The organism is Nocardia jinanensis (genome assembly GCF_014645735.1).
Taxonomy (GTDB): Bacteria; Actinomycetota; Actinomycetes; order Mycobacteriales; family Mycobacteriaceae; genus Nocardia; species Nocardia jinanensis.
Map to the genome: position 1 here is coordinate 1 of NZ_BMMH01000033.1, position 54,907 is coordinate 54,907.

The 54,907-nt window shown below is 67.5% G+C and carries 1 protein-coding gene and 1 pseudogene; both read right to left on the reverse strand.

The genetic code is table 11. The features are described 5' to 3' along the window. A pseudogene (locus IEY68_RS33360) lies at positions 1-13,986 on the reverse strand (amino acid adenylation domain-containing protein); the annotation flags it as partial. A gap of 379 nt (positions 13,987-14,365) precedes the next feature. Further along, a partial coding sequence (locus IEY68_RS33365; RefSeq protein ID WP_189094632.1) for a non-ribosomal peptide synthase/polyketide synthase occupies positions 14,366-54,907 on the reverse strand: 40,542 nt, incomplete at its 5' end.

A 54,907-nucleotide genomic window follows, 5' to 3' on the forward strand; every position in this document is an offset into this window, starting at 1 on the left:
CGGGACACCGATCGGGACCGAACCCTGATCCGTTCCGGTGGCCTGCCAATACGTGATCGACACCGCGGCCTCGGTCGGACCGTACAAGTTGTGCACCGCGGCATCGGAAATCGCGTGCACAGCGGTGACCGTCTCCGGGGGAAGGGCTTCACCGATCACGAACACGTGCTCGAGACTCCGGATCGACTCCGCCGGAGTATGCGCAGCGAACACCGACAGCATCGACGGCACGAAATCGGTCACCGTCACCTGATGCTCGGCAATCGTGCGCGCGAGATATTCGGTGTCCCGGTGACCATCCGGGGTCGCGACGACCAAGTGAGCACCGGCGGCCAAGGGCAGGAAGTAACCCCACAGCGACACATCGAACGTCGTCGCGGTCTTCTGCAGATAGACGTCAGAAGCGTCGAGCGGATACTGATCCAGCATCCACGCGACCTGATTACCGATCGCCGCATGCGAGACGGCCACACCCTTCGGACGACCCGTCGAACCCGACGTGAAGATCACATACGCCGTATTCGACGACCGCACCGGCGCACGCCGATCGGCATCGACGACCTCGGCCTCGGCATACCCCGACACATCCAGGGTGTCCAACATCAGCACCGCGACATCCGGTGCCACCACCGCAACACCGCCGTCGGCCACCGCGGCCACATCGGCGGTTGTCGTGAGAACACACAGCGGCGACGCGGTATCCAGAATGTAGCCGATCCGCTCCGCCGGATGCGCGGGATCCAACGGCACATACGCACCACCCGCAGCAACCACCGCATACATACCGACAACCAGATCCACCGACCGCGAAACCAGCAGACCCACCAGAGTCTCCGGGCCCACACCTTCGGCGATCAGATACCGCGCCAGCTGATTCACCCGGCCCGCGAACTCGCCGTAGGACAGACTCGTCCCCTCGAACGAGACAGCCACCCGATCCGGATGAGCAGCAGCCACAGCATTGAACCCGTCCAGCAGCAGCCCGGCACGGATCGCATGCTCGGTGGCATTCCACTGCGCCAGCACCTGCGCACGCTCGACCGGCGCCAAGATCTCCAGATCACCGACCGCGGTCTCCGGCGCCGCGACGATCTCCCGCAGCAACCGCGCGAACCGGTCGGCGAACCCCTGAACAGTGGTCTCGTCGAACAGGGCGGTGGCGTAGGTCAGATAGCCGGCGACTCCCTGCGGGGCACCCGATTCGTCGTAGGTGTCACCGAGGATCAGATTCAGGTCGAACTGCGAGATCTCGGAATCGAATTCCACACCCGAGACCGTCAGACCGGGCAGTTCCAGCACGGAAGCGGCCAGGTTCTGGAAGGTCAACCCCACCTGGAACAGCGGATGCCGCGCTTGCGAACGCGCCGGGTCGAGTACCTCCACCAGCCGCTCGAACGGCACATCCGCGTGCGCGAACGCCGCGATATCGGTTTCCCGCTGCCGCAGGAGCAGGCCGGTGAACGCTTCTCCGCGATCGAGCCGGGTCCGGAACACCAGGGTGTTCACGAACATACCGATCAGGTGGTCCAGCGCGGCCTCACCACGACCGGCTACCGGGGTACCGACCGTGATGTCATCGCTACCCGACAGCCGCGACAGCAGCACCGCCAGCGCCGAATGCACAACCATGAACAGGGTCGCGTTCTGCTGCTGAGCGACCCGCACCAATCCGGCGTGGGTTTCGGCGTCGATCGAAACGCGCACGCGGCTGCCCGCGAAGGACTGTACGGCCGGACGCGGCCGATCGACCGGCAGATCCAGCTGATCCGGGACACCCGCCAACGTCGACTGCCAGTACCCGACCTGTTTCGCCGCCGGCGACTCCGGATCGGACTCGTCGCCGAGCACGGCGCGCTGCCAGATGCTGTAGTCGGCGTACTGCACCGGCAACGCGGCCCACCCCGGCACCTCACCGGCGGTACGGGCCGCATAGGCGGTCATGAGATCCCGGGTCAGCGGGCCCACCGAGGAACCGTCACCGGCGATGTGATGGATCACCATCGCCAAGACGAACTCATCGACCACACCGTCGATATCCGATGCGTTACCCGGGCCGGGCGTATCGCCGATCCGCAGCAGTGCCACTCGCAACGGCACCTCGGCCGTCACATCGAAACCGGCCGACGCCAGCTCCGCCACCGCGGCCACGACATCCCCGGGAGCAACCGAACGAACCTGCAACCGTGGGGCAGCCGCACCGGCGGGCAGGACCACCTGCACCGGACCCGACTCGGTCTCCGGGTACACCGTCCGCAGCACTTCGTGCCGGGCGACCAGATCGGCGACCGCCGCACGCAGGGCAGCCACGTCGAGTGCACCGGACAACCGGATCGCCATCGGGAGGTTGTAGGCCGCCGACGCCTGATCGAATCGGTTGAGGAACCACATCCGCTGCTGCGCCAGCGACAGCGGCACCGCGTCCACTACCTCGCCCGAGGCCGTCACCCGCGTCGGCCGCGGCTGCGGCACCAACGCCGCACGCCCACCCGAACCCGCCTGCTCCTGAATCCGGGCGGCCAACGCCGAAACAGTGGCGGCCTCGAACAACAACCGCACCGGCACCGTGGTATCCAGCGCGGCCCCGAGGCGAGCCGCGACCTGGGTCGCGACCAGCGAATTACCACCCAGGGCGAAGAAATCATCATCCGCACCCACCCGCTCCACACCCAGCACCTCGGCGAACACACCCGCGACAATTTCCTCGATCGGAGTCGACGGCGCCCGGAACTCCTTCGTCTCGAACACCGGCGCCGGCAACGCCTTACGATCCAACTTCCCAGAAGTGTTCAACGGGAACGCATCCAACACGACCACCGCGGCCGGAACCATATAAACCGGCAACACCTCACGCAAAGCATCCAGCAACACACCGGACACAACCTGCTCGCCCGGAGCGGGCACCACATAAGCAACGAGCTGCTCACCCAGATCCGACGCCGCGACCGTCACCACAGCCTGACTCACCACCGGCTGCGCCAACACCGCCGATTCGATCTCACCCAACTCGATCCGCTGACCACGGAACTTCACCTGGAAATCAGTACGACCCAAATATTCCAGCACCGGCAGAGCATCGGTGCGGCCGTCGGCCTGCGTCTCGACACGACTCCACCGCACCAGGTCACCGGTCCGATACATCCGCCCCGCAGGATCGAACGGACTCGCCACAAACCGATCCGCCGACAGATCCGGACGCGTCACATAACCACGAGCCAACTGATCACCCGCGAGATACAGCTCACCCACCACACCGGCGGGCACCGGCCGCAACCGCGAATCCAACACATACACACGACTGTTCCACTGCGGAACACCGATCGGCACACCCGTGGTCTCATCACCGGTCGCCTGCCAATACGTGATCGACACCGCAGCCTCGGTCGGACCATACAAATTGTGCACCGCGGCATCGGAAATACTGTGCATCGCCGTCACCGTCTCCGGCGGCAACGCCTCACCGATCACGAACACATGCTCGAGACTCCGGATCGACTCCGCCGGAGTATGCGCAGCGAACACCGACAACATCGACGGCACGAAATCGGTCACCGTCACCTGATACTCGGCAATCGTCCGAGCCAGATATTCCGTATCCCGGTGACCGTCCGGAGTCGCCACCACCAGATGAGCACCCGCCGCCAACGGCAGGAAATAACCCCACAGCGACACATCGAACGTCGTCGCGGTCTTCTGCAGGTAGACGTCCGAAGCGTCGAGCGGATACTGATCCAGCATCCACGCGACCTGATTACCGATCGCCGAATGCGGAACCGCCACACCCTTCGGACGACCCGTCGAACCCGACGTGAAGATCACATACGCCGTATTCGACGACCGCAACACCGCGCGCCGATCAGCATCGGTCACCTCGACATCGGAGTACCCGGACACATCCAGGGCATCCAGCCCCAACACCGGCACACCCGCACCCTCGGGCACCGCAGCCGAATCAGCAGCAGTCGTGAGTACACACAGCGGCGACGCGGTATCCAGAATGTAGCCGATCCGCTCCGCCGGATGCGCGGGATCCAACGGCACATACGCACCACCCGCAGCAACCACCGCATACATACCGACAACCAGGTCCACCGACCGCGAAACCAGCAAGCCGACCAGCGTTTCCGGGCCCACACCTTCGGCGATCAGGTACCGCGCCAGCTGATTGACCCGGCCCGCGAACTCGCCATAGGACAGACTCGTCCCCTCGAACGAGACAGCCACCCGATCCGGATGAGCGGCAGCCACAGCATTGAATCCGTCCAGCAGCAACCCCGCCGGCACCGCATGCTCGGTCGCGTTCCACTCCGCCAGCACCCGAGTGCGTTCGGCCGGGGCGAGAACCTCCAGGTCGCCGACCGGTATCGACGGATCCGCCGATACCGCGGCGAGCAGTCGCACGAACCGGTCGGCGAACCCTTGCACTGTGGCGTGGTCGAACAGGGCGGTGGCGTAGGTCAGATATCCGGCGGCTCCTCGAGGGGCGCCCGTTTCGTCGTAGGAATCACCGAGCACCAGATTCAGATCGAACTGGGAGATCTCGGTATCGACGTCCACACCCGATACCGTCAGCCCCGGCAGTTCCAGACCCGACTGGGCCAGGTTCTGGAAGGTCAAGCCCACCTGGAACAACGGATGCCGCGCTTGCGAACGCGCCGGGTTCAGCACCTCCACCAGGCGTTCGAAAGGTACATCCGCGTGCGCGAACGCGGCGATATCGATCTCCCGCTGCCGCGACAAGAGCTCCGCGAACGACTCCCCACGATCCAACTGCGTCCGGAACACCAGCGTGTTCACGAACATACCGATCAGATCGTCCAGCGCCTGCTCGCCACGACCCGCGACCGGCGTGCCGACGGTGATGTCGTCGCTGGCCGACAGCCGCGACAGCAGCACCGCCAGCGCCGAGTGCACGACCATGAACAGCGTCGCGTTCCGCTGCTGCGCGACCCGCAGCAATCCGGCATGGATATTCGAGTCGATGACCACTTCGACCCGGCCACCCGCGAAGGACTGCGCTGCCGGACGCGGCCGGTCGGTCGGCAGATCCAGCTGATCCGGCACACCGGCCAGCATCGATCGCCAGTACCCGACCTGTTTCGTGGCCAGCGATTCCGGATCGGACTCGTCGCCGAGTAGCGCACGCTGCCAGATGCTGTAATCGGCGTACTGCACCGGCAACGCCGCCCATCCCGGGGCCTCTCCGGCCGACCTGGCAGCGTAGGCGGTCATCACGTCCCGGGTCAGCGGGCCGATCGACGAACCGTCGGCCGCGATGTGGTGCACCACCATCGCCAGCACGAATTCACCGGCGGCACCGGACTCTTCGGCGGTATCGGCCGTACCGTGCACACGCAGCAGCGCCACCCGCAACGGCACCTCGGCCGTCACATCGAAACCGGCCGACGCCAGCTCCGCCACCGCGGCCACGACATCCCCGGCAACAACCGAACGAACCTGCAACCGCGGGGCAGCCGCACCGACCGGCAGAACCACCTGCACCGGACCCGACTCGGTCTCCGGATACACCGTCCGCAGCACTTCGTGCCGCGCCACCAGATCGGAAACCGCCGCACGCAGCGCTTCCACATCGAGTGCACCGGACAGGCGGATCGCCAGCGGAATGTTGTAGGCCGCCGAGCCGCCGTCGAATCGGTTGAGGAACCACATCCGCTGCTGCGCCAGCGACAACGGCACCGCGTCCACGACCTCACCCGAGGCCGTCACCCGCGTCGGCCGCGGCTGCGGCACCAATTCCGCGCGCCCACCGGCGCCGGCGTGCTGTTCGACCCGCACTGCCAGACCGGCCACCGTGGAAGCCTCGAACAGTGCCCGCACCGGCACCGTCGTATCCAGCGCCTTCCCCAGTCGCGCGGCGACCTGCGTCGCGATCAGCGAGTTACCGCCGAGGGTGAAGAAATCGTCGTCGGCACCGACCCGTTCGACACCCAGGACCTCGCTGTACACGCCGGCCACGATTTCCTCGATCGGGGTCGACGGCGCCCGGAATTCCTGCGCCTCGAACACCGGCTCCGGCAATGCCTTCCGGTCCAGCTTCCCGGAAGCGTTGAGCGGGAACTCGTCCAGCACCATCAAGACCGCGGGCACCATATAGGCGGGCAACCGATCCGCGAGATGGTCCCGCAGTACCTCGGTATCGACCACCGCTCCCCTGGCAGCCACCAGGTACGCCACCAAGCGATCACCGATACGCGGATCGGATTTCGCCGTCACCACCGCGCGGGCCACCGATACGTGATCGGTCAACGCCGTCTCGATCTCACCCAGCTCGATGCGCTGACCGCGCACCTTCACCTGGAAATCGGACCGGCCCACGTACACCAGTTCGCCGGTGGCGGTCCACCGCACCACATCGCCGGTGCGATACATCCGCTCGCCCGTGCCGAACGGATCGGCCACGAACCGATCCGAACTCAGATCGGCCCGGCCCGCGTACCCGCGTGCTACCTGCGCACCCGACAGATACAGCTCACCCGTCACGCCCACCGGTACCGGACGCAACCGCGAATCCAGCACATAGGCCCGCGCGTTCCAGACCGGCGCACCGATCGGCACCGCACCCGCCACATTGTCCGCGGCCGCGGCATGGGTCGCGTGCACGGTGAACTCGGTCGGACCGTACAGGTTGAACAGCGCCACATCACTGACCCGGCGCACCGCGGCCACCACATCACCGGTGAACGCCTCACCCGCCACGAACAACAACCGCAGCGACGACAACGCGTCCGGATCACCGACCACACTCTCGGCGAACACCGACAGCATCGACGGCACGAACGAAGTCGCCGTCACCCCCTGCTCAGCGATCACCGATGCCAGATACGCCGGATCGCGATGACCATCCGCCTCGGCGACAACCATCCGGGCACCGACGGTCAGCGGCGCGTACAACTCCCACACCGACACATCGAACGTCGCCGGAGTCTTGAACAACACCACGTCATCACGATCGAACCCGTACTGGCCCACGATCCACGCGACCTGATTACGTACCGCCGCATGCGAAACCGCCACGCCCTTCGGGCGGCCCGTCGAACCGGATGTGAAGATCACATAGGCGGCATTGCCCGGCCGCAGCGGCGCCACCCGGTCGGCATCGGTCACCACCGCGGCGTCATATGAACCGATGTCGAGAACATCGAGTGCGAGCACCGGCGCGTCCCCCGCCACACCGTCACCCACGGCCGCGATATCACCGCTCGTGGACAGCACACACACCGGAGCGGCGGTATCGAGGATGTGCCGGATCCGTTCGGCGGGATGCGCCGGGTCCAGCGGCACGTACGCACCACCGGCCGCGACGACGGCATACATACCGACCACGAAATCCAGCGAGCGCGAGACCAGCAGCCCGACGAGGGCTTCCGCGCCCACACCCTGCGCGATCAGATACCGCGCCAACCGGTTGACCCGCGCGTCCAGCTCCGCGTAGGTGACCTCGGCGCCGTCGAAGACCACCGCCACCCGATCCGGGTGCTCGGCCACCGCGCGGGCGAAACCGTCCAGCAGCAGACCCGCCGGCAGCGGACGCTCGGTGGCGTTCCACTCCGTCAGCACTCGGGCGCGCTCGGCCGGGGCCAGGATCTCCAGATCACCCACCGGGACAGACGGGTCCGCGACCAGGCCGGCCAGCAATCGCACGAATCTGTCGGCGAACCCCTGCACCGTGGCGTGATCGAACATATCGGCGGCGTAGGTCAGATACCCACCCACGCCGGCCGGTGTTCCGGTGGCGTCGTAGTGGTCACCGAGCATCAGGTGCAGGTCGTACTGGGAAGTCTCGGTATCGATATCGACACCGGAAACCGTCAGGCCGGGCAGTTCCAGACTCGACTGCGCGAGGTTCTGGAAGGTCAGCCCCACCTGGAACAACGGATGTCGCGACTGCGAACGAGCGGGATTGAGCGCTTCCACCAGCCGCTCGAACGGCACGTCCGCGTGCGCGAACGCCGCGATATCGGTTTCCCGCTGCCGCCGGAGCAGATCGGCGAACGACTCCCCCTGATCCAATTGTGTCCGGAACACCAGCGTGTTCACGAACATACCGATCAGGTCGTCGAGTGCTGCTTCCCCGCGACCGGCGACCGGCGTACCGATGGTGATGTCGTCGGTACCGGACAACCGTGACAGCAGCACCGCGAGCGCCGAATGCACCACCATGAACAGGGTCGCGCCCTGCTGCTGTGCCACCCGCTGCAACCCGGCGTGGGTTTCGGCGTCCACCGCGATCTCTATCCGGCCACCGACGAACGACTGCACCGCCGGGCGCGGGCGGTCGGACGGGAGATCGAGCTGATCCGGCACCCCGGCCAGCGCCGACTGCCAGTACCCGACCTGCTGCGCCGCCAGCGATTCCGGATCGGTTTCCTCGCCGAGCAGTTCACGCTGCCAGATGCTGTAATCGGCGTACTGCACCGGCAAGGGCGCCCACCCGGGCGCCGCACCTGCCGCACGCGCGATATAGGCGGTCATCAGATCCCGGGTCAGCGGTCCCGCCGACGAACCGTCGCCGGCGATGTGATGGATCACCATCGCCAGCACGTATTCGCCCGTGGTACCGGATACGTGGGTCGCGTCGCGCGGTTCGTCCGCCGCCGGGTCCACGCGGAACAGCGCCGCCCGCAGCGGAACCTCCCCGGTGACATCGAAACCGGCCGACACCAGCTCCGACAAGGCCGCAACCACCTCGTCGGCGGCCACCGACCGCACCTCCAGTCGCGGCGCCGCGTCCCCGGCCGGCAGCACCACCTGCACCGGACCGGATTCGGTCTCCGGGTACACCGTGCGCAGCACCTCGTGCCGCGCCACCAGATCCCCGACCGCCGCCCGCAGTGCGTCCACATCCAGCGCACCGGACAGCCGGATCGCCAGCGGAATGTTGTAGGCCACCGATTGCTGGTCGAACCGGTTCAGGAACCACATCCGCTGCTGCGCCAGCGATAACGGCACCTGCGCGGGACGTGCCTGCGCCACCAGCGCCTTACGCCCACCCGATCCGGCGTGCTGCTCGACGCGCACCGCCAGACCGGCGACAGTCGAGGCCTCGAACAACGCGCGCACCGGCACCGTTGTATCCAGCGCCTTACCCAGCCGCGCCGCGACCTGGGTCGCGACCAGCGAATTACCGCCCAGAGCGAAGAAATCGTCGTCCGCGCCCACCCGGTCGGCGCCGAGGACCTCGGTGAACACACCCGCCACGATCTCTTCGATCGGAGTGGACGGCGCACGGAATTCCCGCGCTTCGAATACCGGCTCCGGCAGGGCTTTACGATCCAGCTTCCCGTTGACGTTCAACGGCAGCGCATCCAGCTCCACGAACACCGAAGGCACCATGTACGACGGCAACCGCTGCCCGAGTTCGGCTCGGATCCGTGCGGTGTCCAGACCGGCGTCGCCCTCGGGCACCACATACCCGACCAGCCGGTCCCCGGTCCGTGGATCCGAGGACGCCAGCACGGCGGTCTGCGCGACCTGCGGCAACGCCAGCAACGCCGCCTCGATCTCACCGAGCTCGATCCGGAAACCACGAACCTTCACCTGGAAATCGGAACGACCCACATACTCCAGCTCACCGGCCGTGGTCCACCGGACCACGTCGCCGGTGCGATACATACGCCCACCGGCACCGACCGTGGAACCGACGGCGAACGGATCGGCCACGAACCGATCCGCCGTCAGGTCCGGGCGACCGAAATATCCGGCCGCGAGCTGCGCGCCCGCCAGATACAGCTCACCCGCGACACCGTCCGGCACCGGACACAACCTGGCATCCAGCACGTACACCCGCGAATTCCACTGCGGTACACCGATCGGCACCGATACCCGGTCGGCCTCGGTCACCCGATGCGTGGTGATCGACACCGCCGCCTCGGTCGGACCGTACAAATTGAACAGTTCGACGGCCGGGAACCCCGCCAGCATCCGCTGCGCCGTCGCCGCCGGCAACGCCTCACCGATCGCCAGCACCCGCCGCAACGAACCCGCGAGCCCCTCATCGGTGCCCAGCAGGGCATCCAACATCGACGGCACCACCGTCAACGTCGACACCCGCTCACGAGCCATCAACACATTCAAGTACGACGGATCCCGATGCCCCTCCACCTCGGCGATCACCATCCGACCACCGGACACAACCGCGAGCCAGAATTCCCACACCGACAAGTCGAACGTCGCCGCAGTTTTCAACAACACCGCATCCGAGCCATCCAGCCCGAACTCTCCGGTGATGTAGCGCAACTGGTTCACGATCGCCGCATGCGGAACCGCCACACCCTTCGGACGACCCGTCGAACCCGACGTGAAAATCACATACGCCGTATCCGCCGCACACAACGGCGCCACCCGCTCGGCATCGGACACCGGCGACGAATCGAAACCACCGATATCGATGGCATCCAGGACCACCACCGACGCGGTGGCGAAACCGGCTTCGGCACCGATTTCGGTATCGCCGGTGGTCAGCACGCATACCGGCGCCGCGGTTTCCACGATGTAACCGGTGCGCTCAGCAGCCTGGTCGGGATCCACCGGCACATACACACCACCAGCCGTGGCGACCGCGTACATCGCGACCACCAGATCCACCGACCGCCGCAACCCCAGCACAACCCGATCCTGCGGACCCACACCCACCGCGATCAGATACCGGGCCAACCGATTGACCCGCGCACCCAACTCCCCATAAGTAACCCGAGAACCATCCGCGGCGACCAACGCCACCGCATCCGAGCCCGCCGCGACCGTCGCATCCAGCAACGACACCAGCGTCGCCGCCGAATCCAGCCGACGCTCGGTGGAATTCCGTTGCGCGACGATCGCGGTCCGCTCCGCGGCCGCCAGGATCTCCACATCGCCGACGGCTACCGAGGGATCGGCCACCAGCGCGGCGACCAACCGGGTCAGCCGGTCGGCGAAGCCCTGCACCGTGGCATGGTCGAACAGCGCCGTGGCATAGGTGAAATGTCCCGCCACACCCTGCGGTGCGCCCGCCTCGTCGTAGCTGTCGCCCACGATCAGATGCAGGTCGAACTGGGAGACCTCGACCTCGAAGTCCACACCCGAAACAGTCAGCCCCGGCAACTCCAGGCTCGACTGTGCCAGGTTCTGGAACGAGAAACCGACCTGGAACAGCGGATGCCGCGCGGTCGAACGAACCGGGTTGAGCACCTCCACCAGCCGCTCGAACGGCACATCGGCGTACGCGAACGCCGCGATATCGACCTCGCGCTGCCGGGCCAGCAGATCGGCGAACGACTCGCCGCGATCCACCACAGTGCGCAGCACCAGGGTGTTGACGAACATGCCGACCAGATCGTCCAGCGCCTGCTCACCGCGACCCGCTACCGGGCTACCCACCGCGATATCGTCGGTACCGGACAGGCGCGACAACAGCACCGCCAGCGCGGAATGCACGACCATGAACAGTGTCGCGTTGTGCTGCTGGGCGATTCGCAGCAATCCGGCGTGGGTCTCGGCATCGATCCGCACGCCCACCCGGCCGCCCAGCACGGATTGCACCGCCGGACGCGGCCGGTCCGCGGGCAGATCCAGTTGGTCCGGCAGATTTTCCAGCGCCGACTGCCAGTAGCCGAGCTGCTCGGCGGCCAGCGAATCCGGATCGCTCTCGTCACCGAGCAGTGCGCGCTGCCAGATGCTGTAGTCGGCGTACTGCACAGCCAACGGTTCCCACCCGGGCGCCGAACCCGCCGCCCGCGCGGCGTAGGCGGTCATCAGATCCCGTGTCAGCGGGCCCACCGACGAACCGTCACCGGAGATGTGGTGCACCACCATGGCGAGCACGAATTCGTCTGTGGCGTCGGCCAACTGGAGCAGCGCGACCCGCAACGGCACCTCGGCCGTCACATCGAAACCGGTCGACACCAATTCCGAGACGACCGTCACCACGTCGTCGGCGGCCACCGACCGCACCTGCAGGTGCGGCGCGGCCTCCCCGACCGGCAACACCACCTGCACCGGGCCGGATTCGGTCTCCGGATATACCGTCCGCAGTACTTCGTGCCGCGCCACCAGGTCCGCGACCGCCGCCCGGAGCGCATCCACGTCGAGCGTGCCGGACAACCGGATCGCCAGCGGAATGTGGTACGCCGCCGACGCTCCGTCGAACCGGTTCAGGAACCACATCCGCTGCTGCGAGAGGGATAGCGGCACCCGGTCCGGACGCGGGCGCGCGACCAGCGGCTCACGTCCACCGGATCCGCTGAGCTCGCCCAGCTTTGCGGCGAACTCGGCCACGGTCGAGGACTCGAACAACACGCGCGCCGGGATCCGGGCGTCCACGGTGGCACCCAACCGGCCCGCCACCTGAGCGGCGATCAGCGAGTTACCGCCGAGTTCGAAGAAATCGTCGTCCGCGCCGACCGGATCGGCGGGGTTCAGCAGATCGGCGAAAACGGCCGCGACCTGCTTCTCCAACGGGGTTTCCGGTGCCCGGTACTCTTTGGTGCGCAGCTGCGGTTCGGGCAGCGCCCGGCGATCGACCTTGCCGCCGGGGGTCAGTGGAATCCTGTCCAGCACGGTGATACTCGCCGGAACCATGTACGCGGGGAGCCGATTCGCGGCCAGGGTGAGCAACTCGCCGGTGTCGACGTAGGCCCCGTCGGCCGGGTGCACGTAGCTGGCCAATACGGTGGCACCGCTGGGTGGCTCGTAGCCGACGGTGACGGAGAAGTCCACCGACTCGTGCCCGCCCAGTACCGCGTCGATCTCGCCGAGTTCGATCCGGAAGCCACGGATCTTCACCTGGAAGTCGTTGCGGCCCAGATATTCCAGCGAGCCGTCGGCCAGCCAGCGCACCAGATCGCCGGTGCGGTAGAGCCGGGAACCGTCGTCGGTGAACGGATGCGCCACGAAACGTTGCGCGGTCGTCTCCGGCAGGTTGCGGTAACCACGCGCCAATTGGGCGCCGCTGACATAGAGTTCGCCGGTCACCCCGGTGGGCAGCGGGGCCAGCCGTTCGTCCAGGACATATTCGGTCACACCGCGGATCGGGGCGCCGATGCCGACCGGTGCGTCCGGCTGCATCGGGTCGCTGATATTGACCGCGACGGTGGCCTCGGTGGGGCCGTAGGCGTTGAAGAATTCCCGTGGATTCCCGTCCGCCGACGTGACGGCCCAGCGCCGCACCAGATCCGGCGGGCACGCCTCGCCGCCGGTGATCACCACGCGCAGCTCGTCCAGGCCCGCCGGATCGACGGAGGCCAGGGCGGCCGGGGTGACGAAGGCATGGGTCACCCCTTCGCTGCGCAGCAGTCCCGCCAGTTCTTCGCCGCCGAACACGGTCGGCGATACCACCACCATGGTCGCGGCACCACCGATCGCCAGCAGCAGTTCCAGGACCGAGGCGTCGAAGGAGGGAGAGGCGAAGTGCAGGGTACGTGCGGTCGTATCGACCCGGTACCGGTCGCGCTGCTCGGCACAGAACCCGGCCAGCCCGGCCTGGGTGATCACCACGCCCTTGGGTGTACCGGTCGAACCCGAGGTGTAGATGACATAGGCCGGATGCTCGGTGCGCAGCGGGCGCAGCCGCTCGTCGAAGGAAACCGGTTCGGCCGCGTACTGTTCGAGCACGGCGGCGGTATCGGCGCTGTCGATGGACAGCCACTCCACCTGATCGGGCAGTCCGGCCGCCGATTCCACGACGGTCAGGCCGAGGACGGCACCGGAATCGGTGACCATATGGGTGACACGGTCCACCGGATAGGTCGGGTCGACCGGAACATAGCCCGCACCGGTCTTGGCCACCGCCCAGATCGCGATCACCGAGTCGATCGAGCGGGTGATCCCGATCGCGACCAGGTCCTCGGGGCCGATATCGCGGGCGATGAGCAGCCGGGCCAGCCGGTTGGAGCGTTCGTCGAGTTCGGCATAGGTGAGCCGGCCGAGATTACCGGTGGCATCCACGTAGCTGACCGCGATACCCGACGGGTTGGTCTCGACCGCCGTCGCCATGAGCTGAGGGAGGGTGGTACCCCGAGGCCGCCGGGTCCGGGTGGGTCGTGTGCGCGCCGTTCGGGTCATGCCTACATCACTTCCTGGTGGTGGTCACACTGCTCACCGACAACCGAACCCATCAACCTGCCTTGCCTGCCTCGTTCGCTTCCGACTGCGGTGCACCCGCCGACGGCATACCGCTACCGACCTGCTGGGCGGTACCTCACACAGGGCGCGATCGATCGCCGCCGGACTCGCCGTCGTCCATCATTACATGGGCCGGAAGGGCCCGACTGTTACCACCGAGGATGCCATCACCCGGGGACACCTACCTTCGCCCGCCGCCGCCGACGGCGGGCGAAGGCGGTCCGGGACCGTTACACCGGTCCCGGACCCTTCAGTCCAGCAGCGCGCTCAGTTCGAGCACCTGCTCCACCTCGGCCCACGGCCCGACCGGCTGTCCGTTCTCCTCCAGGACCAGCGCGGACAGATCCTCCAGGGCGCCGGGATCCAGCGCGTCCAGGCCCGCGCGGTCGATCCACAGGTGTGTGACCCATTCGTCGCCGAGCGTTTCGCCGGTCACCTCGGTGACCAGCACCACCGCCGCGCCCACCGCGCCGGCGGCCACGATCTCGACCACCGCGGCCGGACCGTCGGTCCGGCCGTACCGGAAGGTGCGGGATTCGTAGGTCAGCTCGGTGGCGGTGTGCACCTCGGCCACCACTGCCGCCAATTCGTCGTACGAAAGGACACGACCACCGACGGTGACGCTTGCCGGATCGCCGCCCTGCAGCGGCCGGACCCGGTCGGCGTAGGTCACCGGGCGGGAGGACTGCGCCGCGATCTCCGCCACAGTCTCCGGATCGTCGAGGGCCAGCCAGGTGAGTTCCGGCACGTCCGGCGGCGAACCCGCCGCGATCCCGGCCTCGATCGGCAGGCCCGTGGCCGCGGCGGCAGCCACCGCGTCGACCGGTACCAGCGCCGCACCCGCCTTGAGCACCGCCCAGGTGGTGACCGCCGCGTCGACCCCGCGGCCGAGCCGCGTCACCACACCCGTACCCGGCCCGTGACCACGTGCGATCAGGACCCGGGCCAGCCGCGACGAACGCGCGTCCAGCTCCTGATAGGTGATCTCGTTGTCACCCCACACCAGCGCGGGTGCCTCCGGATCGTCTTCCACCGATGCGCGCAGCGTCTGCGGCAGCGCGGTACCGGTGGTGGCCGCGGGCGCCACCTGCTGGGCGGGGGCGGCCATCCGGTCACGTTCGGCGGTATCGAGGATATCGATATCGGCCAGCCGGATCTGCGGATCGGCCGCCACCGCGGCGAGGATCCGTTCGAACCGGCGACCGAAGGACTGCACGGTCGCTTCGTCGAACAGGTCGGTGGCATAGCCGAACACCGACCACAGTTCCCCGAAACCGCCGTCCGCAGCCCGCTGCGGGTCGATACCGATCTGCAGATCGAACTTCGCGGCGAGCGCCTGCTCACCCAGTGCCTGCACGGTCAACCCGGGCAGGTCCAGGGTGGGCTGCTCGGTGTTCTGGAAGGCCAGCACCACGCTCAGCAGCGGGTTGTGCGCGGTGGCCCGCCCCGGCAGCACCGATTCCACCACCCGTTCGAACGGGATATCGGCATTGGCGAAGGCCGACAGATCCGTTTCGCGGGCCTGATCCAGCAGATCGGCGAAGGTCATCGTCGGTTCCACCCGGGTGCGCAGCGCCAGGGTGTTGACGAACATACCGACCAGATCGTCGAGCTCCTGCTCCCCGCGTCCGGCGATCGGGGTGCCCACCACGATGTCACCGGTATTGGTGAGCCGGGACAGCAGCACCGCCACCGCCGCGTGCATCACCATGAACAAGGTCACGCCACGGGCTCGCGCGGACTCGTCCAGCAACCGGTGCACCTCGGCGTCCACCGCGAAACTCGTCAGCCCACCGCGCAGCGACGGCAGCGGCGGACGCGGCCGGTCCAGCGGTAGTTCGATATCTCCGGCGACACCGTCGAGCTGTTTCTGCCAGTAGGCCAGCTGACCGGCTGCCACCGAGGTCGCGTCGGTCTCGTCACCGACCACCGAACGCTGCCACAGCGCGAAGTCCGCGTACTGCACCGGCAACGGCGACCAGCCCGGCGCATCGCCGCCCTTACGAGCGAGATAGGCCGTCACCAGATCCCGCGCCAGCGGCGCCATCGAGGCACCGTCGGCCGCGATATGGTGCGCGACGAACGCGAGCACATGCTCGTCGGATCCGGTTTCGAGCAGCAGTGCCCGGACCGGAACCTGCTGGGTGACATCGAAACCGGCCGACATCAATTCGCCGATCCGGGTGAGCGGATCCGCGGCCGAGGCGGTGATCAGTCCGCCGCGCAGCACCTCCGCGACCGGCAGGATCTCCTGGTACGGGAGGCCGTCGGCATCCGCCGGGTACCGGGTGCGCAGCGATTCGTGCCGCTCCAGCACATCCGATACCGCCGCGCGCATGGCCGCGATATCGAGAGCACCGGACAGGCGGATCGCCAGCGGAATGTTGTAAGCGGCCGAGCTCGGATCGAACTGGTTGATCAGCCACATCCGCTGCTGGGCCAGCGACAACGGGAGCCGCTCCGGCCGCGGTCCGACCTCGAGGGCCCGGCGACCACCGGTTCCGGCGTGCTGTTCGACCCGCACCGCCAGGGCGGACACGGTAGAGGCCTCGAACAAGGCCCGCACCGCGACGGTGGTGTCCAGCGCCGCGCCGAGCCGAGCCGCGACCTGGGTCGCGATCAGCGAGTTACCGCCCAGGGCGAAGAAATCGTCGTCCGCGCCGACCCGGTCGATCTCGAGCACATCGGCGTAGACCCCGGCCACGATTTCCTCGATCGGGGTCGAGGGCGCCCGGAATTCCCGGGTCTCGAACACCGGTTCCGGCAACGCCTTGCGATCCAGCTTGCCGGACGCGTTCAGCGGCAACTCGTCGAGCACCACGAACACGGCCGGGACCATGTAGGCCGGCAACCGGTCGGTCAACCGGGTGCGCAGCTCCGCGGTGTCGACCACGGTGTCCTTGGCGGGCACCACGTAGCCGACGAGCCGGTCACCTGTATTCGGATCCGCCTTCGCGACGACCACCGCGCGCGCCACCGTGTCGTGATCGGTGAGCGCCGCCTCGATCTCGCCCAGTTCGATGCGCTGGCCGCGCACCTTCACCTGGAAGTCGGAACGGCCCACATAGACCAGCGCACCGGTCGCGGTCCAGCGCACGACGTCGCCGGTGCGGTACATACGTTCACCGGTACCGAACGGGCTCGCCACGAACCGGTCCGCGCTCAGATCCGGCCGGCCCACATAACCGCGTGCCAACTGCGCACCGGCCAGGTAGAGCTCACCGGTGACACCCGCCGGTACCGGCCGCAGCCGCGAATCCAGCACGTAGGCCTGCGCGTTCCACACCGGGCCGCCGATGGGGACGGCACCGGATACATTCTCGGCGACCGCGTGCGTGGCGTGCACGGTGAACTCGGTCGGGCCGTAGAGGTTGTACAGCGCCACATCACTGACCCGGCGCACCGCCGCGACCACGTCCCCGGTGAAGGCTTCACCGGCCACGAACAGCATCCGCAGCGACGACCACGCGCCCGGGACGGCGGCCGCGCTCTCGGTGAACACCGACAGCATCGACGGCACGAACGACGTCGCCGTCACACCCTGCTCGGCGATCACCGCCGCCAGATACTGCGGATCGCGGTGGCCGTCCGGTTCGGCGACCACCATGCGCGCACCGACCGTCAACGGCGCGAACAACTCCCACACCGAGACATCGAAGGTCGCCGGGGTCTTGAACAGCACCACATCGTCGCGATCGATACCGTATTCGCCCACGATCCACGCGATCTGATTGGCGACCGCCGCGTGCGAGACCGCCACGCCCTTCGGCCGGCCCGTCGAACCGGACGTGAAGATCACATACGCGGTGTTGCCGGAACGCAACGGTGCGACCCGGTCGGCATCGGTGATCGGGGTATCGGAATACCCGCTGACGTCCAGGGTGTCCACCGTCGATACCGGCACGTCCGTGCCGAGCGCCCCGGCGTCGGCCGTAGTCGACAGCACGCACACCGGCGCCGCGGTATCCAGGATGTGCCGGATCCGTTCGGCCGGATGGGCCGGGTCCAGGGGTACGTAGGCCCCGCCCGCGGCGGCGACGGCGTACATACCGACCACCAGGTCCAGCGACCGCGACACCAGCAGCCCGACCAGCGACTCCGGGCCCACGCCCTGCGCGATCAGATACCTGGCCAGACGGTTGACCCGGCCATCCAGTTCCGCGTACGTGACCTCGGTACCGCCGGAACTCACCGCGACCCGGTCCGGGTACTCGGCGACCGCTCGCGCGAATCCGTCGAGCAGCACCGCCGCGGACACCGGTTGCCCGGTGGCGTTCCAGCCGGTCAGGACTCGCGTCCGCTCGGCCGGTGCCAGGATCTCCAGATCCCCGACCGGTACCGACGGATCGGCCACGACCGCGGCCAGCAACCGGGTGAACCGATCGGCGAAACCGGCCACCGTGGCCTCGTCGAACAGATCCGTGGCGTAGATGAACTTGGCGGTGACTCCGCGGGCGATATTCGCCGCCGACTCGGCCGGGCCGATTCGTTCGGCCAGTTCCAGCTGCAGATCGAATTTCGCTGTCTCGATAGGTGATTCGATACCGCTGATCGCCAACCCCGGCAGCTCGCCGCTGACCCGCGGGTTGTTGTTCTGCAACGACAGCATCACCTGGAACAGCGGGTGCCGCGCGGTCGACCGCGCCGGATTCAGCACCTCCACCAATCGCTCGAACGGCGCATCAGCGTGCCCGAACGCGGCCACATCGGTACCGCGCACGGATTCGAGCAGCTCGGCGAAACCGGCACCGGAGTCGATCGGGGTACGCAGCGCCAGGGTGTTGACGAACATGCCGATCACATCGTCGAGCGCACGTTCACCGCGCCCGGCGACCGGTGTTCCGACGACGATGTCGGATTCGCCCGACAACCGTGACAGCAGCACCGCGAACGCGGCATGCACGACCATGAAGAAGGTCACGCCACGGCGGCGTGCCAGTTCGACCAGTTCGGCATGCACCGCATCGTCGATCTCGAAGGTGAGAGCGGCGCCCCGGCCGGAGGCCACGGCGGGCCGCGGCCGGTCGGCCGGGAGGTCCAGCTGCTCCGGAATACCCGCCAGGCCCGTCGACCAGTACGCGAGCTGCGCGGCGAGCACCGAATCGGGGTCGTCCTCCGAACCCAATACCTGCCGCTGCCACAGTGCGTAGTCCGCGTACTGCACGTCGAGCGGGCGCCAGCCCGGCTCGCCGCCGTCGATACGGGCGGCGTAGGCGGTGATCACATCGCGGGTCAGCGGTCCCATCGAGAAACCGTCCGACGAGATGTGGTGCACGACGAGCACCAGCACATGCTCGGTCGGGTCCACTTCGAACAACCGGACCCGGAACGGCACACCCGCGGTGACATCGAATCCGGCGGAGACGAATTCGGCCACCCGGGCGAGCAGGTCGGTTTCCGAAACATCGACCGGGGTCAGATCGGGGATCACCGCCGAGGTCGGCACCACCTGCTGGAACGGTGTCCCGTCCACCTCGGGGTAGTACGTGCGCAGCGATTCGTGCCGCGCCAGCACATCGGCGATGGCGATCTGCATGGCCTGCCGGTCCAGCAGACCCGACAAACGCACCGCGATCGGCAGATTGTCCGCGGCCGATTCCGGATCGAACCGGTTCAGGAACCACATCCGCTGCTGTGCCAACGACAGCGGCGCCCGCTCCACGACCTCACCCGAGGGCAGGGTCTGGGTCGGCCGCGGCTGCGGCACCAGCGGGACCCGGCCGCCCGCACCGGAATGCGTTTCGGCGCGAGCCGCCAGCGCGGCCACCGTCGAGGCCTCGAACAGTTCGCGCACGGGGAGGTCGGTGTCCAGCGCCGCCGACAACCGCGCCGCCACCCGGGTCGCACTCAGCGAATTACCGCCCAGGGCGAAGAAATCGTCGTCCGCGCCGACCCGCTCGACCCCGAGGACCGCGGCGAATGTCGCCGCCACGATCTCCTCGATCGGGGTCGAGGGCGCCCGGAAGACCCGGGTCTCGAACACCGGAGCCGGCAGCGCCCGGCGGTCGAGCTTGCCGCTGGCGCCCAGCGGCAGCTCGTCGAGCGCCACGAAGGCGGCGGGCACCATATAGGACGGCAGGCGCGCGGACAGATCTTCCCGCACATCTTCGATATCGAGCAGCGCTCCCGCCGCAGGCACCAGGTAGCCGACGAGCTGGTCGCCGGTGCGCGCGTCGCCGCGCAGTACCACCACGGCCTGGCCGACCTCGTCGATATCGGTCAGCGCGGTTTCGATCTCACCGAGTTCGATCCGCAGACCACGCAGCTTCACCTGGAAGTCGGAGCGGCCCACGTATTCGAGTTCACCGGCAGAGTTCCAGCGCACGACGTCGCCGGTGCGGTACATCCGCTCGCCGGCACCGTCGGGGTTCGCCACGAAGCGGTCCGCGCTCAGGTCCGGCCGCGCCACGTAGCCGCGCGCCAGCTGGGTTCCGGCCAGATACAGCTCCCCGGCGACACCCACCGGCACCGGCCGCAACCGGGCATCCAGCACGTACACCTGCGTGTTGAACACCGGCACACCGATCGGCACCATCGCGGTATCGGCATCGGTCACCTCGTGGAAGGTGACATCGACCGCGGCCTCGGTCGGACCGTACAGGTTGTGCACAGCCGTCCCGGTCAGCTCCCGCAACCGCTGCGCGGGGCGGCCCGGCAACGCCTCACCGGAGGAGAACACCAGACGCAACGAGGCGCACGCCTGCGCACCTGTTTCGCCGGGCAGGGCGGCCACGAAAACGGTGAGCATCGACGGCACGAAGTGCGCCACCGAGACCCGCTCCGCATCGATGAGGCCGGCCAGGTACTCCGGATCACGATGCCCATCAGGCTTCGCGACCACCAGACGCGCACCCACCTGCAACGGCCAGAAGAACTCCCACACCGACACATCGAACGTCGACGGAGTCTTCTGCAACACCACATCCGACGCGGCCAAACCGTACTCGGCCTGCATCCACACCAGACGATTCACGATCGCCGCATGCGAAACCGCCACACCCTTCGGCCGACCCGTCGAACCCGACGTGAAGATCACATACGCCGTATTCGACGCCCGCAACGGCGCACGACGATCGGCATCGGTGACCGCGGTACCGGCGTACCCAGACAGATCCAGCTTGTCGATCCGCACCTGGGCGGTATCGATCGGCAGGTCGTCCCCGGAAGTCAGGACACAGACCGGGTCCGCGGTGGCCAGGATGTACTCCGTGCGCTCGGCCGGATGATCCGGATCCAGCGGTACGTAGGCGCCACCGGCGAGAGCGACCGCGTACATACCGACCACCAGGTCGATCGAACGCCGCATTCCCAGAGCCACATACGATTCCGGCCCCACCCCGCGGTCGATCATCCACCGCGCCAGCGGGTTCACCCGCCCGGCGAACTCGGCGTACGACAGGGTCCGGTCACCGAAGGTGAGCGCGGGCGCGTCCGGAGTCCGGGCGAGCTGCGCGTCGAACATCGACACCAGGGTCGCGGCGGAATCGACGGGATGCGCGGTGTCGTTCCACCGGCGCAGCATGAGCTCGCGTTCCGCACCGTCGAGCAGATCGATCTCGCCGAGCGGCCGGTCCGGTGCGGTGGTGATCGCGGTGAGCACCCGCACCAGCTGGTCGGCGATGCGCCGCACAGCGGGCTCGTCGAACATGTCCTGCAGATAGCCGGCCCGAATCCGCAGCGTGCTGCCCAGCGAGGCGATCAGGCTCAGCGGGTAGTGGGTGGCGTCGATCGCGCTCAGCCCGGTCACCGCCATCCCGTCGATATCGGTGGCCTGCGCCTGGATCCCCTCGGCGTCCACCGGATACGACTCGAACACCAGCAGGGTGTCGAACAGAGTCGCCACTCCGGCCGCGCCCTGGATATCCGCCAGACCCACATAGTGGTGGTCCAGCAGATCGGCCTGTTCACCCTGGGTCCGGGTGAGCAGTGCGCGGGCGGGTTCGCTCTGATCGAACCGCACCCGCACCGGCACGGTGTTGATGAACAGCCCGACCATGGTCTCCACCCCGGCCAGCTGCGGCGGGCGACCGGAGACGGTAGCGCCGAACAGCACATCGTCGCGGGCGGTGATCCGGCCGAGCAGTACCGCCCATGCCACCTGCAACACCGTGTTGGCGGTGATACCGAGTTCGGCGGCCAGCGCGGTGATCCGCGCCGTGGCCGCGGTGTCCAGCTCGAACAGGTATTCGCTCGACAGGGCTTCGATCTCGTGGGCGGAATCGCCACCGCCGGATTCCGGGCGGCTGAGCAGGGTCGGTTCACTCACCCCGGCCATCGCCTCGGTCCACACCGCCAGCGACGCCCGGTGATCCTGCCGGCCGACCCAGTCCAGGAAGTGCCGGTAGGAGCGGGCCGCGGGCAGCGCGGTGCCGTCGGCACGCACGGCGTACAGCGCCAGCAGATCCCGCATGAGCAGCGGCATGGACCAGCCGTCCAGCACGATGTGATGATTGGACACCACGAACTGCCAGGTATCCGGTCCGGTCTTGATCAGGGTGAACCTGATCAGCCCCGGTTCGGTGAGATCGAAGCGTCGCAGCCGGTCGGCGTCGACGAGGTCCTCGGCCGTGCCGGTGGCACTACGGTCGTGTTCGGTCCAGTCGGCCCGCACCTCATCGAGCACAACCTGCACCGAATCGCCCGCCCGGCCGGTGACGAAAACCGTGCGCAGGTTCTCGTAACGGTCCACCAGGGCCTGTGCGGCCGCCCGGAGCCGTTCGGCGTCGACCCGCCCGGTCAGCGTGAGCACCGCCTGCGCGGTGTACACGTCCACCGAAGTGGCGGCGAGTTGTGCGTGGAACAGCATCCCGGCCTGTAGCGAGGACAGCGGCCACATATCGGCGACCGGCATCGGGAAACGTTCCTCGATGCTCTCGATATCCGGCTGCGATACCGCGACCAGCGGGAAGTCCGACGGCGTATGGCCGCCCGCGTCCACGGAACCGGCATGGCGGGCAACCGCTTCCAGCGCCCGCACCCACAGGTCACCGAATTCGGCGGCCTCGTCCGGCGACAGCAGGGTGGCCGGGTAGCCGATGCGCGCGGTCAGGGTATCGCCGGCCACGATGGCGTTGATATCCAGCAGTGCCATGGCCGGCATATCCGGGTCGTAACCGACGTCCACGGTCAGTCCGGTCGCCGGGAGCCAGCCGAAACCGTGCATATCGTCGGGGATCTCACCGGCGCCGACACGACCCAGATAGTTGAAGTTCACCTGGCCCGGCATCTCCCGGGGGAAGTCGGCGGCGGTGTCGGAGTTCATGTACCGCAGCAGGCCGTACCCGACGCCCTTGTCCGGCACCGCGAGCAATTGCTCCTTGACCAGCTTGAGTGCGGCGCCCAGTTCCGGCCCGCCGGCGAGGGCGGCCTCGATATCGATACCCGCCGTCTCGAACCGCACCGGGAAGAGCGCGGTGAACCAGCCGACCGTACGGGACAGATCGGCCCCGGGCACGATCTCTTCCTCACGGCCGTGGCCCTCGAGCCGGATCAACAGCGGATCGTCCAGCGGCACTCCGGGCACGCGCCGCGTCCGCCAGGCGGCGGTCGCCAGGACGAGTGCGGTGAGCAGACCGTCGTTCACACCGCCGTGGAACAGCGCCGGCACGGTGGTGAGCAGCGTCTGGGTGACCTCCGGCGATACCCGCACCGCGTGTACCGCGACGGCTCCGGAAGTATCCACCGCCGGATCCATCCGACGCTCGGTGAGCAGCGGGTCGGCGGTGCCGGCGACGGTCCGCCAGTACTCCAGTTCCGCGAGCCGCTCCGCGCTGTGGGCGTTGCGCTCCAGCGCATGCGCCCAGGTCCGCACGGAGGTGACCGGCGCGGGGAGTTCGGGGATCTGGCCGGCGCTGCGCGCCACGGCGGACAGCACGAGATCGGGTACCAGGACACGCCACGACACACCGTCGACCGCGAGGTGGTGCACGATGACCACCAGATGCCCCTGCCGCTCGGCGGTATCCGGTTCCAGCCAGACGAACCGGACCACCACACCGTGCTCGGGATCGAGCCGGTCCAAGGCGGAATCGGTCGCGGCCGTGGCGATCGCGGACAGTTCGTCACCGGTGACGGCGCTGTCGAACACGGTGTGGTCGATCAGCGCGTCCACGTCGAGGCTGCCCGGTTCGGCGGTGGCCACGATCCAGTCGCCGTCGGTGGAGTACAGCCGCGACCGCAACATATCGTGCCGGTCGACGACCGGGCCCACCACGGCGGCAATGGTTTCCCGGTCGATACCGATCGGGAGGTCCAGGGTGATGAGCTGGTGGAACCGGCCGAAGGAGCCGGGCCGTTCGGCCATGAACCGCACGATCGGGGTCAGCGGCATGGTGCCGACCCCGCCGCCGGGCATTTCGACGAGCGTGGGCGTCACGGTGTCGGCGTCCGCGGCTTCGGCGATCGAGGCCAGCCCGGCCACCGTCCGCTGTTCGAAGACGTGCCGCGGGGTGAAGACCACGCCGCGTGCCTTGGCGCGGGACACGAGCTGAATGGAGACGATGCTGTCGCCGCCGAGGGCGAAGAACGAATCGTCCACACCCACCCGGTCCACACCCAGCACCTCGGCGAAGACCTCGGCGATGATCTGCTCGACCGGCGTGCGCGCCCCGCGGAAGGCGGTACGCGCCTGGAACACCGGCTCGGGCAGGGCTTTGCGATCCAGCTTCCCGGCTGGGGTCAGCGGGATCCGGTCGATGACCATGACGGCCGCCGGCACCATGTAGTCGGGCAGCCGCTCGGCGACATACCCGGTCACCGCCGGGACATCCACCGTGACGCCGGGCGCCGGTACCACGTACGACACCAGCGAGACCGCGCCCGCGGCGTTCTTGTGACCTGTGGTGACCGCGAAGTCCACCGTCTCGTGCCCGGTCAGCGCCGCGTCGATCTCACCCAGCTCGATCCGGAAACCACGAACCTTGACCTGGAAATCGTTACGGCCCACATACTCCACCGCCGGATCACCAGCCGCGTCGCGCTGCCACCGCACGATGTCACCCGTGCGATACAACCGCGACCCGGGCTCACCGAACGGATCGGCCACAAAACGCTCAGCAGTCAAACCCACCCGCGCGTGATAACCACGCGCCAACTGGACACCACCGACATACAACTCACCGGCCACACCCTCCGGCACCGGATTCAACCGGTCATCCAGCACCAGCGTGCGCATACCCCGCACCGGACCACCGATCGTGACCCGGTCACCGGCACCCAGCACACCGCTGATGTTCGTGGCAACCGTCGCCTCGGTCGGACCGTAGGCATTGTGGAAGCGACGCGCGACCCCGCCCTCCGGCGTGGACGACCACTTCGCCACCAGATCCGCCGAAACAGCCTCACCACCGGCGATGATCACTTCCATCCCGGCGAGATCGGCCGGATCCAGCGACGCCAGCACAGACGGCGTGATCAAACCGACCGTGACACCCTCGCGGGCGATCAGCTCACCCAGTTCGGCACCACCGTAAGTACCTGTCGGCACTACAACCAGCGCACCCGCCGACCCGACCGCCAGCAGCAACTCCAGGATCGAGGCATCGAACGACGGCGACGCGAACGCCAGCGCCCGCGAATCCGCGGTCAACCGATAGCGCTCCACCTGCTCAGCACTGAAATTCGCCAAACCCGCATGAGAGACCACAACACCCTTGGGGAGACCCGTGGAACCCGAGGTATAGATGACATAGGCGGTATCGGCCGGGTTCAACGGCCACACCCGATCGGCATCGGTGATCGGATCGGCCGGATAACTCCCGAGATCCAACTCGTCGAGGACCAGCCAATCCACCGAATCCGGCAGATCAGCCCGCACACTCGACACGGTGATACCCGCCGGCGCACCCGAATCGGTGAGCATATGCGCGATCCGGTCCGCCGGATAGGTCGGATCGATCGGCAGGAACGCCGCACCCGACTTCGTGACGGCCCATTCGGCCAGCACCGAATCCGCCGACCGCGGCATCGCCACCGCCACCAGATCCTCAGCACCCAGGCAACGCTCGATCAACACCTGCGCCAACCGGTTCGACCGCTCGTCGAACTCACCATAGGAATACCGGACACCCTCGAACACCACCGCCGGCGCCGACGGATCCACCGCTACGGCATCGGCCAGCAGCTCCGGCAATGTCCGCGCCGCCACCGCCGGACCACCCGTGCGGGCCAGGACCTCACGCCGTTCGCTCGGATCGAGGAGTTCGAGATCACCCAGCACCACATCCGGGTCGGCGGCCACCGCGGACAGCAACCGCCGGAACCGGGTGATCATCGTAGACGCGGTGGCTTCGTCGAACAGTTCGGTGGCGTAGTTCACCACCAGTTCCATCCCGCCCGAACCGTTTTCGAACAGCGAGAACTGGAGGTCGAAGCGAGCCACATCGTCGGCGATCTCCAGCCCGGCGACGGTCAGCCCGGCCAGGTCCAGGACCGGTGCTTCCTGGTTCTGGAACGACAGCGCCACCTGGAACAGCGGGTTGCGGGCCTGCGAACGCTCCGGCGCCAGCAGGTCCACCAGACGCTCGAACGGCACGTCCGCATGCCCGAACGCGTCCAGATCCGCCCGGCGGGCCCGATCCACCAGATCGGTGAAGGTCTCGCCCGACCCGACCTCGGTCCGCAGCACCAGCGTATTGACGAACATACCGACCAGATCGTCGAGAGCCTGCTCACCACGACCCGCGATCGGCGTACCGATCGCGATATCGCCGCTACCGGACAATCGCGCCAGCAACGCCGCCAATCCGGCGTGCAGCACCATGAACATCGACGCGCCACGGGTGCGCGCCAGGGCGTTCAGATTCCGCACCAGCTCGGTGTCCAGCTCGCCGTGCACCCTGGCGCCGCGCAGCGACGCCACCGCGGGGCGGGGCCGGTCGGTGGGCAGCACCAGCTCGTCGGGTAGATCCGCGAGCGTGTCCTGCCAGAACGCGATCTGCTGGGCCATCGGGGTATCCGAATCGTCCTCGGCGCCCAGCACCTGCCGCTGCCACAGCGTGTAGTCGGCGTATTGCACCGACAGCGGCTCCCAGCCCGGCAGCTCGCCCTGGGCACGGGCCGCGTACGCGGTCATCACATCACGCGAAAGCGGCGCCAGCGAGAAACCGTCACCGGAGATGTGGTGCAGCACCACGACCAGCACGAACTCCGTGGGCGCGACGGCGAAGAGACGGACCCGCAACGGCACTGCGGCGGCCACGTCGAAACCGGTCGCCGCGAATTCGGCGACCGCGGCCGCCACCTCGTCCGCGGACACCTGCTCCGGCTCCAGTGCCGGCACAGCCCGGTCGGCCGGCAGGATCAACTGCACCGGCCGGCCGCCCTGCTCCGGGTACCGGGTCCGCAGCGATTCGTGCCGGGCCACCACATCGCCCAGCGCCGCACGCAACGCCGCCACATCGAGGTCACCGCTGAGGCGGATCGCCATCGGCAGGTTGTAGGCCGCCGACGAGGTGTCGTACTGGTTCAGGAACCACATCCGCGACTGCGCGTAGGACAGCGGCACCTGTTCCGGCCGCGGTCCGGCCACCAGTTCCGGCCGGGACCGGGTCCCGGACTCCTCGACCCGGAGGGCGAGCGCGGCCACGGTCGGCGCCTCGAACAGCGCGCGGACCGGCACCTGGGTACCGAGAGCGGCGCCGATCCGGGCAGCGACCTGCATACCGACCAGGGAGTTACCACCCAGCTCGAAGAAGTCGTCGTCCGCGCCGACCCGCTCCACATCCAGCACATCGGCGAAGGTCGCCGCCACGATCTCCTCGATCGGGGTGGACGGTGCCCGGAACGCCCGGGCCGCGAAGACCGGTTCGGGCAGCGCCCGGCGATCGAGCTTGCCGCTGGCATTCAACGGGAAGGCGTCGAGCACCACGAACGCCGCGGGCACCATGTACGAGGGCAACCGCCCCGACAGGGCGGTGCGCAGTGAATCGTTCTCGACCACGGCACCCGCGGCCGGCACCACATAGCCGACCAGCTGATCGCCGGTGCGCGCGTCACCGCGGAGCACCACCACGGCCTGCGCGACCTCGTCGACCTCGGTCAGCGCGGTTTCGATCTCACCGAGTTCGATCCGCAGACCACGCAGCTTCACCTGGAAATCGGTACGACCCAGATACTCCAGCTCACCAGCGGCGGTCCAGCGCACCAGGTCACCAGTGCGATACATCCGCTCGGCGGTCTCGAAGGGATCGGCCACGAACCGATCCGCCGACAGATCCGGCCGCGCCACATACCCGCGCGCCAGCTGCGCACCCGACAGATACAACTCACCCGCGACACCCACCGGCACCGGCCGCAACCGGGCATCGAGCACGTACACGCGAGTGTTGAACACCGGAGCACCGATCGGCACCACCGCGATATCGGCATCGGTCACCTCGTGGAAGGTGACATCGACCGCGGCCTCGGTGGGGCCGTACAGGTTGTGCACAGCCGTCCCGGTCAACTCCCGCAACCGCTGCGCCGGTTTCGGCGCCAACGCCTCACCCGAAGAGAACACCAAGCGCAGCGAATCACACCGCCCGGCCGCCGCATCGGCAGACAGCGCCGCCACGAACACCGTCAGCATCGACGGCACGAAGTGCGCCACCGAGACCCGCTCCGCATCGATGAGGCCGGCCAGATACGCCGGATCACGATGCCCATCAGGCTTCGCGACCACCAGACGCGCACCCACCTGCAACGGCCAGAAGAACTCCCACACCGACACGTCGAACGTCGACGGCGTCTTCTGCAACACCACATCCGAAGACGTCAAACCGTACTCGGCCTGCATCCACACCAGACGATTCACGATCGCCGCATGCGAAACCGCCACACCCTTCGGCCGACCCGTCGAACCCGACGTGAAGATCACATACGCCGTATTCGACGCCCGCAACGGCGCCACCCGATCACCATCGGTGACGGTGGAATCGGCGTAGCCCGACAGATCGATCTCGTCGACGACCACCACCGGACGTTCCGCCGTGGTGAATTCGTCCCTCGAGCTCGTCAGTACGCAGACCGGGTCCGCAGTGGCCAGGATGTACTCCGTGCGCTCGGTGGGCTGCTCCGGATCCAGCGGCACATACGCGCCACCGGCGGTGACCACCGCGTACATCGCCACGACCAGGTCCACCGAGCGCCGCATCCCCAGCGCCACCGGGACATCCGGTCCGACACCCAGCGAGATCAGATGCCGCGCCAGCCGGTTCACCCGGCCGGCGAACTCGGCGTAGGACAGACCTGTCCCCTCGAACGTCACCGCGGGCGCTGCCGGAGTGCGCGCTACCCGGTCGGCGAACAGACCGGCCAGGGTCGCGGCCGGATCGACAGCGTGCTCCGGGCCGTACCCGCCGCGAAGTACCGCCGATGCTTCCAGCGCGTCCAGGAGCGGGAGATCACCCAGCGGACGTTCCGGAGTCTTGACCACGGCCTTGAGCAACCGGACGAATCGCTGGGCGAACCGCGCGACCGTCTCGCGATCGAACAGATCGGTCGCATAAGTGAAGACCGCGTCGATTCCCGCCGTCGCGGTCCGCTCGCTCAGATCCAGCTGAAGATCGAATTTCGCGGTCTCCAAGGGCATCTCGACCGCGCTGACCGACAGCTCGGACAGCTCCGTGCGCACCGGCGGGGTGTTCTGCAGCGCCAGCATCACCTGGAACAGCGGATGCCGGGCCTGCGACCGCACCGGGTTGAGAATCTCCACCAAACGTTCGAACGGCAGATCGGCATGCCCGAACGCGGCGATATCGGCAGTGCGCACCGAACTCAGCAGCTCGGTGAACCCGGCACCGGAATCGACCGGTGTCCGCAGCACGAGGGTGTTGACGAACATACCGATCAGATCGTCGAGGGCACGTTCACCGCGGCCCGCGATCGGAGTGCCGATCGCGATATCGGTTTCCCCGGACAACCGCGACAGCAGTACCGCGAACGCCGCGTGTACGGCCATGAACAGGGTCGCGCCTTCGGCCCGCGCCAATTCGGTCAGCCTGGCATGGGTTTCGGCGTCGATCTCGAACATATGGGTCGCGCCCCGGCCCGAGGAGAGCGCAGGCCGAGCCCGGTCCGCCGGGAGGTCCAGCTGATCCGGCAATCCGGCCAGCTCCTGCGACCAGTACGAGATCTGCTGGTTGATCACCGATTCGGGATCGTTCTCCGAACCCAGTACCTGCCGCTGCCACAGCGCGAAATCGGCGTACTGCACCTCCAGCGGCGCCCAGCCGGGGGCATCGCCCGCGGTGCGTGCCACGTACGCGGTCACCACGTCGCGCAGCAGCGGCGCCATCGAGAAACCGTCACCGGAGATGTGATGGACGACGAAGCCGAGCACATGGTCGGACGCGTCCAGCCGGAACAGCCGAGCCCGGAACGGCACACTCGAGGTGACATCGAAGCCCGCCGTCACCAACTCCGCGAGCCGCGCGGGCAGATCTGCCGCCGTGACCTCGACCGGAGCGAGCTCCAGCGCCACCTCGGCTGTCGGCAGCACCTGCTGGAACGGAGTCCCGCCGACCTCCGGGTAGAAGGTCCGCAGCGATTCGTGCCGCGCCAGCACATCGGCGACGGCGGCGCGCAGCGCGGCCGTGTCGAGGTCGCCGGACAACCGGACCGCGACCGGGATGTTGTCCACGAACGAATCCGGATCGAACCGGTTCAGGAACCACATCCGCTGCTGCGCCAGCGACAGCGGCACCCGCTCCACGATCTCGCCCGTCGCGAGTTCCTGGGTCGGACGTGGCTGCGGCACCAGCGCCGCCCGCCCGCCCGCCTCGGACCGCAGTTCCGCGCGCGCGGCCAGGGCGGCCACGGTGGGCGCTTCGAACAGGACGCGCACCGGAACGTCGACATCCAGCGCCCGGCCGAGCCGGGCCGCGACCTGGGTCGCGATCAGCGAGTTGCCGCCGAGGGCGAAGAAGTCGTCGTCGGCGCCGATCCGCTCGGCACCGAGCACATCGGCGTAGACACCGGCCACGATCTCCTCGATCGGGGTCGACGGCGCCCGGAACTCCTGCGCCTCGAACCGCGGCTGCGGCAGTGCCTTGCGATCCAGCTTCCCGGACGGATTCAACGGGAACTCGTCCAGCTCCAGCACGGTCGCCGGCACCATATAGGCCGGCAGGACCGCACGTAGCGCCTCGAGCAATTCCGCGGATTCGATCCGCGTGCCCGCCGCGCGCACCACATAGGCGACCAGTTGTTCGCCCAGCGGTGACGCGGCGACCGTCACCACAGCCTGTCTCACCTGCGGCTGCGCCAGCAGCGCGGATTCGATCTCACCGAGTTCGATTCGCAGACCACGCAGCTTCACCTGGAAATCGGTACGACCCAGATACTCCAGCTCACCAGCGGCGGTCCAGCGCACCAGGTCACCGGTGCGATACATCCGCTCGGCGGCGCCGAACGGGCTCGCCACGAACCGATCCGCGGACAGGTCCGGGCGCGCCACATACCCGCGCGCCAACTGCGCACCCGCGAGATACAGCTCACCGGCCACCCCCACCGGCACCGACCGCAACCGGGCATCCAGCACGTACACGCGAGTGTTGAACACCGGAGCACCGATCGGCACCGACACCGTATCCGCGTCGACCACCTCATGGAAGGTGACATCGACCGCGGCCTCGGTCGGACCGTACAGGTTGTGCACAGCCGTCCCGGTCAACTCCCGCAACCGCTGCGCCGGTTTCGGCGCCAACGCCTCACCCGAGGAGAACACCAAGCGCAGCGAATCACACCGTGCGCCCGAATCGACGGGCGCACCCGGCAGCGCGGCCACGAATACGGTGAGCATGGACGGCACGAAGTGCGCCACCGTCACGCCCTCGGTATCGATGACCTCCGCCAGGTACTCCGGATCACGATGCCCATCAGGCTTCGCGACCACCAGACGCGCACCCACCTGCAACGGCCAGAAGAACTCCCACACCGACACATCGAACGTCGACGGCGTCTTCTGCAACACCACATCCGAAGACGTCAAACCGTACTCGGCCTGCATCCACACCAGACGATTCACGATCGCCGCATGCGAAACCGCCACACCCTTCGGCCGACCCGTCGAACCCGACGTGAAGATCACATACGCCGTATTCGACGCACGCAACGGCCCACGACGATCGGCATCCGTCACCGGAGCCTCGGTGTACCCGGACAGATCCAGCGCGTCCACGACGAGCACCGGCACACCTGTCCCCTCGGGAACAGCACCGGCATCGGACGTCGTGGTCAGTACACAGATCGGTCGCGCGGTCTCGAGCACATACGCGGTCCGCTCCGCCGGATGCTCGGGATCCACCGGCACATACGCACCACCGGCGGTGACGACCGCGTACATCGCCACCACCAGATCCACCGAGCGCCGCAGCGCCAGCCCGACCAGCGACTCGGGGCCCACGCCCTCGGAAATCAGCAGCCGCGCAAGACGATTGACGCGACCGGCGAACTCCGCATAGGTCAGTTCAGCGCCCTCGAACGACACCGCGACCCGATCCGGATACGCCCCGACCGCTCCGGCGAACTCATCCAGCAGCAACCGCGCATCGATCGCCCGGCCGGTCGCGTTCCAGCGGTGCAGCACCAGTTCGCGTTCCGCCGAGTCGAGCAGCTCGATATCACCGACGGCGGCAGACGGATCGGCGACGATCCCGTCCAGCATCCGTACCAACCGGTCCGCGATCCGCCGCACATCGGCCTCGTCGAACATGTCCTGCCGATACCCGGCCCGGATCCGCAAGGTAGCGCCGAGTGCGGCGACGAGGGTGAGCGGGTAGTGCGTGGCGTCGACACCGTCGAGGCCGGTCACCGTCATTCCGTCGATATCGGCGGCAGCCGCCTGGATGCCTTCGGCATCCACCGGATACGACTCGAACACCAGCAGGGTGTCGAACAGCGCCGCCATCCCGGCCGCGGCGTGGATATCGGAAAGGCTCACATAGTGGTGATCCAGCAGATCGGCCTGTTCGACCTGGACCCGGGCCAGCACTGTCCGCACGGATTCGTGTCGATCGAACCGCACCCGCACCGGGATCGTGTTGATGAACAACCCGACCATGGTCTCCACACCGGCCAGCTCCGGCGGACGGCCGGAGACCGTGGCGCCGAACAGCACATCGTCGCGACCGGTCAGACGTCCCAGCAGTACCGCCCACGCCACCTGCAGCACCGTGTTCGCCGTCACGCCGACCTCGGTGGCCAGCGTGGTCATCCGGGCGGTGGCCGCGGGGTCCAGCTCGAACTCGTACTCACCCGACAGCGCGTTGATTTCGGGTGCGGAGCCGCCCGCTTCGGGGCGGACGAGCAGTGTCGGTTCCTCGACCTCCGCCAGCGCCGCCCGCCAGGTCTCCAGCGAGACCTGGCGATCCTGCCGGCCCACCCATGCCAAGAAGGTCCGATAGGAATGGGCCGGCGGCAGCGCACTGGTATCGGCACGGACCGCGTACAACGTCAGCAGATCCCGCATGAGCAGCGGCATGGACCAGCCGTCGAGCAGAATGTGATGGTTCGACACCACGAACTGCCAGGTATCCGGCCCGGTCGCGATCAAGGTGAACCGGAGCAGCGGCGGCTCGGCGAGATCGAAGCGCCGCAACCGGTCCGCTTCGATGAGGTCGGCGGCCGTCCGGGTGCTGCTGCGGTCGTACTCGGTCCAGTCGACCGGCACATCCTGCAGGACCACCTGAACCGGGTTGCCCTCGTAGTCGGTGACGAAGGCGGTACGCAGGTTCTCGTACCGATCGACCAGGGCCTGTGCCGCCGCACGCAACCGGGCGGCATCCACCCGGCCGGTCAGCGTCAGCACCACCTGCGCGGTGTAGACATCCACGGACTCCGCGGCCAGCTGCGCGTGGAACCACATCCCGGCCTGCATCGAGGACAGCGACCACACATCGGCGACCGGCATCGGGAATCGCCGCTCGATTCCCTCGATATCGGCCTGCGACAGTGCGACCAGACCGAAATCGGATGAGGTGTGCCCACCGGCCTCCGCGGAATTCGCATGGCGAGCGACCGCTTCCAGCGCCCGCGCCCACAGCGCACCGAACTCGCGAACCTCATCGGCCGTCAGCAACGTCGACGGATACCCGATCCGCGCGGTCAGCTTCCCGCCGATCACTGCGGCATTGATATCCAGTGGTGCCATAGCCGGCATATCCGTATCGAATGCCCCGACGACGACCAGATCGTTCGTCTGCCACCAGCCGAAATCACGCATTTCCGCGGAGATCTCGCCCGCGCCGAATCGGCCCAGATAGTTGAAACTCACCTGTCCCGGCAGTGTGACCGGCAGCCGGCCCGCGGTCGCGCGGTTCATATAACGCAGCAGACCGTAACCGATCCCCTTGTCCGGCACCGCGAGCAGCTGTTCCTTCACCGACTTGAGCACCGCGCCCAGTGCCGGTCCCCCGGCGAGCGCATCCTCGATATCGCCGGCCGGCGCGAACCGCACCGGGAAGATCGTGGTGAACCAGCCGACCGTGCGGGACAGATCGGCCCCGGGCACGACCTCTTCCTCACGACCGTGGCCCTCGAGCCGGACCAGCAGCGGATCCTCGGCCGCGGCCCCGGGCACCCGACGGGCCCGCCACGTGGTGGTGGCGAGTACGAGTGCGGTGAGCAGGCCGTCGTTCACACCGCCGTGGAACAACTTCGGCACGGTGGTGAGCAACGCCTGGGTGACTTCCGGCGACACCTCCACCGAATGGATATCGACCGCCGCGGCGGTATCGACCACCGGATCCATCGCGCGGCTGGTCAGCAGTGGATCGGCGGTACCGGCCACGGTCTGCCAGTACTCCAGTTCCGCGACCCGCTCCGGGCTGTGCGCATGCTCCTCGAGCGCATGCGCCCAGGTCCGCATCGAAGTGCTGGGCGCCGACAGTTCCGGCTCCTGCCCGGCACTGTGCGCACCAGCGGACAGCAGGAAATCGGGAGTCAGCACGCGCCAGGACACCCCATCGACCACCATGTGATGCGCGACGACGACCAGGTACCCCGCTCGGTCGGCGGTATCCGGTTCCAGCCAGACGAACCGGACCACCACGCCGGTGCCGGGATCGAGCCGATCCAGCGTGGAATCGACAGCGGCCTGGGCTGTTTCGAGTAGCCGCTGCTCATCGGCGGTGGCATCGAACACCGTGTGATCGATCAGCGCGTCCACATCGACCGACCCCGGTTCGGCCGTTTCGACGAACCACTCGCCGTCCTCGGCGATCAGCCGTGCCCGCAACATATCGTGCCGGTCCAGCACCGGTCCCAGCACCGCGGCGATGGTCGCCCGGGTGACGCCGACCGGCAGGCTCAACGTCGTCAACTGGTGGTACCGGCCATAGGAACCGCGCCGTTCGACCATGAACCGCACGATCGATGTGAGCGGCAGCCGACCGACCCCGCCACCGGGCAACTCGGGCAACGACAGCACACCTTCAGCGGCTTCCCCGGCCTCGGCAACAGCCGCCAGGCCGGCCACCGTGCGCTGTTCGAACACCTGGCGCGGCGTGAACACCACCCCGCGCGCTTTCGCCCGGGACACGAGCTGAATAGAGACGATGCTGTCGCCGCCGAGGGCGAAGAACGAATCGTCCACACCCACCCGGTCCACACCCAGCACCTCGGCGAACACCTCGGCGACGATCTGCTCCATGGGATTACGCGGACCACGGAACGCCGCGCCGGTGGCGAAAACCGGTTCCGGCAATGCCTTCCGGTCCAGTTTTCCGTTGATGGTCAACGGAATCCGGTCCAGCGCGACCACCGCGGAGGGAACCATGTACGAGGGGAGCCGCGTGGCCGTGCCGTCGCGCACAGCGTCCGGATCGAGCTCGGTACCGGGCTCGGGCACCACATAGGCGACGATCCGCTGATCACCGGGGCGATCTTCCCGGACGATCACGGCGCCCTGCGCGATACCGGGCAGAGCGAGCACAGCGTCTTCGATCTCACCGAGCTCGATCCGGAACCCACGGATCTTGACCTGGTCGTCCGAACGCCCCAGATACTCGAGCTCACCGAAACGATTCCAGCGCGCGACGTCACCGGACCGATACAGGCGCGCACCGGGCGCACCGAACGGATCGGCCACGAAACGCGCCGCCGAAAGCTCCGGCCGGCCCAGATAACCACGCGAGAGCTGCCCACCGGACACATACAACTCACCCGGCACCCCGACCGGAACCGGCTGCAACCGGTTGTCCAGCACATAGGTCTTCAGCCCCGCCAGCGCCCGGCCGACGACACTACCGGCCGCCTCGGCGACAACAGCGGCGTCCAGCGCACGGTAGGACACGTGCACAGTGGTCTCGGTGATGCCGTACATGTTCACCAGGACCGGTGACGCCGTCTCCCGGCCACCGAGCACCCGGGTCCGGCCGTTCGTACCGTCCCCGTGCCGGGCGACCCAATCGGCAAGTCGACGCAACTCCAGCGCCTCACCACCGAAGATCACATAGCGCAGCGCGAGCGCGGTGGCATCGCCGGCCGCGGCCCGATCGGCCTCGGCCAGCTGATAGAACGCCGACGGAGTCTGGTTCAGTACCGTCACCCGCTCGGCGCGCAACAACTCCAGGAACTGCTCCGGCGAACGTGTCGTGTAGTAATCCACCACCACCGAAGTCCCGCCGAACAGCAGCGGGCCCCACAGCTCCCACACCGAGAAATCGAAGGCGTAGGAGTGGAACAGTGTCCACACATCGTCGGGCCCGAAACCGAACTCACGATCGGTGTTGGCGAACAACCGCACCACATTGCGATGGGCCACCGCTACGCCCTTCGGGCGGCCGGTCGAGCCGGAGGTGTAGATGACATAGGCGGTGTTGTCCGGACGCAGCGGCGCGAGCCGATCATCGTCGGTGATCGGCGCGTCGCTGATATCGCCACCGGAACCGTCCACCATCACCTGCGGCAGGTCCCTGGGCAGATCCGCCGTCACCGTGGCATCCCGGACCACCGCCTCCGGACGGGCATCGGCGAGCACATACGCGATCCGCTCGGCCGGCGAGTCGGGATCCACGGGCACATAACCGGCGCCCGATTTGATCACCGCCAGCAGTGCCACCACCAGATCCAGCGAACGGGGCAGCAACACCGCCACCAGGGATTCCGGACCGGCCCCCGCGGCGATCAACCGCCGCGCCAGGATATTCGCCCGCCGGTCCAACTCGGCGTAGGTGAGTCGATCGGATTCGAACTTCACCGCGGTCCGCTGCGCGTGCACGGCGGCGACCGCATCGAAAAGACTGGCGAGAGTGGCCGTTTCCGCCTCATCGACCGGATCTCCGTCGACGGTGAACACTCCGGCGCCGGCATCGGCACGCGTACTCACCCAATGACGCAGCACATTCGACCGCTCGATATCACCGAGCACATCGATATCACCGACCAGGCTCCGCGGATCGTCGGCAACCGCGCGCAGTATGCGCACGAACCGATCGGCGAAGGTCTCGACGGTATCCGCCTCGAACAGATCCGTGGCGAAGGTCAGCTGACCGCTCATACCTTCGGCCGTGCCCGTGGCGTCGTAGACCTCACCCAGGGTGAGGTTCAGGTCGTACTGCGAGACCGCGATATCGGCATCGATGCCCGATACCGTCAACCCCGGCAATTCCAGGCTCGATTGCGCCATGTTCTGGAACGTGAACCCGACCTGGAACAACGGATTCCGTGCGGTCGATCGTTCCGGGTCGAGCGCTTCCACCAGACGCTCGAACGGCACATCCGCATGCGCGAATGCCTGGATATCCACCTGCCGCTGCCGCGCCAGCAGATCCGCGAACGCCGCGCCGCGATCCACCTGGGTCCGCAACACCAGCGTGTTGACGAACATACCGATCAGATCGTCGAGCGCCTGCTCACCACGACCGGCCACCGGCGTACCGATCACGATGTCGTCGGTGCCCGACAGCCGCGACAACAACACCGCCCACGCGGAATGCACCACCATGAACAGGGTTGTGCCGTGTTGCTGTGCCAACCGCAGCAAACCGGCATGGATCTCGGCATCGATATCGATCGCCACGCGACCACCGGCGAACGACTGCTTCTCCGGGCGTGGATGATCCACCGGCAGGTCCAGCTGATCCGGAATATCGGCCAACGCCGACCGCCAGTAGTCGATCTGCTCGGCCGCCAGGGACTCCCGATCGCCCTCATCGCCCAGCACCGCACGCTGCCAGATCGCGTAATCGGCGTACTGGACCGGCAACGGCGCCCAGTGCGGGGCCGCACCCGCTGCCCGCGCGGCGTACGCGGTCATCAGATCCCGGGTCAGCGGCTGTACCGACAAACCGTCGCCGGCGATATGGTGCACGACCGCGGCGAGGACGTATTCGTCCGCGGCGCCGTCGATACGCAGCAATGTCAGCCGCACCGGCACCCGTTCGGCGACATCGAAGGACACCGCCATCAGCTCGAACACCGTGGTCTCGACCGCGTCCGCGGCCACCGGGCGCACGTCCAGCTCCGGTACCGCGCCCGACACCGGCAGAATCACCTGCATCGGACCGGATTCGGTCTCCGGGTACACCGTCCGCAACACCTCGTGCCGCGCGACCAGATCACCGACCGCCTGCCGCAACGCCGGAATGTCCAGCTGCCCGGTCAACCGGATGACCATCGGGATGTTGTAGGCCTTCGAACCGGAATCGAACCAGTTCAGGAACCACATCCGCTGCTGCGCCAGGGACAGCGGGATCCGCTCCACGACCTCCCCCGACGGCAGCACCCGAGTCGGTCGCGGTTGCGGCACCAGCGCCGGACGTCCGCCGGAACCGACCTGCTCTTCGAGCCGGGCGGCCAGCGTGCTGACAACGGATGCCTCGAACAGCACCCGGACCGGCACCTGGGTGTTCAACGCCGCACCCAGCCGCGCCACGACCTGGGTCGCCATCAGCGAATTGCCGCCGAGCGCGAAGAAATCGTCATCCGCGCCGACTCGTTCCACATCGAGAACATCGGCGAGCACGCGTGCCACGGTCTCCTCGACCGGTGTGGACGGCGCCCGGAACTTCCGCACCTCGAAAGCAGGCTCCGGCAGCGCCTTACGATCCAGCTTCCCGGCCGGGGTCAGCGGGATCTCGTCGATCACCATGACCGACGCCGGCACCATGTACGACGGCAACCGCTGCCCGACGTACTCGCGCAATTCGGCGACGTCGATCGAACGGCCCGGTGCGGCCACCACATACGACACCAGCGATACCGCGCCCGCGGCGTTCTTGTGCCCGGTGGTGACCGCGAAGTCCACGGTCTCGTGCGCGGTCAGCGCCGCGTCGATCTCACCCAGCTCGATCCGGAAACCACGAACCTTGACCTGGAAATCGTTACGGCCCACATACTCCACCGCCGGATCACCAGCCGCGTCGCGCTGCCACCGCACAATGTCACCCGTGCGATACAACCGCGACCCCGGCTCACCGAACGGATCGGCCACAAAACGCTCAGCAGTCAAACCCACCCGCGCGTGATAACCACGCGCCAACTGGACACCACCGACATACAACTCACCGGCCACACCCTCCGGCACCGGATTCAACCGGTCATCCAGCACCAGCGCACGCATACCCCGCACCGGACCACCGATCGTCACCGGATCACCCGGCAACAACACACCACTGATATTCGTCGCGACCGTCGCCTCGGTCGGACCATAAGCATTATGGAACCGACGCTGCGACCCACCTTCGGGGACCGTCGACCATTTCGCGACGAGGTCCGCCGAGATGGCCTCACCACCGGCGATGATCACTTCCATACCGGCGAGATCGGCCGGATCCAGCGAGGCCAGCACCGACGGCGTGATCAAACCGACCGTGACACCTTCACGAGCGATCAACTCACCCAACTCAGCGCCACCATAGGTACCCGTCGGCACCACAACCAGCGCACCCGCCGAACCCACAGCAAGCAACAGTTCCAAGATCGACGCATCGAACGACGGCGACGCAAAGGCCAGCGCCCGCGAATCCGCGGTCAACCGGTAACGCTCCACCTGCTCAGCACTGAAATTCGCCAAACCCGCATGCGTGACGACCACACCCTTGGGCACACCCGTCGAACCCGAGGTGTAGATGACATACGCCGGACTCGCCGGAGTCAACGGCCACACCCGATCCGCATCCGTGATCGGATCACCCGGATACCCCTCGAGCGCGAGCTCGTCGAGGACCAGCCAATCCACCGAATCCGGCAACTCCGCCCGCACCGACGACACCGTGATACCCACCGGTGCACCGGAATCGGACAACATATGCGCGATACGATCCGCCGGATACGTCGGGTCGACCGGCAAGAACGCCGCACCCGACTTCGTCACAGCCCATTCGGCCAGCACCGAATCCGCCGACCGCGGCATCGCCACCGCCACCAGATCCTCAGCACCCAGGCAACGCTCGATCAACACCTGCGCCAACCGGTTCGACCGCTCGTCGAACTCACCATAGGAATACCGGACACCCTCGAACACCACCGCCGGCGCCGACGGATCCACCGCCACCGCCGCAGCCAGCAACTCCGGCAACGTCCGCGCCGGCACCGCCGGACCACCCGAACGAGCGAGGATCTCGCCGCGCTCGGCCTCGTCCAGAATCTCCACCGCGCCCAGCACCACGTCCGGGTCGGCGGCCACCGCGGCCAGCAACCACCGGAACCGGGTAATCATGGTGCGGATGGTCGCCTCGTCGAACAGATCGGTGGCGTAGTTCAGGAACAGGGTCATCCCACCGGACCCGTTCTCGGCCAGCGTGAACTGCAGATCGAAGCGGGCCACGTCGTCGGCGAGTTCTACACCGGAGACCTCCAGGCCCGCCAGGTCCAGCACCGCCTGTTCCTGATTCTGCAGCGACAGCGCCACCTGGAACAGCGGGTTACGCGCCTGCGAACGCTCCGGCGCCAGCAGATCCACCAACCGCTCGAACGGCACATCGGCATTACCGAACGCGTCGAGATCGGTCTGTCGTGCCCGATCCAGCAACTCCGCGAACGACTCACCCGAGCCGACACTCGTCCGCAACACCAACGTGTTGACGAACATGCCGACCAGATCGTCCAGAGCTCGCTCACCACGACCCGCGATCGGCGTACCGATCGCGACGTCGTCGCTACCGGACAACCGCGCCAGCAACGCCGCCAGCGCCGCATGGAACACCATGAACATCGAGGCATTACGGCGACGCGCCAGCGCATCCAGGTCCCCGACGAGCTCGGCGGACAACTCACCGCTCACCGTCGCACCGCGCATCGACGCGACCGCCGGACGCGGCCGGTCCGCCGGCAGTGCCAGCTCGTCGGGAACACCGGCGAGAGTGCGCTTCCAGAAAGCGATCTGCCGCGCCATCGGCGAAGCCGGATCGTCCTCGGCGCCCAGCACCCGCCGCTGCCACAGCGTGAAGTCCGCGTACTGGACCGGCAGCAGATCCCAGCCCGGCTCGAGATCCCGGACCCGCGCCGCGTACGCGGTCATCACATCGCGGGCCAGCGGGGCCATCGAGAAACCGTCACCGGAGATGTGGTGCACCACCACGACCAGCACGAATTCGCGCGGCGTCACCTCGAGCAATCGGGTCCGCAACGGCGGGGCCACGGACACATCGAAACCGACACCCACGAACTCCGCGATCGCGGCGGGCAGCTCGTCCGCGGTGACCGCGACCGTTTCCAGCCCCAGATCGACCTGATCCGCGGGCACGATCACCTGCACCGGCTTCTCGGAGCGCTCCGGGAAGTAGGTGCGCAGCGATTCGTGCCGCCACAGCACATCGGCCAGCGCGGCCCGCAGCGCCACCACGTCCAGCTCACCCGAGAGCCGGATCGCCATCGGCAGGTTGTAGGCCACCGACGACGTGTCGTACTGGTTCAGGAACCACATCCGCTGCTGCGCGAACGACAACGGCACCAGTTCGGGCCGCGGCCCTGCCTCCAGTGCCGGGCGCGCTTTCTCACCGGTCTGCTCGACCCGCACGGCCAACGCTGCCACCGTCGGCGCCTCGAACAACGCCCGCACCGGCACCCGGACGTCGAGCGCGGCACCGATACGCGCCGCGACCTGCGTCGCGACCAGCGAGTTACCACCCAGTTCGAAGAAATCGTCGTCCGCACCGACCCGCTGCAGACCGAGCACGTCGGCGAACGTCGATGCCACAACCTCCTCGATCGGGGTCGACGGCGCCCGGAACACCCGCGCCTCGAACACCGGCGCCGGCAGCAACTTGCGGTCCAGTTTCCCGGAGACGTTCATCGGGAACGCGTCGAGCACCACGAAGGCCGCGGGCACCATATAGGCCGGGAGTTCGGCACGCAGTGCGGTCTTCACGGCTTCCGGATCGATCGCCCGGCCGGTATCCGGTACGAGATAGGCCACCAGCTGGTCACCGGTGTGCTCATCGGTGCGCATGACCACCACCGCCTGGGCGATCTCGTCCACACCGATCAGCGCCGACTCGATCTCACCGAGCTCGATCCGCAGACCGCGCAGCTTCACCTGGAAGTCGGTGCGACCCAGGTATTCGAGCTCGCCGTCGAGGTTCCAGCGAACCAGATCGCCGGTCCGGTACATCCGTTCGCCGGCACCGAACGGGTTCGCCACGAACCGGTCGAAGGTCAGATCGGGACGATCCACATACCCCTGCGCCAGCTGCGCGCCGGCCAGGTAGAGCTCGCCGGGAACCCCCGGCGGGACCGGCCGCAACCGGCCGTCCAGCACGTAGGCCTGAGTGTTGAACGCCGGCACGCCGATCGGCACCGAGACCGTATCGGCCTCGGTCACTTCGTGGTAGATCAGGTCGACCGTGGCCTCGGTGGGGCCGTACAGGTTGTGCAGCCGGGCGTTGGTCAGCTTCCGCAACCGTCGCGGAATGTCATTGGGCAGCGCCTCGCCGCCGACGATGATGTGGCGCAGACTCGACCACGCCTCGGGGCCGGTTTCGGCCATGATGACCGACAGCATCGACGGTACGAACTGCGCCGTCGTGACACCCTCGGACTCGATGATCCCGGCGAGATAGCCGGGGTCACGGTGTCCGTCCGGACGAGCGACCACGAGGCGAGCACCCACCTGCAACGGCAGGAAGAACTCCCGGACCGAGGCGTCGAAGGTGACCGGTGCGCGCTGCAACATGACATCGGCCGCCGCCATGCCGTAGCGCGCGTGGGTGCCCACCAAGCAGTTCACGATCGCCCCGTGCGCCACCGCGACGCCCTTGGGGCGGCCGGTCGAGCCGGAGGTGAAGATCACGTACGCGGTGTTGCCCGAACGCAGTGGCCGCAGCCGGTCCGCATCGGTGAGCGGGGCATCCGAGAACTCGGCCAGATCCAGCTGATCGATCCGCACCTGCCGCTCGATCACCGGATCCAGATCGTCACCGGCGGTGAGCACACACGCCGGGCGAGCGGTCTCGAGGATGTACCCGAGCCGTTCCACCGGCTGATCCGGATCCAGCGGCACATACGCGCCACCGGCCACGACCACCGCGTACATCCCGACAACGAGGTCGAACGATCGCTGCATACCCAGCGCCACGTACACCTCGGGCCCGACACCCATCCCGACGAGCCGGCGGGCCAGCCGGTGTACCCGGCCCGCGAACTCGGCGTAGGACAGATTCGTCCCCTCGAAGGTGAGCGCGATCTCGTCCGGGGTCCGGGCGACCTGCGCCTCGAACAGCGATACCAGGGTGGCGGTGGCATTGCCCGGGGTCTCGGTGAGCGCGGTCTCCACCGGGAAACCGGTCGCGTTCCATCGATCGAGTACCAGGGCCCGTTCGGCCGGGGCCATGAGCTCGATATCGCCGACCGGCACCGTCTCGTCCGCGATCACCGCGCGCAGCACCCGCACGAATCGGCGGCCGAACTCGGATACGAATTCGTCGTCGAAGAGGTCTGTGGCGTAGAGGATCTCGGCATCCATGCCCGATCCACCGGTGACGGCCTCGCTCATGGTGAGCGACATATCGTATTTGGTGGTCGGTATATCGACACCCAGCCCGGTCATCGTCAGACCCGGCAGTTCCAGCCGATTCTCGCCCAAGTTCTGGAACGCGAGCATCACCTGGAACAGCGGCTGACGCGACTGGGAACGGACCGGATTGAGGACCTCGACCAGGCGCTCGAACGGGACATCCGCATGCGCGAACGCGGCCAGGTCGCGATCACGCACCTGCGCGAGCAGATCGGTGAACGGTGCGCCGATATCGATCCGGGTCCGCAGCACCAGCGTGTTGACGAACATGCCGACCAACTCGTCGAGCACCCGCTCGCCGCGGCCGGCGACCGGGATACCGATGGCGATATCGGTGGTTCCGCTGAGCCGGGCGAGCAGGGTGGCGAAAGTGCTGTGCACGAGCATGAACAGCGTGACGCCCTGAGCCTGGGCGACCAGGTTCAACTCGTCGATCACCTCACCGGGCACGGCGAACCGGTGCGTCGCCGCCCGTTCGCTGGCGACCGCGGGACGGGGCCGGCTGGACAACCGCAGCTCGTCGGGCAGTTCGTCCAGTTCGGCCTTCCAGAAGTCCAGCTGCTGGGAGACCAGCGACGCCGGATCGTCATCGGAACCGAGAACCTCACGCTGCCACATCGCGTAGTCGATGTACTGAACGGCCATCGGTTCCCATTCCGGAACCGCACCGGCCGAACGTGCCGAGTACGCGATCATCAGGTCACGGCTCAGCGGCCGCATCGAGAAACCGTCGGCGGCGATATGGTGCACCACACCGGCCAGCACGTGGTCGTCCTCGGCCAGGCGATAGACCTGCAGACGAACCGGCAGTTCACCGGTCAGATCGAATCCGCGGACGACGAAGTCGGCGATCGAAGCGAAAAGTTCGGCACTGAGCTCGGCACCCGACACCGCGGCCCGATGCGATTCGATGACCTCCACATCCGGAACCGCCCGCTCCGGTGGCAGCACCTGCTGATAGCCGACACCGTCGTGGGACGGATACACGGTGCGCAGCGATTCGTGCCGGGCGATCACATCGGCCACCGCCTGGAGCAGCGCCGCCATATCGACCGTGCCGCTCAAGCGCAGCACGATCGGAATATTGTCGACCGCGGATTCCGGTTCGAACCGGTTGAGGAACCACATCCGCTGCTGCGCCTGCGACAGCGGCGGCCGTTCGGGCCGGGGACGCGCGGCGAGTACCGGACGCCCACCGGCACCGGCCTGCTGCTCCACCCGGGCCGCCAGCGCGGCCACCGTCGAATCCTCGAACAGCATCCGCACCGGGACCTGGGTATCGAGTGCGGCCCCGATCCGGGCCGCCACCTGGGTCGCGATCAGCGAGTTGCCGCCGAGGGCGAAGAAATCGTCGTCGGCGCCGACCCGCTCGGTACCGAGAACCTCCGCGAAGACCCCGGCCACGATCTCCTCGATCGGGGTCGACGCGGATCGGGAACCACCCGATTCGAACACCGGCGCGGGCAGTGCCCGGCGATCCAGTTTCCCGTTGATGGTCAACGGGATCCGGTCCAGCACGACGAGCGCGGACGGCACCATGTAGGCCGGCACCCGCCGGCCGGCGCCCTCGCGGATCTGCTCCGTATCGAGCTCGGTCCCGGTTTCCGGCACCACATACGCGACGATCCGGTGATCACCCGGGTTGTCCTCGCGGACGATGACCGCGGCCTGCGCGACACCCGCCTGCGCGAGCACCGCTGCCTCGATCTCGCCGAGTTCGATCCGGAATCCGCGCACCTTGACCTGATCGTCGGCGCGGCCGAGGTATTCGAGTTCGCCGAAACGGTTCCAGCGCGCGAGATCGCCGGAGCGGTAGAGCCGGGCACCGGGTGTACCCGGTTCGGCCAGCGGATTCGCCACGAAACGGGCGGCCGTCAGATCCGGGCGGCCCAGGTAGCCGCGGGACAGCTGCCTGCCGGCCACGTACAGCTCACCCGCCACCCCGACCGGCACCGGCTGGAGCCGGTTGTCCAGCACGTAGGTCTTCAGCCCACCCAGCGCCCGGCCGATCACGCTGCCGGCCGCACCGGCGATGGTCTCCGCGTCCAGCGCGCGGTAGGACACGTGCACGGTGGTCTCGGTGATGCCGTACATATTCACCAGCAGCGGCGAGGCGGTTTCCCGGTCGCCGATCTGGGCGGTACGTCCGGTCGTCCCGTCACCGTGGCGGGCGACCCAATCGGCGAGCCGGCGCAGTTCCAGTGCCTCACCACCGAATACGACGTACCGCAGCGCCAGCGGACGCTCCGCCGCCGCGGTGCGATCGGCCTCGGCCAGCTGATAGAACGCCGACGGCGTCTGGTTCAGCACGGTGACCCGTTCGGTGCGCAGCAGTTCCAGGAACTGGTGCGGCGACCGTGAGGTGTAGTAGTCGACGACCACCAGGGTGCCGCCGAAGAGCAGCGGTCCCCACAGCTCCCAGACCGAGAAGTCGAAGGCGTAGGAGTGGAACAGGGTCCACACATCCTCGGCGCCGAAACCGAATTCGCGCTCGGTATTGGCGAACAGTCGCACCACATTCCGGTGTGCCACCGCGACGCCCTTGGGGCGGCCGGTGGAACCGGACGTGTAGATGACGTAGGCCGTGTTGTCCGGCCGCAAGGGCGCGAGGCGATCGGCGTCGGTGATCGGACCGTCGTCGGCGTCCTCGATATCACCGACTTCTACGGAGTAACCGTCCATCACCACACGCGAGATACCACTGGGCAGTTCCACCCGCACCGAGGAATCCAGCACCACGGTCGCCGGACGCGCGTCCTCGAGCACGTAGGCGATCCGTTCGGCGGGATAGTCCGGGTCCACCGGCACGTAGCCGGCACCGGACTTGATCACCGCGAGCAGTGCGACCACCAGATCCAGCGAACGTGGCAACAACACCGCGACGAGGGTTTCCGGCCCGGCGCCCTCGGAGATCAACCGGCGCGCCAGCACATTCGCGCGGCGCTCCAACTCGGCGTAGGTGAGCTGGTCGCCCTCGTACTTCGCGGCGGTCCGGTGCGGATGTTCCCCGGCAACCGCCTCGAACAGCCCGGCCAGGGTGGCCGTTTCCGGGCGATCGACCGGTACACCGTCGATGCTGAACACGCCGGGGGCCGCGTCGGCACGGGATCTCACCCAGCGCTGTGCCACATCCAGGCGCTCGGTATCACCGAGCAGATCGATATCACCGACCGCGGTTTCGGGCACCTCGACGATCGCGCGCAGAATCCGCACGAAACGATCGGCGAAACCTGCCACGGTTTCCGGATCGAACAGATCGGTGGCGTAGGCCCACTGCATCCGCAGGCCACCGTCCGCGGCCCCCTCGGTGCCGACCGTCAGCTGGAGATCGAATTTCGACTGGCCGGTCTCGAAGTCGACGACACCGAGGTCGAGCCCGGGGAGCGACACCGCCGCGGTATCGGCCACCGAAGCGGCCTCGAAGGCCAGGACGACCTGGAACAGCGGGTGATGTGCCTGCGAACGGCGCGGATTGAGGATATCGACGAGCCGCTCGAACGGGACATCGGCGTTCGCGAAGGCCGCGAGGTCGGTGCGGCGCACCTCGGCCAGCAGATCGGTGAACGTCGTCCCCGGAGCCACCTCGGTACGCAGGACCAGGGTGTTGACGAACATGCCGACCAGATCGTCGAGGGCCTGTTCACCGCGTCCGGCGATCGGGGTACCGATGCTGATATCGGTACTGCTGGACAACCGGCCCGCCCAGGCGGCGAGCGCCGCGTGCACGACCATGAACAGGGTCGTGCCGTGCGAGCGGGCCAAGCTCTCGAGGCCGGCCCGCAGCGTGGCATCGATCGCGAAGTCATGGGCGGCACCAGCATTGGAGGCGATTTCCGGGCGCGGCCGGTCGGTCGGCAGTTCCAGCCGGTCGGGCAGATCCCGCAGCTGTTCGCTCCAGTAGGCGACCTGCTCGGCGGCGACCGATTCGGGATCGTCCTCCGAACCCAGCACCTCGCGCTGCCAGAGCGTGTAGTCGGCGTACTGGACCGCCAGCGGCTCCCAGCCGGGAACCACACCGCGACTGCGGTCGGTGTAGGCGACGACGAGATCGCGCAACAGCGGACGCGGCGAGAAACCGTCGGAGCTGATGTGATGCGCGACGAGGACGACGACATGGTTGTGCTCGTCCAGACGCAACAGTGTCACCTGGAACGGCAACTCGGCCGTGACATCGAAGAACACTCCGGCCAACTGCAGCACCCGCGCCGGCAGTTCCGTCTCGGTGACCGGTTCGGCGATGAGTTCGAAACTCACCTCACCGGCGGGCAGCACCTGCTGGTGGCCGATACCGTCCACCTCCGGATACACGGTCCGCAGCACCTCGTGCCGGGCGACCACATCCGCGACCGCCGCACGCAGCGCCTCGACGTCGAGTGCACCGGACAGCCGGATCGCCAGCGGGATGTTATAGGCCGCGGACCGGTCGTCGAACCGGTTCAGGAACCACATCCGCTGCTGCGCCAACGACAACGGCACCCGCTCCGGCCGCTCCCGCGGCGCCAGTATCGGCAGACCACCGCGACCGGTGGCGGTCTCGGCGGCAGCCGCCAAAGCGGTCACAGTAGAAGCCTCGAACAGCATCCGCACCGGCACCTGCGTATCCAACGCAGTCCCTAGACGCGCGGCGACCTGGGTCGCGACCAGCGAATTACCACCCAGGGCGAAGAAATCATCATCCGAGCCGACCCGCTGCACACCGAGCACCTCGGCGAACACACCCGCGACAATCTCCTCGATCGGAGTCGACGGCGCCCGGAACTCCTTCGTCTCGAACACCGGCGCCGGCAACGCCTTACGATCCAACTTCCCCGAGGTGTTCAACGGGAACGCATCGAGAACGACCACCGCGGCCGGAACCATATAAACCGGCAGCACCTCACGCAAAGCATCCAGCAACACACCGGAAACAACCTGCGCACCCGGAGCAGGCACCACATAAGCAACGAGCTGCTCACCCAGATCCGACGCCGCGACCGTCACCACAGCCTGACTCACCACCGGCTGCGCCAACACCGCCGACTCGATCTCACCCAACTCGATCCGCTGACCACGGAACTTCACCTGGAAATCAGTACGACCCAAATACTCGAGCACCGGCAGGCCATCCACCTGCTGCCAGCGCACCAGATCACCCGTGCGATACATCCGCCCCGCAGGATCGAACGGACTCGCCACAAACCGATCCGCCGACAGATCCGGACGCGTCACATAACCACGAGCCAACTGATCACCCGCGAGATACAGCTCACCCACCACACCCGCAGGCACCGGCCGCAACCGCGAATCCAACACATACACACGACTGTTCCACTGCGGAACACCGATCGGCACACCCGTGGTCTCATCACCGGTCGCCTGCCAATACGTGATCGACACCGCAGCCTCGGTCGGACCATACAAATTGTGCACCGCGGCATCAGAAATACTGTGCATCGCCGTCACCGTCTCCGGCGGCAACGCCTCACCGATCACGAACACATGCTCGAGACTCCGGATCGACTCCGCCGGAGTATGCGCAGCGAACACCGACAACATCGACGGCACAAAATCGGTCACCGTCACCTGATACTCGGCAATCGTCCGAGCCAGATACTCCGTATCCCGATGACCATCCGGAGTCGCCACCACCAGATGAGCACCCGCCGCCAACGGCAGGAAATAACCCCACAACGACACATCGAACGTCGTCGCGGTCTTCTGCAGATAGACGTCCGAAGCGTCCAGCGGATACTGATCCAGCATCCACGCGACCTGATTACCGATCGCCGAATGCGGAACCGCCACACCCTTCGGACGACCCGTCGAACCCGACGTGAAGATCACATACGCCGTATTCGACGACCGCAACACCGCGCAACGATCGGCATCGGTCACCTCGACATCGGAGTACCCGGACACATCCAGGGTGTCCAACGCCAACACCGGCACACCCGCACCCTCGGGCACCGCACCGGCATCGGCCGTCATGGTCAACACACACAACGGTGCCGCCGTATCCAGAATGTAGCCGATCCGCTCCGCCGGATGCGCGGGATCCAACGGCACATACGCACCACCCGCAGCAACCACGGCGTACATACCGACAACCAGATCCAGCGACCGCGAAACCAGCAGCCCGACCAAAGTCTCCGGACCCACACCTTCGGCGATCAGATACCGCGCCAGCTGATTCACCCGACCCGCGAACTCGCCATAGGACAGACTCGTCCCCTCGAACGAGATCGCCACCCGATCCGGATGAGCAGCAGCCACAGCATTGAACCCGTCCAGCAGCAACCCCGCCGGCACCGCATGCTCGGTCGCGTTCCACTGCGCCAGCACCTGCGCACGCTCGACCGGCGCCAAGAGCTCCAGATCACCGACCGCGGTCTCCGGCGCCGCGACGATCTCCCGCAACAACCGCGCGAACCGATCCACGAATCCCTGGACGGTGGCATGGTCGAACAGGGCGGTGGCGTACGTCAGGTACCCGGCCACACCAGCCGGTGCACCGGTGGTGTCGTAGGAATCGCCGATGATCAGGTTCAGGTCGAACTGGGAGATCTCGGAATCGAAATCCACCCCGGAAACTGTCAGACCGGGGAGCTCCAGCACCGTCTGCGCGAGGTTCTGGAACGTGAAGCCCACCTGGAACAACGGATGCCGCGCGGTAGAACGCGCCGGGTTGAGTACCTCCACCAGCCGCTCGAACGGCACATCCGCATGCGCGAACGCCGCGATATCGGCCTCCCGCTGCCGCGACAAGAGCTCCGCGAAAGACTCCCCACGATCCAACTCGGTACGGAACACCAACGTGTTCACGAACATACCGATCAAACCATCGAGCGCCTGCTCACCACGACCCGCGACCGGCGTACCAACCGTGACGTCATCACTACCCGACAACCGCGACAACAACACCGCCAGCGCCGAATGCACAACCATGAACAGCGTCGCGTTCCGCTCCTGCGCAACCCGCACCAACCCGGCATGAACCTCGGCATCGACCGCGACCTCGACCCGGCTACCCGCGAAAGACTGCACCGCCGGACGCGGCCGATCGACCGGAAGATCCAGCTGATCCGGCACACCCGCCAGAGTCGACTTCCAGTAGCCCACCTGCTGAGCCGCCAGCGACTCCGGATCGGCTTCGTCACCGAGCAGTTCACGCTGCCAGATGCTGTAGTCGGCGTACTGCACCGGTAACGGAGCCCAGCCGGGCGCCGCACCAGCGGAACGAGCGGCGTAGCCGATCATCAAGTCCCGGGTCAGCGGGCCCACCGACGAACCGTCACCGGCGATGTGATGGATGACCATCGCCAGCACGAACTCACCGGCCGCGCTGTCACTGTCCGCCGCGGCGCCGGCACCTGCCGTGTCCTCGACCCGGAACAGCGCCACCCGCAACGGCACCTCGGCCGTCACATCGAAACCGGCCGACATCAGCTCGGTGATCCCGGCCACCGCGTCATCGGTGGGCGCGATCTCGAGCCCGCCGCCGATCACCTGATCGGCCGGCAGCACCTCCTGGTACGGCAGGCCGTCCGGACCCACCGGATAGCGTGTCCGCAGGGATTCGTGCCGCTGCAGCAGATCCGCGACAGCCTCTCGCAGCGCATTCACGTCCAGCTCACCCGACAAACGGATGGCCAGCGGAATGTTGTAGGCCGGCGACTGCTGATCGAACCGGTTCAGGAACCACATCCGCTGCTGCGCCAGCGACAACGGCACATGCTGCGGGCGCGGCTGCGGCACCAGCGCCGAACGTCCACCGGACCCGGCATGCTGTTCCACCCGTACGGCCAGACCAGCCACCGTGGAAGCCTCGAACAGTGCCCGCACGGGAACGGTGGCGTCCAACGCCTTGCCCAGACGCGCCGCCACCTGCGTCGCGATGAGCGAGTTACCACCGAGCGCGAAGAAATCATCGTCGGCGCCGACCCGGTCCACACCGAGGACCTCGGCGTAGACACCCGCCACGATCTCTTCGATCGGGGTCGAGGGCGCACGGAATTCCTGCGCTTCGAATACCGGCTCCGGCAGGGCTTTACGATCCAGCTTTCCGTTCACGTTCAACGGCAACGCATCGAGTTCCACGAACACCGAAGGCACCATGTACGACGGCAACCGTCGCGCCAGCTCGGCCTGGATCCGGCCGGTATCCAGGCCCCCGGCACCGGCGGCGGGTACGAGGTAGCCCACCAGCCGATCCCCGGTACGCGGATCCGAGGAAGCCACGACCGCGGTCTGCGCGATCTGTGGCAGGGCCAGTAGCGCCGCCTCGATCTCACCGAGCTCGATCCGGAAACCACGAATCTTGACCTGGAAGTCGGTGCGTCCGCGATACTCCAGCTCGCCGTTACGATCGAATGCCGCCAGATCGCCGGTGCGGTACATCCGCTGCCCCGGCACGAACGGATCGGCCACGAACCGTTCCGCGCTCAGCTCCGGTCGTCCGAAGTAGCCGACCGCCAACTGGTCGCCCGCCAGATACAGCTCACCCGCGACACCATCGGGTACGAGTCCCAGCCGCGCGTCCAGCACGTACACCCGCGAATTCCACTGCGGCACACCGATCGGCACCGATACCCGGTCGGCCTCGGTCACCCGATGCGTGGTGATCGACACCGCCGCCTCGGTCGGACCGTACAAATTGAACAGTTCGACGGCCGGGAACCCCGCCAGCATCCGCTGCGCCGTCGCCGCCGGCAACGCCTCACCGATCGCCAGCACCCGCCGCAACGAACCCGCGAGCCCCTCATCGGTGCCCAGCAGGGCATCCAACATCGACGGCACCACCGTCAACGTCGACACCCGCTCACGAGCCATCAACGCGTTCAGATACGACGGATCCCGATGCCCCTCCACCTCGGCGATCACCATCCGGCCACCGGACACAGCCGCGAGCCAGAATTCCCACACCGACAAGTCGAACGTCGCCGCAGTCTTCAACAACACCGCATCCGACGAGTCCAACCCGAACTCCGCAGTGATATACCGCAACTGGTTCACGATCGCCGCATGCGGAACCGCCACACCCTTCGGACGACCCGTCGAACCCGACGTGAAAATCACATACGCCGTATCCGCCGCACGCAACGGCGCCACCCGCTCGGCATCGGACACCGGCGACGAATCGAAACCACTGATATCCAAGGTGTCGACGGTCAGCAACGGCACACCGTCAGCGAGTCCTTCGATACCGGCGTCAGCGGTGGTCAGCACACACACCGGTGCCGCCGTCTCGACGATATAACCCGTACGCTCAGCAGGCTGATCAGGATCCACCGGCACATACACACCACCAGCCGTGGCGACCGCGTACATCGCGACCACCAGATCCACCGACCGCCGCAACCCCAGCACAACCCGATCCTGCGGACCCACACCCACCGCGATCAGATACCGGGCCAACCGATTGACCCGCGCACCCAACTCCCCATAAGTAACCCGAGAACCATCCGCGGCGACCAACGCCACCGCATCCGAGCCCGCCGCAACCGTCGCATCCAGCAACGACACCAGCGTCGCCGCCGAATCCAGCCGACGCTCGGTCGAATTACGGGCGACAGCGATAGCCGTCCGTTCCGCGGGCTCGAGGATATCGAGCTCCCCCACCGCGATATGCGGGACGGCGACGATCTCATCCAGCAAGCGGGCGAAACGATCCACGAATTCCTGTGCGGTGTCGTGGTCGAACAGGTCGGTGGCATATGTCAGGTGACCGCTCACACCGTTCGGCGCGCCCGTGTCGTCGTAGTCGTCCGCGACGATCAGATGCAGGTCGAACTGGGAGATCTCGGTATCGACCTCCACACCCGACACCGTCAGGCCCGGCAGTTCCAGACTCGACTGCGCCAGATTCTGGAACGAGAAACCCACCTGGAACAACGGATGCCGCGCGGTAGAACGCGCCGGGTTGAGTACCTCCACCAGCCGCTCGAACGGCACATCCGCATGCGCGAACGCCGCGATATCGGTCTCCCGCTGCCGCGACAACAGGTCGGCGAAGGACTCACCGAGATCGAGCTGCGTCCGGAACACCAGAGTGTTCACGAACATACCGATCAAATCGTCCAGGGCCTGCTCGCCACGACCAGCGACGGGTGTGCCGATCGTGATGTCCTCGGTACCCGACAGCCGCGACAGCAACACCGCCAGCGCCGAATGCACGACCATGAACAACGTCGCGCCCTGCTGCTGCGCCACCCGCTGTAGTCCGGCATGGGTCTCGGCGCCGATGGCGACCCGGACCCGGCTGCCGGCGAACGACTGCACCGCCGGACGCGGCCGATCCGCCGGCAGATCCAGTTGATCCGGCACACCGCCCAGCGCCGACTGCCAGTACCCGACCTGCCGTGCGGACAGCGATTCCGGATCGGCCTCGTCACCGAGCAACTCACGCTGCCACAACGCGTAATCGGCGTATTGCACCGGCAACGCCGTCCACCCCGGCGTCTCACCGGCTGAGCGGGCCGCGTAGGCGGTCATCAGGTCCCGGGTCAGCGGGCCCACAGAGGAACCGTCACCGGCGATGTGGTGCACCACCATCGCCAGCACGAACTCGTCGGCCGCACCGTCGCTATCGACACCGGTTGTGTCGTCGACCCGGAACAGCGCCACCCGCAACGGCACCTCGGCCGTCACATCGAAACCGGCCGACGCCAGCTCCGCCACCGCGGCCACCACGTCGCCCGGAGCAACCGAGCGCACCCGCAGACGCGGCACAGCCTCACCGGCGGGCAGGATCACCTGCACCGGACCCGATTCGGTCTCCGGATACACGGTCCGCAGCACCTCGTGCCGCGCCACCAGATCGGCGACCGCCGCACGCAGCGCGTCCACATCCAACGCACCCGACAACCGGATCGCCATCGGCAA